General features: G+C 74.4%; 56 protein-coding genes, 2 pseudogenes and 1 riboswitch (2 of these 59 cut by a window edge). Of the genes and pseudogenes, 28 read left to right on the top strand and 30 right to left on the bottom strand.

The features are described 5' to 3' along the window. The 5 genes from RM555_RS11965 to RM555_RS11945 all read right to left on the bottom strand — a co-directional run. Positions 1 to 682, bottom strand: the 5' portion of a protein-coding gene (locus tag RM555_RS11965; RefSeq protein ID WP_132230765.1) for an alanyl-tRNA editing protein. The gene continues 56 nt to the left of window position 1, outside the view; 682 of the gene's 738 nt are visible here — the first part of the coding sequence; it begins with the start codon at positions 680 to 682; its stop codon lies off the left edge, out of view. An 11-nt stretch (positions 683 to 693) separates the two neighbouring features. Then, complete coding sequence (locus RM555_RS11960; protein ID WP_311411793.1) at positions 694 to 1,581, bottom strand: alpha/beta fold hydrolase; 888 nt, start codon at positions 1,579 to 1,581, stop codon at positions 694 to 696. Beyond that, positions 1,578 to 1,892 (bottom strand): DUF2516 family protein, encoded by a 315-nt coding sequence (locus tag RM555_RS11955; protein ID WP_151452982.1) that lies wholly within the window; start codon positions 1,890 to 1,892, stop codon positions 1,578 to 1,580. Before RM555_RS11955 ends, RM555_RS11960 begins: the two co-directional genes overlap by 4 nt. A 70-nt stretch (positions 1,893 to 1,962) precedes the next feature. Beyond that, entirely contained in the window at positions 1,963 to 2,721 is a 759-nt protein-coding gene (locus tag RM555_RS11950; RefSeq protein WP_311411792.1) for a hypothetical protein, read from the bottom strand. Next, positions 2,718 to 3,335, bottom strand: coding sequence for a helix-turn-helix domain-containing protein (locus tag RM555_RS11945; RefSeq protein WP_396888739.1), 618 nt, complete (start codon positions 3,333 to 3,335; stop codon positions 2,718 to 2,720). The genes RM555_RS11950 and RM555_RS11945 overlap by 4 nt, the downstream gene beginning before the upstream one ends. Positions 3,336 to 3,500: 165 nt before the next feature. Between RM555_RS11945 and RM555_RS11940 the strand changes: the two genes are divergently transcribed. The 3 genes from RM555_RS11940 (at position 3,501) to RM555_RS11930 (ending at position 6,188) form a co-directional block, all read left to right on the top strand. Then, positions 3,501 to 4,142 carry a GNAT family N-acetyltransferase gene (locus tag RM555_RS11940; protein WP_311411791.1) on the top strand — a complete coding sequence of 214 codons (642 nt, stop codon included), beginning with the start codon at positions 3,501 to 3,503 and terminating at the stop codon, positions 4,140 to 4,142. A gap of 106 nt (positions 4,143 to 4,248) precedes the next feature. After that, positions 4,249 to 5,046, top strand: a complete 798-nt coding sequence (locus tag RM555_RS11935) for an alpha/beta fold hydrolase (protein ID WP_132230759.1) — start codon at positions 4,249 to 4,251, stop codon at positions 5,044 to 5,046. 287 nt (positions 5,047 to 5,333) lie between these two features. Continuing rightward, positions 5,334 to 6,188 (top strand): sulfotransferase family protein, encoded by an 855-nt coding sequence (locus RM555_RS11930; RefSeq protein ID WP_311411790.1) that lies wholly within the window; start codon positions 5,334 to 5,336, stop codon positions 6,186 to 6,188. Between the two features lie 80 nt (positions 6,189 to 6,268). Here the strand turns inward: RM555_RS11930 and RM555_RS11925 are convergent, their stop codons facing one another. From RM555_RS11925 to RM555_RS11910, 4 genes are all read right to left on the bottom strand, one after another. Then, positions 6,269 to 7,228, bottom strand: coding sequence for an asparaginase (locus RM555_RS11925; protein WP_311411789.1), 960 nt, complete (start codon positions 7,226 to 7,228; stop codon positions 6,269 to 6,271). A 96-nt stretch (positions 7,229 to 7,324) separates the two neighbouring features. Further along, positions 7,325 to 8,167: a BKACE family enzyme gene (locus RM555_RS11920; RefSeq protein WP_311411788.1), complete on the bottom strand. Its 843-nt coding sequence runs from the start codon at positions 8,165 to 8,167 to the stop codon at positions 7,325 to 7,327. A 101-nt stretch (positions 8,168 to 8,268) separates the two neighbouring features. After that, positions 8,269 to 9,381, bottom strand: coding sequence for a CAF17-like 4Fe-4S cluster assembly/insertion protein YgfZ (gene ygfZ, locus RM555_RS11915; RefSeq protein ID WP_311411787.1), 1,113 nt, complete (start codon positions 9,379 to 9,381; stop codon positions 8,269 to 8,271). After that, positions 9,378 to 9,806 carry a Fur family transcriptional regulator gene (locus RM555_RS11910; RefSeq protein ID WP_132230754.1) on the bottom strand — a complete coding sequence of 143 codons (429 nt, stop codon included), beginning with the start codon at positions 9,804 to 9,806 and terminating at the stop codon, positions 9,378 to 9,380. The genes ygfZ and RM555_RS11910 overlap by 4 nt, the downstream gene beginning before the upstream one ends. A gap of 70 nt (positions 9,807 to 9,876) precedes the next feature. On the opposite strand from RM555_RS11910, the gene RM555_RS11905 reads away from it, so the two are divergent. Further along, positions 9,877 to 10,725, top strand: a complete 849-nt coding sequence (locus RM555_RS11905) for an aminotransferase class IV (protein WP_311411786.1) — start codon at positions 9,877 to 9,879, stop codon at positions 10,723 to 10,725. Between the two features lie 15 nt (positions 10,726 to 10,740). Here RM555_RS11905 and RM555_RS11900 read toward each other — a convergent pair whose 3' ends face one another. Both RM555_RS11900 and mtfM read right to left on the bottom strand, forming a co-directional pair. Further along, a complete protein-coding gene (locus tag RM555_RS11900; RefSeq protein WP_311411785.1) occupies positions 10,741 to 11,334 on the bottom strand; it encodes an FABP family protein in 594 nt (197 codons plus the stop codon). After that, positions 11,331 to 11,435: a small membrane protein MtfM gene (gene mtfM / locus RM555_RS11895; RefSeq protein ID WP_030327764.1), complete on the bottom strand. Its 105-nt coding sequence runs from the start codon at positions 11,433 to 11,435 to the stop codon at positions 11,331 to 11,333. The genes RM555_RS11900 and mtfM overlap by 4 nt, the downstream gene beginning before the upstream one ends. 12 nt (positions 11,436 to 11,447) lie before the next feature. Here mtfM and RM555_RS11890 point away from each other — a divergent pair, with 12 nt between their 5' ends. From RM555_RS11890 to RM555_RS11880, 3 genes are read left to right on the top strand one after another with little or no spacing between them, the layout of a single operon-like run. Beyond that, on the top strand, positions 11,448 to 11,822 hold the full coding sequence (locus RM555_RS11890; protein ID WP_121400033.1) for a DsrE family protein: 375 nt from the start codon (positions 11,448 to 11,450) through the stop codon (positions 11,820 to 11,822). 55 nt (positions 11,823 to 11,877) lie between these two features. Further along, a complete protein-coding gene (locus RM555_RS11885; protein WP_132230750.1) occupies positions 11,878 to 12,258 on the top strand; it encodes an SCP2 sterol-binding domain-containing protein in 381 nt (126 codons plus the stop codon). Further along, positions 12,255 to 14,312: an amylo-alpha-1,6-glucosidase gene (locus RM555_RS11880; protein ID WP_311411784.1), complete on the top strand. Its 2,058-nt coding sequence runs from the start codon at positions 12,255 to 12,257 to the stop codon at positions 14,310 to 14,312. Before RM555_RS11885 ends, RM555_RS11880 begins: the two co-directional genes overlap by 4 nt. Before the next feature lie 37 nt (positions 14,313 to 14,349). Here the strand turns inward: RM555_RS11880 and RM555_RS11875 are convergent, their stop codons facing one another. The 6 genes from RM555_RS11875 to RM555_RS11850 form a co-directional block, all read right to left on the bottom strand. Beyond that, positions 14,350 to 15,204, bottom strand: a complete 855-nt coding sequence (locus tag RM555_RS11875; protein ID WP_311411783.1) for a hypothetical protein — start codon at positions 15,202 to 15,204, stop codon at positions 14,350 to 14,352. 99 nt (positions 15,205 to 15,303) lie between these two features. Next, positions 15,304 to 15,627 carry a DUF1416 domain-containing protein gene (locus RM555_RS11870; RefSeq protein ID WP_311411782.1) on the bottom strand — a complete coding sequence of 108 codons (324 nt, stop codon included), beginning with the start codon at positions 15,625 to 15,627 and terminating at the stop codon, positions 15,304 to 15,306. A 3-nt stretch (positions 15,628 to 15,630) separates the two neighbouring features. Continuing rightward, positions 15,631 to 16,479 carry a sulfurtransferase gene (locus RM555_RS11865; RefSeq protein WP_311411781.1) on the bottom strand — a complete coding sequence of 283 codons (849 nt, stop codon included), beginning with the start codon at positions 16,477 to 16,479 and terminating at the stop codon, positions 15,631 to 15,633. Between the two features lie 204 nt (positions 16,480 to 16,683). Beyond that, positions 16,684 to 16,761 (bottom strand): Ms5788A family Cys-rich leader peptide, encoded by a 78-nt coding sequence (locus RM555_RS11860; RefSeq protein ID WP_311202345.1) that lies wholly within the window; start codon positions 16,759 to 16,761, stop codon positions 16,684 to 16,686. A 245-nt stretch (positions 16,762 to 17,006) separates the two neighbouring features. Then, positions 17,007 to 17,795 (bottom strand): LmeA family phospholipid-binding protein, encoded by a 789-nt coding sequence (locus RM555_RS11855; RefSeq protein WP_311411780.1) that lies wholly within the window; start codon positions 17,793 to 17,795, stop codon positions 17,007 to 17,009. An 82-nt stretch (positions 17,796 to 17,877) separates the two neighbouring features. Then, the gene (locus RM555_RS11850) at positions 17,878 to 18,939 is read right to left on the bottom strand and encodes a hypothetical protein (protein ID WP_311411779.1); all 1,062 of its coding nucleotides are present in this window, start codon (positions 18,937 to 18,939) and stop codon (positions 17,878 to 17,880) included. A gap of 246 nt (positions 18,940 to 19,185) precedes the next feature. Between RM555_RS11850 and RM555_RS11845 the strand changes: the two genes are divergently transcribed. From RM555_RS11845 to RM555_RS11810, 8 genes are all read left to right on the top strand, one after another. Beyond that, a complete protein-coding gene (locus RM555_RS11845) occupies positions 19,186 to 19,905 on the top strand; it encodes a winged helix-turn-helix transcriptional regulator (RefSeq protein ID WP_197697787.1) in 720 nt (239 codons plus the stop codon). 108 nt (positions 19,906 to 20,013) lie between these two features. After that, the gene (locus RM555_RS11840; protein WP_396888741.1) at positions 20,014 to 20,943 is read left to right on the top strand and encodes a polysaccharide deacetylase family protein; all 930 of its coding nucleotides are present in this window, start codon (positions 20,014 to 20,016) and stop codon (positions 20,941 to 20,943) included. 102 nt (positions 20,944 to 21,045) lie between these two features. Then, positions 21,046 to 21,972 carry a mycothiol synthase gene (gene mshD / locus RM555_RS11835; RefSeq protein WP_311411778.1) on the top strand — a complete coding sequence of 309 codons (927 nt, stop codon included), beginning with the start codon at positions 21,046 to 21,048 and terminating at the stop codon, positions 21,970 to 21,972. A 279-nt stretch (positions 21,973 to 22,251) separates the two neighbouring features. Continuing rightward, positions 22,252 to 23,355: a phosphate ABC transporter substrate-binding protein PstS gene (gene pstS, locus RM555_RS11830; RefSeq protein WP_311411777.1), complete on the top strand. Its 1,104-nt coding sequence runs from the start codon at positions 22,252 to 22,254 to the stop codon at positions 23,353 to 23,355. 52 nt (positions 23,356 to 23,407) lie between these two features. After that, positions 23,408 to 24,499 (top strand): phosphate ABC transporter permease subunit PstC, encoded by a 1,092-nt coding sequence (gene pstC / locus RM555_RS11825; RefSeq protein WP_151452961.1) that lies wholly within the window; start codon positions 23,408 to 23,410, stop codon positions 24,497 to 24,499. Next, a complete protein-coding gene (gene pstA, locus RM555_RS11820) occupies positions 24,496 to 25,584 on the top strand; it encodes a phosphate ABC transporter permease PstA (protein ID WP_311411776.1) in 1,089 nt (362 codons plus the stop codon). Before pstC ends, pstA begins: the two co-directional genes overlap by 4 nt. Positions 25,585 to 25,604: 20 nt before the next feature. Further along, positions 25,605 to 26,381, top strand: a complete 777-nt coding sequence (gene pstB, locus RM555_RS11815; protein WP_132230738.1) for a phosphate ABC transporter ATP-binding protein PstB — start codon at positions 25,605 to 25,607, stop codon at positions 26,379 to 26,381. 175 nt (positions 26,382 to 26,556) lie between these two features. Then, on the top strand, positions 26,557 to 26,970 hold the full coding sequence (locus RM555_RS11810; RefSeq protein ID WP_311411775.1) for a VOC family protein: 414 nt from the start codon (positions 26,557 to 26,559) through the stop codon (positions 26,968 to 26,970). A 92-nt stretch (positions 26,971 to 27,062) separates the two neighbouring features. Here the strand turns inward: RM555_RS11810 and RM555_RS11805 are convergent, their stop codons facing one another. Beyond that, a complete protein-coding gene (locus tag RM555_RS11805) occupies positions 27,063 to 27,896 on the bottom strand; it encodes an NUDIX hydrolase (RefSeq protein ID WP_311411774.1) in 834 nt (277 codons plus the stop codon). 70 nt (positions 27,897 to 27,966) lie between these two features. Between RM555_RS11805 and RM555_RS11800 the strand changes: the two genes are divergently transcribed. After that, on the top strand, positions 27,967 to 28,935 hold the full coding sequence (locus RM555_RS11800) for a Gfo/Idh/MocA family protein (protein WP_311411773.1): 969 nt from the start codon (positions 27,967 to 27,969) through the stop codon (positions 28,933 to 28,935). Positions 28,936 to 29,010: 75 nt separating this feature from the next. Here RM555_RS11800 and RM555_RS11795 read toward each other — a convergent pair whose 3' ends face one another. From RM555_RS11795 to RM555_RS11785, 3 genes are all read right to left on the bottom strand, one after another. Next, on the bottom strand, positions 29,011 to 30,015 hold the full coding sequence (locus RM555_RS11795) for an inorganic phosphate transporter (protein ID WP_311411772.1): 1,005 nt from the start codon (positions 30,013 to 30,015) through the stop codon (positions 29,011 to 29,013). Between the two features lie 4 nt (positions 30,016 to 30,019). Beyond that, complete coding sequence (locus RM555_RS11790) at positions 30,020 to 30,646, bottom strand: DUF47 domain-containing protein (RefSeq protein ID WP_132239991.1); 627 nt, start codon at positions 30,644 to 30,646, stop codon at positions 30,020 to 30,022. A 143-nt stretch (positions 30,647 to 30,789) separates the two neighbouring features. Then, positions 30,790 to 31,722 carry a PPK2 family polyphosphate kinase gene (locus RM555_RS11785; protein WP_311411771.1) on the bottom strand — a complete coding sequence of 311 codons (933 nt, stop codon included), beginning with the start codon at positions 31,720 to 31,722 and terminating at the stop codon, positions 30,790 to 30,792. Between the two features lie 317 nt (positions 31,723 to 32,039). Between RM555_RS11785 and sigJ the strand changes: the two genes are divergently transcribed. Further along, positions 32,040 to 32,996, top strand: a complete 957-nt coding sequence (sigJ, locus tag RM555_RS11780) for an RNA polymerase sigma factor SigJ (protein ID WP_311411770.1) — start codon at positions 32,040 to 32,042, stop codon at positions 32,994 to 32,996. Positions 32,997 to 33,021: 25 nt separating this feature from the next. On the opposite strand, the gene RM555_RS11775 is transcribed toward sigJ, so the two are convergent. Further along, positions 33,022 to 33,528 (bottom strand): DUF402 domain-containing protein, encoded by a 507-nt coding sequence (locus RM555_RS11775; RefSeq protein WP_311411769.1) that lies wholly within the window; start codon positions 33,526 to 33,528, stop codon positions 33,022 to 33,024. Between the two features lie 69 nt (positions 33,529 to 33,597). On the opposite strand from RM555_RS11775, the pseudogene RM555_RS31005 reads away from it, so the two are divergent. Together RM555_RS31005 and RM555_RS31000 are read left to right on the top strand one after the other, a co-directional pair. After that, positions 33,598 to 35,018 (top strand): annotated as a pseudogene (locus RM555_RS31005) (ATP-dependent DNA helicase); the annotation flags it as partial. A gap of 153 nt (positions 35,019 to 35,171) precedes the next feature. Further along, positions 35,172 to 35,867: pseudogene (locus tag RM555_RS31000) on the top strand (ATP-dependent DNA helicase); the annotation flags it as partial. Positions 35,868 to 35,871: 4 nt separating this feature from the next. On the opposite strand, the gene RM555_RS11765 reads toward RM555_RS31000, so the two are convergent. After that, complete coding sequence (locus RM555_RS11765) at positions 35,872 to 37,239, bottom strand: AI-2E family transporter (protein ID WP_396888737.1); 1,368 nt, start codon at positions 37,237 to 37,239, stop codon at positions 35,872 to 35,874. 88 nt (positions 37,240 to 37,327) lie between these two features. On the opposite strand from RM555_RS11765, the gene RM555_RS11760 reads away from it, so the two are divergent. Next, on the top strand, positions 37,328 to 37,666 hold the full coding sequence (locus RM555_RS11760) for a GroES family chaperonin (protein ID WP_121400053.1): 339 nt from the start codon (positions 37,328 to 37,330) through the stop codon (positions 37,664 to 37,666). Between the two features lie 100 nt (positions 37,667 to 37,766). Continuing rightward, positions 37,767 to 37,934, top strand: coding sequence for a hypothetical protein (locus tag RM555_RS11755; protein ID WP_165947924.1), 168 nt, complete (start codon positions 37,767 to 37,769; stop codon positions 37,932 to 37,934). Positions 37,935 to 37,943: 9 nt separating this feature from the next. Here the strand turns inward: RM555_RS11755 and RM555_RS11750 are convergent, their stop codons facing one another. Beyond that, a complete protein-coding gene (locus RM555_RS11750) occupies positions 37,944 to 39,431 on the bottom strand; it encodes a PrsW family intramembrane metalloprotease (protein ID WP_311411768.1) in 1,488 nt (495 codons plus the stop codon). Between the two features lie 22 nt (positions 39,432 to 39,453). Further along, positions 39,454 to 39,573, top strand: a riboswitch (SAM riboswitch). A 46-nt stretch (positions 39,574 to 39,619) separates the two neighbouring features. Between RM555_RS11750 and RM555_RS11745 the strand changes: the two genes are divergently transcribed. Beyond that, positions 39,620 to 40,900, top strand: coding sequence for an aminotransferase class V-fold PLP-dependent enzyme (locus RM555_RS11745; protein WP_311411767.1), 1,281 nt, complete (start codon positions 39,620 to 39,622; stop codon positions 40,898 to 40,900). An 88-nt stretch (positions 40,901 to 40,988) separates the two neighbouring features. Here RM555_RS11745 and RM555_RS11740 read toward each other — a convergent pair whose 3' ends face one another. After that, the gene (locus RM555_RS11740; protein ID WP_311411766.1) at positions 40,989 to 41,927 is read right to left on the bottom strand and encodes a DMT family transporter; all 939 of its coding nucleotides are present in this window, start codon (positions 41,925 to 41,927) and stop codon (positions 40,989 to 40,991) included. On the opposite strand from RM555_RS11740, the gene RM555_RS11735 reads away from it, so the two are divergent. Continuing rightward, on the top strand, positions 41,926 to 43,317 hold the full coding sequence (locus RM555_RS11735) for an aminotransferase-like domain-containing protein (protein WP_311411765.1): 1,392 nt from the start codon (positions 41,926 to 41,928) through the stop codon (positions 43,315 to 43,317). The genes RM555_RS11740 and RM555_RS11735 overlap by 2 nt on opposite strands. Before the next feature lie 21 nt (positions 43,318 to 43,338). Here the strand turns inward: RM555_RS11735 and RM555_RS11730 are convergent, their stop codons facing one another. Then, positions 43,339 to 44,595, bottom strand: coding sequence for an FUSC family protein (locus tag RM555_RS11730; RefSeq protein ID WP_311411818.1), 1,257 nt, complete (start codon positions 44,593 to 44,595; stop codon positions 43,339 to 43,341). A gap of 74 nt (positions 44,596 to 44,669) precedes the next feature. Here RM555_RS11730 and RM555_RS11725 point away from each other — a divergent pair, with 74 nt between their 5' ends. Next, positions 44,670 to 45,305 carry an HD domain-containing protein gene (locus RM555_RS11725; RefSeq protein WP_311411764.1) on the top strand — a complete coding sequence of 212 codons (636 nt, stop codon included), beginning with the start codon at positions 44,670 to 44,672 and terminating at the stop codon, positions 45,303 to 45,305. Here RM555_RS11725 and RM555_RS11720 read toward each other — a convergent pair. After that, positions 45,302 to 45,595, bottom strand: a complete 294-nt coding sequence (locus RM555_RS11720) for a DUF4031 domain-containing protein (RefSeq protein WP_311411763.1) — start codon at positions 45,593 to 45,595, stop codon at positions 45,302 to 45,304. The two genes, RM555_RS11725 and RM555_RS11720, sit on opposite strands and share 4 nt — an antisense overlap. A gap of 68 nt (positions 45,596 to 45,663) precedes the next feature. Here RM555_RS11720 and RM555_RS11715 point away from each other — a divergent pair, with 68 nt between their 5' ends. Beyond that, positions 45,664 to 47,064, top strand: coding sequence for an FAD-binding oxidoreductase (locus RM555_RS11715; protein WP_311411762.1), 1,401 nt, complete (start codon positions 45,664 to 45,666; stop codon positions 47,062 to 47,064). 87 nt (positions 47,065 to 47,151) lie between these two features. Here RM555_RS11715 and RM555_RS11710 read toward each other — a convergent pair whose 3' ends face one another. Together RM555_RS11710 and RM555_RS11705 are read right to left on the bottom strand one after the other, a co-directional pair. Next, positions 47,152 to 47,682 (bottom strand): hypothetical protein, encoded by a 531-nt coding sequence (locus tag RM555_RS11710; protein WP_311411761.1) that lies wholly within the window; start codon positions 47,680 to 47,682, stop codon positions 47,152 to 47,154. An 88-nt stretch (positions 47,683 to 47,770) separates the two neighbouring features. Then, entirely contained in the window at positions 47,771 to 49,588 is a 1,818-nt protein-coding gene (locus RM555_RS11705; RefSeq protein ID WP_311411817.1) for a glycerol-3-phosphate dehydrogenase/oxidase, read from the bottom strand. A 78-nt stretch (positions 49,589 to 49,666) separates the two neighbouring features. On the opposite strand from RM555_RS11705, the gene RM555_RS11700 reads away from it, so the two are divergent. Further along, a complete protein-coding gene (locus RM555_RS11700; RefSeq protein WP_311411760.1) occupies positions 49,667 to 52,189 on the top strand; it encodes a S8 family serine peptidase in 2,523 nt (840 codons plus the stop codon). Between the two features lie 16 nt (positions 52,190 to 52,205). Here the strand turns inward: RM555_RS11700 and RM555_RS11695 are convergent, their stop codons facing one another. Further along, a complete protein-coding gene (locus RM555_RS11695; protein ID WP_311411759.1) occupies positions 52,206 to 52,796 on the bottom strand; it encodes a dienelactone hydrolase family protein in 591 nt (196 codons plus the stop codon). A gap of 63 nt (positions 52,797 to 52,859) precedes the next feature. Between RM555_RS11695 and RM555_RS11690 the strand changes: the two genes are divergently transcribed. Both RM555_RS11690 and RM555_RS11685 read left to right on the top strand, forming a co-directional pair. Next, entirely contained in the window at positions 52,860 to 53,453 is a 594-nt protein-coding gene (locus RM555_RS11690; RefSeq protein WP_311411758.1) for a helix-turn-helix domain-containing protein, read from the top strand. A gap of 33 nt (positions 53,454 to 53,486) precedes the next feature. Beyond that, positions 53,487 to 54,361: the 5' portion of a GNAT family N-acetyltransferase gene (locus RM555_RS11685; RefSeq protein ID WP_311411757.1), read on the top strand. The gene runs 55 nt beyond the window's last position; the window shows 875 of its 930 coding nt (coding positions 1-875); it begins with the start codon at positions 53,487 to 53,489; the stop codon falls past the right edge of the window.

The following is a 54,361-nucleotide window of genomic DNA, read 5'->3' as shown; positions in this document are numbered from 1 at the left end:
TGACCACCTGCACCTTGCCGATCTGCGCGGTGGAGGCGACGTGCGTGCCGCCGTCGGCCTGGACGTCCAGCCCGACGATGTCGACGATCCGCACCTCCTGCTCCTCCGGCGGGATCAGGTTCGACTGGGTACGGATGATGTCGGGCAGGGCGAGCGCCTCGTCGCGGGGCAGCACCCGCACGGCCACCGCCCGGTCGGCGGCGACCTCGGCGTTGACCAGCTCCTCGATGCGGCTCTTGAAGTCGGAGGGCACCTCGGGCAGGTTGAAGTCCATCCTGGCCTCGCCCGGCTCCATGTTGCCGCCCGTGACGAGCGCGCCGAAGTCGCGGAAGACCACCCCGCAGAGCACGTGCAGCCCGGAGTGGGTCCGCATCAGCCGGGTGCGCCGGTCGTCCTCGACCGCACCGGTGACCGCCGTGCCGGCCGGCGGCAACGGGTCGCCCTCGACCGGGATCAGCCAGAGGTCGTCGCCCTTACGGGTGCCGGCGATCCGGGTCTGCACCCCCTGCCAGAGCAGTACGCCGTGATCCGGCGGCTGCCCGCCACCGCCCGGATAGAACGCCGACCGGTCCAGCACGATGCCCTGCTCGGGATCGGCGTGCAGCACCGTGCACTCCCACTCCCGCAGTGTCGGATCGGCGAGGTCCAGCCGGTGCGTACGACCGTGGTGTGTGACGCCCATGTCAGGGCACGTTACTCGTTCAGGAAGGCGGATATCCGGCTTCGCAGGTCGGCGCGTTCCGTCCAGAGGACGCCGGGCCGGTCGTACACGTGCAGGGTGGCCCGGGGCAGCGCGGCGGCGAGCTGCTCGGCGACCTCGACCGGGTGCAGGTCGTCGCCGGCACAGCCGATCACCAGGGCCGGCGCGGTGACGGCGGCCAGCGAACCGGCGTCGCGCAGGGGTGCCTGCTCGGGCAGGCTCGCCAGCCCCGGGGCGAGCCCGTCGCGCAGGAGCTGGTCGAGGCGCTGGCGCAGGTAGGCCCAGCCGGCCGGGGTGTTGCGTACGGCGGGCGGCAGCTCGGCCTGGACCACGTCGGCCACGGCGGCGGCGTCGCCGCTCTCCACGGCCTCGAACAGGGCGGTCAGCCGGGCCCGGGCGACCTCGCCGCGCGGCCGGTCGAGCGCCGCGGGCAGGAAGACGACGAGTCGCTCGAAGCGCTCGGGGCTCTCGGCGAGCAGCCGGCAGAGCGCGCCCGCGCCGAGGCTGGCGCCGAAGGCCCGGGTGGCGCCGCCGAGGTCGGCGACCGCGCGCAGGTCGCGGGCGAGGTCCAGGTAGCTCCACGGGCCGGGCGGCGCGTCGGAGCGGCCGTGCCCGCGGAACTGGAAGAACAGCTTGCGGCCCGTCACCCCGCTGCCGAACGGCCGGGTGGTGGCGATGCCGTTGCCCAGCCCGTGGGCGAACACCGTGACCGGGTCACCCGCGCCGGTGACGAGCTGCTCCAGATGTACGCCGTGCGGCGTGGCGACCAGCTCGGTGTCCGGCTCCGGCAGGGCCGGCCGGCCGGTACGCGGGGCGCCCGGGCCCGGCCCCCAGGTGCGGGGCCCGCCGTCCGGCGGGGGCGGCCAGCGGAAACCCCTCACCAGAAGCCTTTGCCGTCGCTCAGGTCGCGCAGCCCCACCCGGACGTCGAGCAGGTAGATCAGGCCGGCGGCGATGCCGACGAGCCCGAAGAGACTGATCGGGCCGAAGCCGAGCAGGGTCAGCACCAGGCAGACGGCGAGGATCGCGATCCAGCCGCCCTTGGGCAGGGTGCCGATGGCGGAGAAGGCGTCGGAACGCTGGGTGATGGCGTGCACCAGGGCGATGCCCTGCACGACCAACGCGAAGACGAGCAGGATCAGCTCGATCACGTAGCGAACATCGAAGGCGAAGAGCGGCGCGGCGTAGGCCATGTCGGCAAGCTTATGCCGGTGACCCCGGATACGGCCGACAGGACGCATCCGGGGTCACCGGCGGAACGAACTACTCGGCGGCCGGGCGGGTCCGCTTGGTGGCCCGGGGCAGCTTCGCCGACGGGGTGGCGGTCGGCTCGGCGGCGGCCTTGGCGGCCTTGGTGGCCCGGGTCGTCGCCTTCTTCGCGGCGGCCGGCTTGGCCTCCAGCACCTCGGCCACGTCGGCCGGGGTCGGCACCTCGTCGGTCACCGCCGGGGTCGGCACGTCGGTGGTCACGGCCGGGGTCGGCACGTCGGCGGTGACGGACCGCACGGCGGCCGGCTTCGCGACGGCCCCGGCCCCGGTCGCCTCGATGTCGGCGTTCACGGTCTCGGCGGCCTCCAGCACGCCGGCCCCGACGACCCGCTCACCCCGGGCGACCAGCGCGACGTACGCGGCCTGCGCCCGCTCCTGCGCGGCCTGGGCGCCGGCGACCACCACGGCGGCGTTGCGGGTGGCCAGCGCACGGAGCCGGTCGAGGTCGGCGACCTCGCGCAGCCGCTCCAGGTCGGCGGCCTCGCGCAGGCGCTTCAGGTCCAGCTCGGCCGGGACGGCCTTCTCGCGGAGGCCCTCGGCGGTCAGGTTCGCCGTACGCAGCGTGTCGTTGGCCTTCTGGCGCAGCTCGACGCCGGTGACGACGGCCTTGCCACCCAGGTCGGCGACGACCTTGGTGCCGAGGTCGGTCACCACGGCGGGGAGCTTGCGCAGCTGCTGGAGGGCGAGCTCGCCCGCGCCCGCGGCGGCGTAGATCGGGGCCGGGATGCGGCTGGTCTTCGGCTGGGTCATCACTTCTCCTCTTCGGCCGCGTCGGCGGCCTTCCGGGCCGCGTCGCGGGCGGCCTTCTTCTCGGGGGTGTCGATCGGTGCGGGGGCGGGGCCGGCCTCGGTGACGGCGACCGACTCCAGCACGGCCTCGGTCGGGGTGCCCTCCGGTGTGGTGGGGCCCGTGGCGGCGAGGTTGGCCAGGTCGGGCGCGGCCTCGACGGGATCCGGCGTGCCCGCGCCGGCGGCGGTGCCGGCGGTGGGCGTCGCGCCGGTGGCCGCCGCGGTCGCCTCGGCGAGCCGCGCGTTCTCCCGGCGGAACGTCTCGTAGATCTGGGTGAGCGACTGCTTCTGCGCCATGGTCAGGTCGGGGTCGACGGAGATGGCCGCGAGCACGCCCTGGCCCTCCTTGTCGTCGAGCAGCCCCGCCCGCAGGTACATCGCGGGGGTGGAGACGCGCAGCGCGCTGGCGAGCTGCTGGAGCACCTCCGCGCTCGGCTTGCGCAGACCGCGCTCGATCTGACTGAGGTACGGGTTGCTGACCCCCGCCTGCTCGGCGAGCTGCCGCAGCGAGATCTTCGCGTTGCGGCGCAGGTCGCGAATGAACCCGCCGACGTCGGGAAGGTCCTTACCAGTGGCCATGGCCCGACGCTAACGCGCCCTGCTAGCTCCTGCAAGCAGAATGCTAACCAGAGTTAGCGACGTCTCATCCCGCCGACCCGGCCACGCCCGCGCCGGGTGCGGCGGGCCGGTCGCCGTCGGTAAACCGGTGGCGTCACGGCGGTCCCGATCGTCACGATCGAGCCCGTGCTCGCCGACCTGTGGCCCCTGTACGGCCTCACCATCTCCACCCCACGACTTGAACTTCGCCTGCCCCGCGAGGAGGAACTGGCGGAACTCGCGCATCTCGCGGGCCGGGGCGTGCACCGCCCGGACGAACGCCCGTTCCTGACGCCGTGGACCGACGGCGGCCCGGAGGATCGGGCGCGCGCCGTGTTGCAGGGGCACTGGGGCCGGCTGGGAGACTGGAGTGACTCGGCGTGGCGGCTCGGGCTCGGCGTCTTCCGGCTCGGGCATCCGCTCGGCGTGGTCACGCTCGGCGCACGCGACTTCCGGGTCGTCCGGCAGGTCACGACGTCGTCGTGGCTCGGGATCGAACACCAGGGCAGGGGCTACGGCACCGAGGCCCGCGCCGGCCTGCTCACGCTGGCCTTCGACCACCTCGGCGCCGAGGCCGCGCTCACCGAGGTCTTCCAGGACAACCACTCGTCCCAGGGGGTCTCCCGCAAGCTCGGCTACGAGCACGACGGCATCTCCGTCGACGCCCGCGGTGACGAGGCCCTCGTGTCCGATCGCCTACGGCTCACCCGCGCGAAGTGGCGCCGGCAGGAGCGGCCGGCGGCGACGGTCCACGGCGTGGCGGCCTGCCTGCCGATGTTCGGCCGCTGACCAGGATTCCCGCACCACCCGGCGGTCGCGCCTGGGACCGCTCGCCCGACGCCCGCGCCGGCGCAAGGCGGTTGCGCCCCGGTCTCCCGGTGCGTACCTTGCCGCAGTGACCAAGATCGAGGTGAACGGCGCCCTGCTCGCGTACGACGACACCGGCAGCGGCACGCCCGTCGTCCTGCTGCACGCCGGCATCGCGGACCGGCGGATGTGGCGGGAGCAGGTCGGCCCGCTGGCCGCGCGGCACCGGGTGATCGCCCTCGACCTGCGCGGCTACGGGGACTCCGAGCTGCCGCCGACCCCGTTCGCCCACCACGACGACGTGGCCGGACTGCTCGACGCGCTCGACCTCCCCCGGGCCGCCCTGGTCGGCTGCTCGTTCGGCGGCGCCGTCGCCATCGACACCGCGCTGGCCCACCCGGAGCGGGTGAGCGCGCTCGCCCTCCTCGGCACCGCCGCCTCGGGCCACGAATGGTCGGACGAGGCGAACGACCTCTGGGAGAGCCTGGTGGGCGAGGTCGACCCGGAGGACTTCGCCGCCAGCGCCGCCGGCGAGGTGCGCTTCTGGGTGGTGGGCCCGGGCCGCGAGCCCGCCGACGTCGACCCGGAGCTGCTCGCCTTCGCCCGCGAGATGGACCAGCGGGCGCTCGCCGCCGAGTTGGCGCTCAGCGCGGTCGACGTCGCCGAACTCGACCCGCCCGCGATCGGCCGCCTCCACGAGCTGCGGATGCCCGTCCTCGTCGGCGCCGGCGCGGCCGACGTGCCCGACATCAGCCGCCTCGCCGACCGGATCGCCGCCGAGGCGCCCGACGCTGTCCGCCTGCCCGACGTGCCCGACGCCGGCCACCTGCTGCCGCTGGAGCGACCCGCCCCGGTCAACGCCGCCCTGCTCGACTTCCTGCCCTGACACCCGTCCCGTCGTCCGCCTCTGCGAGGTTCGAGGTGGGCGGCGCGCCGGCCGAACGCCCGCAAGGCTCGGAGCGGAGGCGGTCCTTGCCGATCAGCCGGCCAGCCTCCCGGCCCGTACCCAACGGGTGAAGGGGATAAATGGATTGCACGGGCGCCGGGCTGGGAGTTTGACTGCTCGCCATGTCTCCTTCCCCCTCACCCGTCTTCGTTGCGGGGACGGGTCGTTCGGGAACGTCACGGCTCGCCGACATCATCGGCGAACATCCGCTGATCCACCGGATTCCCATGGAGACCAGGTTCCTCGTCGACCCGGGTGGCCTGCGGGACCTGGCCGACGCGCTCACCGGTCGATACGACCCCACCGTCGGTGAGGACGCCCTGCACCGGCTGAGCGACTTCCTCACCGTACGGGTGCCCGGCCGGCGCGACGATCGCGGCAAGACCGTTCCCGAGCTGGTCGGCGAGCGGCGCTACCGGGACGCGGTGGAACAGCTCTGGCCGCAGTTGATCGCGTACACCTTCGACGAACCTGCGCCCGCCGAAGGCTTCGGCAACGCCGACCGTCCTGCCGGACCGTTCGCGCCGCTGAGCCGCCGGCGGGTGGTTCCCAGGTACTTCAGCGACCGGGGCGAACTGCTCGGAATCCTGCGTAGCCTGGTCGACACCATCTTCGGCGGAGCAGCCGCCGACGCGGGCAAGCCGACCTGGTGCGAGAAGACGCCGTTCAACCTGCTGTGCATGGAGTTCCTCTGGGAACTGGTCCCCGAGGCGACCATCGTGCACATCAAGCGTCACCCGGTGTCGGTGCTCGCATCCCACCTGGCCCAGCCATGGGCGCCGGCCACGGTCGACGGCGCGCTCGCCTACCTCAAGCCGATCTACGATCGGTGGCTCACCTGGAAGGACAGAGTCGACCTGACGGGCAGGCGATACGTCGAGGTGAAGGCGGAGGATCTCGCAGCCGACTGGCCCGGGCAGCGCCGCGCCCTGTTCGAGCGGCTCGGCGTCGACGACTTCGACACCCGTTCGACGTTCCAGGCGCACAAGCTGGCGCAGCGCGACGACCAGTTCGACGACGAAACCCGCGAGTTCATCGAAGGAGCACTCGGCAAGGTCGTCCCGGCCATGGGATACGAGTGACGACCCTGGCCCCCCACCCTGACGACGCCGCGGCGCGCCCCTCGACCGCCCGGTGAACGCCGCGACGACGGGCGAAACGGCTACCAGAGGGGCCGGACAGCGCCGACCGGCAGGCCGCCGCCGAAGAGCGGCAGTTCGGCGTACTCGGTCAGCACCGGCGCGTCCAGCCCGAGGCGGCGCAGGGCGGAGACCAGCACCGGCATCCGGGCGCGGCCCGCGCCGTCGTCGATCTTGATGGCGACCGCGCCGACCCCGGGCACCGCCGCCGCGACGACCCCCTCGGCGCCGATCTTGGCGAGCAGCCCGGGCACACCCCGCATCAGCCGGCTGTCCTCGGCCCTGGTGCCGCCGACCAGGTCCGGGTGGGCGCGCATCGCGTCGGCCACCGTCCGCGCCACGGTGCCGGGCTCCGCCGAGACGAGCCGGAGGTACGCCCCGGCCAGGCCGATCAGCGAGACGGCGAGCACCGGGGCGCCGCAGCCGTCCACCCCGACCGCCGCAGCCGGCTCGCCCGTGAACTCCTCCACCGCGTCCCGCAGCCGCTGCTGCAACGGGTGCTCCGGACGCCAGTACCCGTCGAGCGGCCAGCCGGCGGCCAGGCAGGTGAGCAGCATCCCGCTGTGCTTGCCGGAGCAGTTCATCTGCGTACGGGTGGGGCCGCCGCCGGCCCGCAGCACGGCCGTCCGCGCCTCGTCGCCCACGGGCAGGTCCGGCGGGCAGTGCAGGGCCGATTCGTCCAGCCCGGCGCGGGCGAGCAGCGCCCCGACCCGGGCCAGGTGGAACTCCTCCCCGGCGTGGCTGGCCGAGACCAGCGCCACGTCGGCGGGGTCGGCCAGCGTCAGCCCGGCGCGGAGCATCCCGACCGTCTGCATCGGCTTGTTGGACGAGCGCGGGAAGACCGGCGAGGTCACGTCCCCGGCGCCGGCCACCGTCTGCCCCGAGGCGTCGAGCACCACCACCGAGCCCCGGTGCACGCCCTCGACGAACCCCGACCGGACCACCTCGGCGAGCGGCGCGCCGCCCTCGTACGTCTTTCCCACAGGGTGGACGGTACCGGCACCGCCGGCAGCGGTCGGCGGGCGGGTGAGCAGGTCGTCGACGACCCGGTGTACAGCAGTGCCGGCCCGGGTCGCCGCTTACCGCCCGGCGGCCGGCACGCCGAGCAGCCCGCGCGCCTCGGCGGTGGTCAGCGGCGGCCGCTGGGCGAGCTGGGCGAAGCCGACCGCCCGGGCGACGAGCTGCATGTTGGACTCGACCGGGCGGCCCTTGGCGTAGGTCACCGTGTCCTCCATGCCGACCCGCAGGTGCCCGCCGGCCGAGAGCGAGGCCAGCATGACCGGGATGGTGCTGCGGCCGATGCCGGTGGCGGAGAAGGTGGTGCCCTCGGGCAGGTCGCGCAGTGCCTGGTGGGCGGCGACCAGCGCCGGGGTGGTGCCCGGCATGCCGCCCGGTACGCCCATCACGAAGTCGACGTGCACGTGCCCGCCGGCCGGCAGGCCGTACTTGCCGAGCAGCCGTTGCAGGGCCGTCAGGTGGCCGAGGTCGAAGATCTCGTACTCGGGCACGATGCCGCGCTCCTGCATGCGGGTGTGCAGGTCGACGATGAACTCCCACCGGTTGAGGAAGACGTCGTCACCGAAGTTGAGCGTGCCCATCGTGCAGGAGGCCATGTCCGGCCCGGCGTCGAGCACGGCGAGCCGGTCGGCCTCCGGGTCGGTCACCGCGCCGCCCGAGGAGAGCTGCACGACGAGGTCGGTGCTCTCCCGCAGCGCCGTCACGGTCTCCCGCAGCCGCCCCTGGTCCAGGGTGGGCCTGGCCTCGTCGTCGCGGATGTGGACGTGGATCACGGCGGCGCCGAGCGCCTCGCACTCCTTGGCGGTCAGTAGCAGCTCGTCGAGCGTCACCGGCAGCGCCGGCACCTCGGCCTTGGCCGACTCCGCGCCGGTGGGGGCAACCGTGATCAACGTCCCTGTCGTCATGCCGGCGATCCTAGACGCCCCGCTCAGACCGGTCGACGCCCCTGATCAGACGTTAGGAAGGGCACCTTCCTCTACCGCAGGCGTTAAGAAGGTGCCCTTCCTTACATCGGGTCGATCGCGGCGGCGGTCTCGCCGATCAGGAGGCGGGCGTCGTCGGCGACGTTGCGCTTGACCACGGCCAGGGCGACCTGCCCCAGCTCGTGGTGGTGCACGGCCGTGCCGACGAAGCCGACCGCCCGGCCGTCGAGGGTCACCGGCGTGCCGGCGACCGGCGGCTGGTCGGTGGTCACCCCGTCCAGGTGCAGGAGTACGAGCCGACGCGGCGGCCGGCCCATGTTGTGCACCCGGGCCACGGTCTCCTGGCCCCGGTAGCAGCCCTTGTCGAGGTGCACGGCCGGGGCGACCAGGTCCACCTCGGCCGGGATGGTCCGGTGGTCGGTGTCCACCCCGACCCGGGCCCGTCGGGCGGCCACCCGCACCGCCTCGTACGCCCACAGCCCGGCGACCGGCACCCCGTTGCCCCGCAGCTGGGTGACCACCTGCTCCATCGCGGCCCGGGGCACCAGCAGGTCCACGCCGAGCGGGCCCCGGCGGGCCCAGCCGCCCACGGGCAGCGGACGCACGTCGTACAGCGCGGTCGGCCGGGGCGGCAGCTCGCCGGAGCGGAACTTCGGGCCCGGCACCGCGACCACGTCGGGCGCGGCCAGCCCGGTCGCGCCGAGCGTCTCGACCGCGGCGGGCGCCTCCGGCCCGACCAGGGAGAGCAGCGCGTGCTCGGGCGTCACGTCGCGCGGCTCGACCTTGCTGAAGAACCGCATCCGCTCCAGGTACGACAGCAGGCCGGCGGTGGCGCCCGGCTCGGTGTCGAGCCAGGTGGTGATGCCGTCCTCGGCGACCATGGCGTGCTGCTCGACGTGCCCGTGCGGGGAGAGCACCAGCAGCTCGGTGCCCTGGCCGGCGGTGAGCTGTGCCAGGTGCTGGCTGGTGAGGGTGTGCAGCCAGCCGATCCGCTCCTCGCCCGGCACCGCGACGACGCCCCGGTGCGACCGGTCGACCAGGCCGACCGCCGTGTCGAGGGTGCGCTGCTCGCGCATCGGGTCGCCGTAGTGCGCCGCCACGCCCCGCACGCCGGCCGCCGCGTGCGCCGGCTCGGGCTGGTCGCGGCTGGCCTCGTCGATGCTCTCGACGCTCACCGCGCCCGCTATGTCGATCATTTCCGGTCCCCGTTCTCACAGCGGACGCAGAGGCCGAAGAACGAGACGTGGCCGATGTCCACCCGGAACCCGCGCTGGCTCGCCAACTGGTCGGCCAGCGGGCGCAGCAGCTCCGGATCGATCTCGTCGATCGCGCCACAGCCCCGGCAGACGAGGTGGACGTGCTGGTCCTCGCCGGCCGCGTGATAGGTCGGCGAGCCGTGCGAGAGGTGGGTGTGGGTGACCAGGCCGAGCCGTTCCAGCAGCTCCAGCGTGCGGTAGATGGTGGTGATGTTGACCCCTGCGGCCACCTCCCGGACGGCGGTGTGCACCTGCTCCGGAGTGGCGTGCCCCAGGTCCAGCACGGCCTGGAGGATCAACTGCCGTTGCGCCGTCAGCCGTAGCCCACGGGCGCGGAGCATTTCCGCGAGGGAGGATTCGGACACCGTCCGATCATAGTTCGCCCCGCCACGCGCGCCGCCGGTGTCGTCCGGCCCGCCGCTAGGCTCGGCGGTCATGGTGGCGTCGAGGATCGCCGTGCCGGGCCGCGGGCTGGTACCGCCCGGCGAGCCGGTGCTGCGCGGCGACGACCGGGGCGTGCTGCACGGCGACGGGCTCTTCGAGACGATGCACCTGCGGGACGGGCGGCCGTGGCTGCGCGACGCGCACCTGGCCCGGCTCGCCCGGGCGGCGGCGGCCATCGACCTGACGCTGCCCGCCGCCGAGGTGCTGGTCGAACTGCTGGACGCCGTCCGCGCCGGCTGGCCCGTCGAGGTGGAGGGGGCGCTGCGCCTGGTCTGCACCCGGGGCCCGGAGGACGGCACCTCGCCCACCGGCTACGCCACGCTGGGCGAGGTACCGGCGGCGACCCGGGCGGCACGCCGGCACGGGATCACCGTGGCGACCCTGCCGCTCGGCGTCGCGGCGCGCGCCCGCGCCGAACTCGACTGGCTGCCGGCCGGGGTCAAGTCCATCTCGTACGCGGTGAGCACCGCCGCCCGCCGGTGGACCGCCCGCGCCGGCGTGGACGACGCGCTCTGGGTCTCCTCCGACGGGTACGCGCTGGAGGGGCCCACGGCCAACCTGGTCTGGCTGGCCGGTGACACCCTCTGCACGGTGCCCGCCGCCGAGACCGGCATCCTGCCGGGCGTGACCGCCGCCTGGCTCCTCGCGCACGCCCACGCGCTCGGTCTGCGCGCCGAGGAGCGCCTGGTCACCCCGGCCGAGCTGCGTACCGCCGACGGCGTCTGGCTCAGCTCGTCCGTCCGTGGCCTCGCGGAGATCCGCACCCTGGACGCCGTCCCGCTGCGCCGCTGCGCGCACACCCCCGCCCTCCAGGCGCTCCTGGGCTTTCCCCGCCCGTGACCCCCGGAAGGAGGGTCAGCCGGCCACCCGGGTGAGGCGGGCGGAGAGGTGGGGGGAGAGGGAGTGGCCCACGGCCGCCATCTCCTGGGCGTAGAGCAGCGCGCCCTCGACGATGCCGAAGAGGCGGTGACCGGCGGTGACCTCCTTGGCGGTCGCCGTGCGGACCACCGCGTCGGTGACGAACTCGATCTGGGTGCCCTTGCGCTTGCCGATGTGCAGCTCCATCACGCCGGTGGGGACGCTCATCAGCGCCTCCAGCTCGTCGGTGGCCCGGTCGCCGTCCATCACCGGTCGCCACCAGCCGACCTCGCGGCCCGCCGGGCGGACCGGGCGGCTCTGCTCGTCGAGCAGCCAGGCGCGCGACTCGTAGAACAGGAACGGCCGGCCGTCGTGGCTGATCCGGATCTCCTGCGCGAAGTCGAAGTCCTCGATGGTGGGGAAGCCACCCCGCCCCCGGCCGCGCCACACCCCGACGTACGGCAGCAGGCCGTCCAGCGTGGGATGCAGCTTCGGGCCGACGCGCAGGTCGTGGCTCTCCTCGTAGGGATACGAATCGACCGGCGGCGCGTTCAGCCACGGCGGTGGCTGCAGGGGGTTCTCGTCGCTCACCAGCGTCCTCTCGATATGCGTACGGCCAGGTAGACCAGGCCACCGGCGAGCCCGCCCAGGCCGGCGACCAGCAGGCTGACGAACCCGATCTCGGTAACCATCGTGACCATCCTATGCTGGGCCCCATGGCCCGCACTCTCGTCGTCAAGGCCACCGCCGGCGCGGACGCCCCGGAGCGGTGTGCCCAGGCCTTCACCGTCGCCGCCACCGCAGCCGCCGCCGGGCTGCACGTGTCGCTCTGGCTGACCGGGGAGTCGACCTGGTTCGCGCTGCCCGGCCGCGCGCAGGAGTTCGAGCTGCCGCACTCGGCCCCACTCGCCGAGCTGCTGCACGTGATCCTGACCACCGGCACGGTGACCGCCTGCACGCAGTGCGCCGCCCGGCGGGACATCGGGCCGGACGACGTGCTGCCGGGCGTCCGCATCGCCGGCGCCGCGGTCTTCGTCGAGGAGGCGACGGCCGAAGGGGCCCAGGCCCTGGTCTACTGACCGCCGCCGGGCCGATACCGGCCCGGCAGGTCGGACAGATGCCTACGATTCGAGTGTGACCGAGGCGACGGAGCGATTCTTCGAATCACTGCCGGCGCGCGCCCCCGAGGTGCTGGTCAGCCCGGTCAGCGGGACGATGCAGATCGATCTCGCGCAGGGCGGCCAGACGGTGCACTGGCTGGTCCGCCTTCGTCCGGGCGAGATCGAGGTGAGCCGCGACCGGGGGCCCGCCGACGCGATCTGGTACACCAGCGCGGACCTGTTCGACCGGCTCGTCACCGGCCGGGCCCAGGCGATCTCGTCGGTGCTGCGCAACGAGAGCAGCTTCAGCGGCGACGTCGTGCTCTTCCTGCTGTTCCACCGGTTCTTCCCCGACCCGCCCGGCACCCGGGATCCCCGCACGGTCGCCCGCAGACAGGCCGGGCGGCTGCCGTGAAGGAACTGGTCAGCATCCTGGACGGCAACACCTTCCTGGTCAGCGACAGCCGCGGCGACATCGAGCCGTCCCTCGACTTCCCGACCGGGCTCTTCTCGTTCGACACCCGGCACCTCTCCACCTGGTTGCTGACCCTCGACGGCGAACGGCTGCACGCCCTCTCCGTCGACACCGCGGAGTCCTTCCGCACCCGCTTCTTCCTCGTGCCCGGCGAACCGACGCACTACCTGGACGCGAAGGTCTCGATGATCCGGAGCCGGGCCATCGGCGGCAGCTTCGAGGAGGAGCTGACGCTGCTCAACCACTCCGGCGAGGAGATGGAGTTCGTCGTCCACCTCGACATGGGCTCCGACTTCGCGGACCTGTTCGAGATCAAGCACGTCCGGCGCAAGGAGGGCCACTCCACCGCCACCGTCGGCGAGAACGAGCTGCGCCTGACCTACCGCCGGGACAGGTTCCACCGCGAGACGGTCATCCACACCAGCGTGCCCGCGCACATCGAGGTCTCCGGCATGACCTACCGGGTCCGGGTCGGCCCGCGCGGCGAGTGGACGACGCGGCTGCACGTGTCGACCGTCGTCTACGGCGCGCGCGGCGAGGACATCCGGGCCAACCTCCCGCAGTACGGGGGCAGTCGCGGCCCGGACGCGATCCGGGCCGAGCAGGACGAACTCGTCGCCCGGGCGCCGAAGCTCGGCTGCGACTGCCAGCCGCTGGCCGGGGCGTACCGGCAGAGCCTGAACGACCTGGCGGCGCTGCGCTACGAGTCGATCACCCTCGGCGTACGCCTGGTGGCCGCCGGCCTGCCGTGGTTCATGACGCTGTTCGGCCGGGACAGCATCATCACCTCGCTCCAGGTGGTGCCGTTCCTGCCGGAGCTGATCCCGCCGACCCTCATGATGCTGGCCGGCCTCCAGGGGCACCGGATCGACGACTTCCGGGACGAGGAGCCGGGCAAGATCCTGCACGAGCTGCGCTACGGCGAGACGGCGGGCTTCGAGGAACAGCCCCACTCGCCGTACTACGGCTCGGCGGACTCGACGCCGCTGTTCGTCATCCTGCTCGACGAGTACGAGCGGTGGACCGGCGACGACAGGCTGGTACGGGGACTGGAGGCCCAGACCCGGGCCGCCCTCGCCTGGATCGACACGTACGGGGACCTGCTCGGCACCGGCTACCTCTGGTACCAGACCCGCAACCCGGACACCGGGTTGGCGAACCAGTGCTGGAAGGACTCCTGGGACGCGATCTCGTACCGCGACGGCCGGTTCCCCGGCTTCCCCCGCGCCACCTGCGAACTCCAGGGCTACGCGTACGACGCGAAGATCCGCGGCGCCCGACTGGCCCGGAAGTTCTGGGGCGACCCCGCGTATGCCGACCGGCTGGAGCGGGAGGCGGCCGAGCTGAAGCTCCGGTTCAACCGGGACTTCTGGATCCCGGAACGGGGGTACTACGCGCTCGCCCTGGACGCCGACGGCCGGCAGGTGGACGCCCTCACCTCCAACATCGGGCACCTGCTGTGGAGCGGCATCGTCGACGAGTCGCGGGCCGGTCGGATCGCCGAACACCTGATGGGGCCGCGGCTCTACTCCGGCTGGGGCGTCCGGACCCTCGCCGACGACCAGGGGCGCTACAACCCCGTCGGCTACCACGTCGGGACGGTGTGGCCGTTCGACAACTCGATCATCGCCTGGGGGCTGTGGCGGTACGGCTTCCGCCGGGAGGCCGGGCAGATCTGCAAGGCGATGCTGGCCGCGTCCCCGTTCTTCGGCGGGCGGCTGCCGGAGGCCTTCGCCGGCTACGAGCGGGACCTCACCGACTACCCGGTGGAGTACCCCACCGCGTGCAGCCCGCAGGCCTGGTCGGCGGGCACGCCGCTGCTGCTGCTCCGGGTGATGTTGGGCCTGGAGCCGCAGGGCGACCACCTGATCATCGACCCCGCCGTGCCCGAGGGCATAGGGCGGATCGAGCTGCTCGACATCCCCGGCCGCTGGGGCCACGTCGACGCCCTGGGCCGCAGCCGCGCCCCGCACGACCACCCTGGCGGCCGCTGACCCAAGGGGTCAGGCAGGGCGGCCACTGACCCAAGGGTCAGGCAGGGCAGCCGGTGCTGGCCGAGACGACGACCCGGTCGCCCGAGAGGTCGGCGACGACGGTCACCGGGCCACGACGGTAGGCGTACGCCTGCGGGTCGTCCAGCACCGGACGGCGGGTGACGGGGGCCAGGGCGGCGGCCGGGGACGCGGGGGCCGTGACACCGGCGGAGCGCGCGGAGCGGGCGGTGCCGCCGCCGGGGCAGGGCGCGGTGACCACCGGGAGGGCCGGACCGGCCGGAGCCCCGAGGGCCCGCAGGGCCTCCTCCAGGGCGTCCGCCTCCGCGCCGGCGGCACCGGTCGCGGGTACGTCGTAGCCGTCGCCCACCGGCCGACAGCCGGTGTCGACGGTCAGCCGGACCCGGCCGTCCCCCGCGACCCCGCCCGAGACGGTGACGAACTCGCCCGCGTCGCCGCGCAACCGGGGACCGTCCGAGGTGACCCGGACCCCGGCCCGCCAGTCTGCCGGCAGCCGGCCGGCGACCTGCTCCAACAGCGTCGCCTCCCCGCCCGCCGCGACGAAGACGTCCACCCCGCGCGACAGGTCGGCGCCGGCGGCGAACGGGGTGACCCGGCAGCCCCGATCGACCACCGGTGGGGTCAGCACGGCGGTGTCGCCGGCCGCCGCGACAAGTGCGCCGACCGCGCGGTCGACGACGCCACCGGCCTCGGTCAGGGTGCGCTGCTCCCGGACGGTCGGCGGATCGTTGCGCACCGAGAGCCAGGTCAGCGCCGCCAGCAGCACCGCCCACGCCACCGTGCCGGCGACCAGCCAGGGCAGCCACCGTCGGGGGGCCGCCGGCCGACCGGGACCGGTAGGCGGGGCCTGCCCCGCCGCTTCCACGCCGTTCACGGGGGCAATCGTGTCACGCCGGTCGACCGTGCCCGGAGACGGTCGCGGCCCGCCACCTGGGAAGGCGACGGGCCACGGGCCGATCAGAGCGTGGAAAGGTCAGGAGGCGACCGTGACGGCGACCTCGTTGATGCCCCGGGCGGCGGTCACGGCGGTGTCGCCGTTGCCGTGCCGCGAGAGCGCCCGCAGGGTCCAGGAGCCCGGCGCGGCGAAGAACCGGAACTGGCCGGCCGGCGAGGTCACCACCTCGGCGGTGAACTCACCGGTCGAGTCGAGCAGCCGGACGTACGCGCCCGGAACGGCCTCGCCCGCGTCGGAGCGGACGACGCCGGTGATCACGGTTTCCTTCTCCAGGTCCAGACTCGCGGGCAGCGGGGCGGACTGGTCGGGCGCGGCGCAGCCGGCAGCGGTGGGTGCGGTCATGACTCAGGCCTCCCCGGGCTCGTCGCCGAGCGCGACCGGCACGCCGACCAGCGAGCCGTACTCGGTCCAGGATCCGTCGTAGTTCTTCACGTTGCGGTGGCCGAGCAGCTCCTGGAGCACGAACCAGGAGTGCGAGGAACGCTCGCCGATCCGGCAGTACGCGATGGTCTCGCGGCTGTCGTCCAGCCCGGCGTCGGCGTAGATCCTGCGCAGCTCGTCGTCGGACTTGAAGGTGCCGTCCTCGTTGGCCGCCTTGGACCACGGCACGCTGATCGCCGTGGGGATGTGCCCGGCCCGCTGCGCCTGCTCCTGCGGCAGGTGGGCGGGGGCGAGCAGCCGGCCGGCGAACTCGTCGGGGCTGCGCACGTCGACCAGGTTCTTGGTGCCGATGGCGGCCACGACCTCGTCCCGGAAGGCCCGGATCGAGGTGTCCGGCTCCTGCGCCACGTACTGCGTCGCCGGGCGGGTCACCGCGTCCCGGACCAGCGGGCGGGCGTCCAGCTCCCACTTCTTGCGACCGCCGTCGAGCAGCTTCACGTCGCGGTGGCCGTAGAGCTTGAAGTACCAGTACGCGTACGCGGCGAACCAGTTGTTGTTGCCGCCGTAGAGGATGACGGTGTCGTCGTTGCTGATGCCCCGCTCGGAGAGCAGCGCCTCGAACTGGCTCTTGTTGACGAAGTCCCGGCGCACCTGGTCCTGGAGGTCGGTCTTCCAGTCCAGCTTGATCGCGCCGGCGATGTGGCCGGTGTCGTAGGCCGAGGTGTCCTCGTCGACCTCGACGAAGACGACGCCCGGGGCGTCGAGGTTCTTCTCGGCCCATTCGGCCGAGACGAGTGCGGTGTCGCGACTCATCAGATCACTCCCTGGTGAGGATGGATGGTGAACCAGCACGAGGGCATCGAAAGTCGTGACGATCGCACCACGCGCGGATCCACCGTATGGACGGATCACGGGTTCGTGCGACGGCGCCGCTGCCGGGCGTTGAAAGAGAGCACGGGAGAAGAAAAAAATCCCTGCCTGCCGGTGGCCGCTAGGCGGCCGAGGACAGCCCCGCCGTCAGATGACGGGGCGACACAGGCAGGTGGCCACGCGGCACAGGTCGACCGCGCGCCGTTTGGTGAGGAGCGTCCCCATGAGCAGGGAGCCTACCAGCCGAGCACGGGCACACCACCTGGCCGACCAGCATCCGGGACGCCCGTACTGGTAGCCCGGGGTGCAAGGAAGGGCACCTTCCTATCGCGATCGGTAGAGGAAGGGGCCCTTCCTAACCGGCAGGCGCGGGCAGACGCGGACGCAGGCGCGGGCGGGCGCGGACGCAAGCGCGGGCAGCGCGGGGCGGGGCGGGGCGAGGGCCGGAGGCGGTGGGTCGGCCGGGTCGGTCAGCCGGCGGCGGAGTTGATCGGTACGTTCCTGGCGTCCGCGGTGACGGCCAGCCCCTCGGGCAGCGGCCGGACCTCCCGTACGGCGAGCTGGAACGGCAGCTCGGGCAGGGGCACGTCGATGGAGATGCTGCGGGCGTAGTTGCTGAGCAGCGTCCGGGCCAGCGGCAGGTTCGGCAGGCCGTCGGCGTTCAGGTCGTTGAACTTCAGCGCCACCTGCCCCTCCTTGCCGACCGTGATGTCGGCGGTGCCGGTCACGGTGAGGCGCTGGCCGAGGATGTCGACCGGGGCGGTGACGGCCAGCCGGCCGTTCTGCTCGCCGAGGGTCAGCCCCGGCCGGTCGAGCAGCTTGGCGAGGCTGTCGTAGCTGATGGTGCCCGTCCCGTCGACCGTCTCGGCGACCACGTCGCCCTGCCCCGAACGGATGGTGTCGAGCGAGGCGCGCACGTTGCGGGCGTCCACGTCGAGCTTCGGCAGCGCGACCGCGTCGCCGCGCACCGAGCCCTGCACGTCGCGCAACGCGATGGAGATGCGCTCGTACCGGCCGTCGAGCACCTGGGTGAGGAACGGGACCCCGCCGACCTCCACCTTCGGCGGCGAGGACTGCGCCCCCTGCTTGGCGATCTCCTGCCGGACCTGGTCGGCGATGGCGCGCTCGGCCACCCCCACGGCGACCCGGTCGGCCACCACGATCAGTCCGCCCAGGACCAGCAGCAGCACGACGAGGGTGATGAGCACCTTGCGCCCGCGTCGCCGGGGCCGCTCCTCGTACGTGTCGTCGTGCGCCACGCCGCCTCCTGTCGTCAGTGCCGAGGGTGCCGCGGAGCGGCCCACCGGTGGTACCCGATCGGGGAAAAGCTCAACCGCCGCGTCAGAGAACGAGCTTGCACATGGCGTACGCGGCCGGCGCGGCCAGGGCGAAGCCACCGAGGGGCCCCTGCATGTGCCGGGCCACCCACATGGTCGGCGGCTCCCCCGCCATCAGCCGGCCCGCCTCGGCGTAGCCCACGGCAAGGTCGGCCAGCACGGCGGTGACCGCCGCGACCAGCCCGATGATCGCGGCCCGGGTGGGGGTGAAGGGCGTCACCAGGTAGCTGCCGAGGACGGCGCTGACCAGCGTGCCGACCATCGCGCCGGCGACCACGCCGGCCGCGCCCCGGGGCACCTGGGGGGCCAGCCGCGGCCATGGCGCGACCGCGTCGGTCAGCCGGGCGACGGTGAGCGCGACCGCGCTGGCGGTGAGGCACACCGTGATGGCCTGGGTGCCCGCCGGGATCCGGCTGAGCACGATCAGGGTGGCGAAGGCGACGACGCCGACCACGATCAGCAGGGTGCTGCCGAGCGAGTCGGTCACCCGCACCCGGTCGACCCGCCGGACGAGCTGGCCGAGCACCCCGAGGGCGAAGCCGCCCGCCGCGACGTAGCCCAGTGGTGCCAGGCCGGCGACGTCCGTCTGCACGGCCGCGGTGTCGGCCGCCACCGCGGCGCCGGCGCTGACGGCGGCCACCAGCAGCAGCGCGGGCGGTCGCATGGCCATCGTCCAGGCCAGCACGAAGAGCAACTGCACACCGAAGACGACGAACGCGAAGGGCAGGCGGTGCCCCGGGCCCGCGGTCTGCGCCCCGAGCACCAGACCCACCCCGAGCAGCGCGGCGAACCCGGCGACGGTCAGCGCGAGCGGGCGGCGCACCTCGACCGGCTCCACCGGCTCCTCGTCCGGCTCGTCGTCCGGCTCGTCGTCGGGTCGCCGGGCCGGCTCACCGGCCCGCCGGGCGCGGCGCGGGCCGCTGCGCTCCCGGCGCTCGCCGTCGTCGTCGGGGGCCGGCCCGGTGCGCGGCGCCGGCGGCTGGCCACGGGACGGGCCGGACGGCTCGGGGCGGGGCCCGTCGGGCCACTGGTCGCGGCCGGCCTCGGGCGAGCTGGAGGGAAACACGCCCCGATCGTGCCAGACCCGCCGGCCGACGCGGGGGCCACGGTTTCGGCAACGTTAAAACCTGGGGTCACGATCAGGGGCAAGCCGGGCAAATGGGAAGGGACGCGGAGGCGCGACCGGGGCCTTCGGTTACGCTCAAGCCGTTACCCGCCCGTCAGCGACGCCGGGACCCACGCAAGTTCATCAGCGTCACGCCCCGCCACGGAGTGCGCTGGTCGCGCGCGGCCGACGGCCGCCGGGACGGAGGTGATCGTGGAGATCCTGCTGCTGGTGACCGCGCGCGCAGGCGAACCATCCGCAGTGCTGCCGGCGCTCGACCTGCTGCCGCACTCGGTCCGCACCGCGCCACGCGACGTCCGCACCCTGGTCGCCGGCCCCAGTCCGGACGCGGTGCTGGTCGACGCCCGCTCCGAACTGAGCGAGGCGCGGGCGACCTGCCGGATGCTGCACGCCACCGGGCTCGGGGTGCCCCTGGTCGCGGTGGTCACCGAGGCCGGCCTGATCGCGCTCAACGCCGACTGGGGCGTCGACGACGTCATCCTCGCCGCCGCCGGGCCGGCCGAGGTGGAGGCCCGGCTGCGGCTCGCCGTCGGGCGGCTGAGCAACGCCACCTCCGGGGCCGGCGGCTCGATCCGCGCCGGCGAGCTGACGATCGACCCGGACACCTACGCCGCGAAGCTCAAGGGTCGGCCGCTCGACCTCACCTACAAGGAGTTCGAGCTGCTGAAGTTCCTGGCCCAGCACCCGGGCCGGGTGTTCACCCGGGACCAGCTCCTGCGCGAGGTGTGGGGCTACGACTACTTCGGCGGCACGCGCACCGTCGACGTGCACGTCCGGCGGCTGCGCGCCAAGCTCGGCTCCGAGTACGAGTCGATGATCGGCACGGTGCGGCAGGTGGGTTACAAGTTCGTCGTACCGCCCTCGCGGTCCCTGCCGGAGAGCGAGCACGCGCCCCTGCCGGTCTGAACCTCCCCGCCCCCTTCGGGGACGGTTTCGCATATGCCCTTTTTGCGCAGCTCGCCGGTTCTATTCTGACTGCCGGGTTTGCGACAAAAAGGGGGCGGCGGAGTGCGCATCGACCACGGGGGCGGCGGCGGATCGACACGGTGGGGCCCGCTGATCCGGGATCCCTCGGCCGCGCGCACCATCGGGCTCGTCACGCTGGTGGTCGCCGCGCTGCTCGGTTCCGCGTACGCCCTCGGGCGCAGCCTGGTCCCCGACCCGCCGACGTCCCGGTCCAGCGTGACCACCAGCGCCACCGGCCCGGACTACGCCGACCAGCCGCCGACGAAGGACACTCCGCGCCGCACCCCGGAGGGCGAGCCGAGCACCAGCCCGGCGGAGGCCGGGCAGGACGGCGGCGCCAGCCCCGACGGCACGCCGTCGCCGGGACCGGCCGACGGGCCGTTCGGCACGCAGACCACGAGCGGCACCTCGCTGGTCGCGCTGACCTTCGACGACGGGCCGGACCCGCAGTACACGCCGCAGGTGCTCGCCCTGCTCCGCGAGCACCAGGTGCGGGCCACCTTCTGCGTGGTCGGCGAGAACGCGCAGCGCCACCCGGACCTCATCCGGGCCATCGCCGCCGACGGGCACACCCTGTGCAACCACAGCTGGAACCACGACGTCGACCTCGGCCGCCGGTCGCCCGCCGCCATCCGGGCGGACCTGCTGCGCACCAGCGAGGCGATCCGGGCGGCGGTGCCCGACGCGCCGATCGCGTACTACCGGCAGCCCGGCGGCGCCTGGACGGGCCCGGTGGTGTCGGTGTCCCACGAACTCGGCATGACGCCGCTGCACTGGACCGTGGACCCGGCGGACTGGGAGCTGCCGGGAGCCGGCCGGATCGCGGCGACGGTCGTGGCGGGCGTCGTGCCCGGCTCGGTCGTGCTGTTGCACGACGCCGGCGGCGACCGGCAGGGCACGGTGGACGCGCTGCACCGCATCCTGCCCGACCTGACCAGCCGGTTCCAGGTGGAGGCGCTGCCCGACGGGGGGACGTGAGCCGACCCGACCACGGGTGGTCCGGCCGGGCGACCGCCGCACCGCCTGCGGTGGCCCGCCGAGCGCGGCGGCGCCGGGGATCGACCGGACTACGGTGACGTCATGAGCAACCCCGAAGCGAGCAGCGGCCGGGTGACCCGGGCCGACCGCCTCAGCCCCACGGAGATCGCCGACGTGACGACCCTCGCCCGGGTCGCCGGCGACGCGGACGGGGCGGACCCGTTCGACGAGCACGTCCTGCTCCGGCTGCGCGACCCGGACGCGCCCGCCGTGCACCTGACCACCCGGGCGGACGACGGCACACTGACCGGGTACGCGCACCTGGACACCACCGACCCGGGCGCGGGGATCGGGGTGGAACTGGTGGTGCACCCGGCGTACCGGCGGCGCGGGACGGGCCGCGCGCTGGCCCGGGGCGTCCTCGCGGCGGCCGACGGCCCGCTGCGGGTCTGGGCGCACGGCGACCACCCCTCCGCCGCCGCGCTCGGCGTCGACCTGGGCCTGCGCCGGGCCCGGGTGCTCTGGCAACTGCGCCGGCCGCTGACCGCCCCGATCCCCGACCACCCGCTGCCGGACGGGGTGACGCTACGCGCGTTCCGGCCCGGCGCCGACGACGAGGAGTGGCTGGCGCTCAACGCGCGGGCCTTCGCCGAGCACCCGGAACAGGGCCGCTGGTCCCCCGCCGACCTGCGGGTACGCCTCGACGAGCCGTGGTTCGACCCGGAGGGCTTCCTGCTCGCCGTCGACGGGTCCACCGGCCGGCTGCTCGGCTTCCACTGGACGAAGGTCCACGAACGACCCGGCTCGGCCCGGATCGGCGAGGTCTACGTCCTCGGCGTGGACCCGTCGGCCCACCGCGGCGGGCTCGGCCGGGCGCTGACCGCGGCCGGCCTGGCGTACCTGCGGGACCGGCGGGACCTGGACCGGGTCATGCTCTACGTCGACGAGTCGAACGCCGCCGCCGTCGCGCTCTACGAGCGGCTCGGCTTCGCCCGCTGGTCGGCGCACGTCAACTACCAGTCGGCCTGACGCCGAAACGGGCCCGGGTCGCGACGGCCCGGGCCCGTGCCGCGCGCGCCGCCGCCCCCGAAGATCCCCCATACTTCCGACAGCGGCAGCCGAGTTCACACAACGGACAACCCGCCCTCAGCGAGCGGTCATCTGCCCTGTCGCACCTGTTCACTCCCCGTTCACTTCCGACCGGCGAACCGGCTACCTGGCGCTCCTAACTTTGGATCAGCCGGTGAGCGCCGGTACCCCGGGCCCCAAATCCGGGGGCGAAGTCAGACGTGAAGGGAAACCCCTCAGGTGAAGCTCCAGCGGCACGGCACCCTCGCCTGCCTCGCTCTTACCGCGACGCTCGCTCTCAGCGCATGCGGCTCGGACAACAACGAGCCCGCGAGCAGCGCCTCCGCCTCCGGGTCGGCCGCCGCCGACTGCGCCACCGGCACGCTGAACGCCCAGGGCTCGTCGGCGCAGAAGAACGCGATGGACGAGTGGATCAAGGCGTACCAGCAGAAGTGCTCCGGAGCCAAGATCAACTATGAGCCCTCCGGCTCGGGCGCCGGCATCCAGGCCTTCATCGCCGGCACCGCCGACTTCGCCGGCTCGGACTCCGCCCTCAAGGAGGAGGAGCAGCCGCAGGCCGACGCCAAGTGCGTCGGCGGCGCCGCGATCAACCTGCCGATGGTCATCGGCCCGGTCGCCATCGCCTACAACGTCAGCGGCGTGGACAACCTCCAGCTCAAGCCGGCCACCCTGGCGAAGATCTTCGCCGGCAAGGTGACCAAGTGGGACGACCCGGCGATTAAGGCCGACAACCCGGACGCCAAGCTGCCGTCGACCACCATCAACGCGGTGCACCGCTCGGACTCCTCCGGCACCACCGACAACTTCACGGACTTCCTCACCAAGACCGCCGCGGCCGACTGGACCTTCGGCAAGGCCAAGGAGTGGAAGGCCCCGGGCGGCACCGGCGCGGCGAAGTCCGACGGCGTGGCCAGCGCCATCAAGGGCCAGGACGGCACCATCGGCTACGTCGAGTGGTCGTACGCCGAGAACGGCGGCCTGAAGACCGCGAAGGTCGGCAACGGCGCGGGCGAGTTCGCCGAGCTGACCGCCGAGTCGGCCGGCAAGACCATCGCCGGCGCCGAGGTGGTCGGTCAGGGCGACGACCTCAAGATGAAGATCGACTACAACACCAAGGAGGCCGGGGCCTACCCGATCGTCCTGGTGACCTACGAGATCGTCTGCTCCAAGGGCCTCGCCGCCGACAAGCTCCCGCTGGTCAAGGGCTTCCTCGGCCACGCCGCGAGCACCGCTGGCCAGGCCGACCTGACCGAGCTGGGCTACGCCCCGCTGCCCGAGACGGTCCGCGCCAAGGTCGAGGCCGCGGTCAAGAACCTCGCCTGAGCCGCCCGCACCGACACCGTCACCACCACCTCAACCCGAAGCGAGCGAGCAGATGGGTGAAACCCCCCACCGCTCGGCCCACGCCGGCACCGGCGGGACGCGCGTGACCGAAGGTCACGACCGGCCCGCCGGTGCCTCGGCGCGTCCGGCCGAGGCACCAGTCAGCACCCGTACCCCGGGCGGAGCCGGGTTGGGCGGCGGCGGCGCGCTGCCCCGGGCCCGGGCGTTCGGCGCCGAACGGGCGTTCCGCGCCCTCACCCTGGGCGCCGGCGCCACCGTCCTGGTCGTCATCGCCGCGATCGCGGTCTTCCTCGTCGCCAAGGCGGTACCCGCGCTGGGAGCCAACACCGAGAGCTTCTGGACCTTCGAGGGCTGGTTCCCGAACGACGCGGAGCCCAAGTTCGGCATCGGGGCGCTCGCCTTCGGCACCGTGTTCAGCTCCGCGCTGGCGCTGCTGATCGCGGTGCCGGTGGCCCTGGGCATCGCGCTCTACCTGTCCCACTACGCGCCGCGCCGGCTCGGCACCACGCTGGGCTTCCTGATCGACCTGCTGGCCGCGGTGCCGAGCGTGGTCTTCGGCCTCTGGGGCCGCGACGTCTTCATCAATCCGGTACGCGACTTCTCCGCCTGGCTGAACACGTACTTCGGCTGGATCCCGATCTTCGGCGGCGACGGCCCGTTCGGGAAGTCCATCATGCTGGGCGCGCTGGTCCTGGCGATCATGGTGCTGCCGATCATCACCTCGCTCTCCCGCGAGGTGTTCCTGCAGACCCCGACCGCCAACGAGGAGGCGGCCCTCGCCCTCGGCGCCACCCGCTGGGAGATGATCCGCACCGCCGTGCTGCCGTACGGCCGCCCCGGCATCGTCGCCGCGGTGATGCTCGGCCTGGGCCGGGCGCTCGGCGAGACCATCGCCCTGGCGATGACCCTCGGCATCACCTTCGGCATCTCGTTCAACCTGATCGAGAGCGGCGGCAACACCATCGCCGCCAACATCGCCAACACGTTCGGCGAGGCGAACGACACGGGGCGGGGCGCGCTGATCGCGTCGGGCCTGGTGCTCTTCGCCATCACGCTGATCGTCAACATCACGGCGCGGGCGATCATCCACCGCCGCCGGGAGTTCACGGAGTCGGCCGCATGACCACCACTGTCGCACCGCACCGGACCCGCCCGCCCGCGCAGCCGCCCACCCTGAAGGCCCGGCGCCTGCCCAGGTACGCCGCGCCGGCCATCGCCGCGGCCGCCCTGCTGGTCGCCGCCGCCTTCGTGTACGGCACCGGCACCGGCGGCCCGGTGCTGGTCGTGGTGGTCGCCGCGCTGCTCTACCTGGCCGGCCTGTTCGCCGCCGCGAACCGGGTCGAGGGGCGGCGGTCGGCCCGCAACCGCACCTGGAGCGCGCTGATCCACTCCGCGTTCGTGCTGGCCGTCCTGCCGCTGGCCTCGGTGGTCTGGACGCTGGTCAGCAAGGGCGCCGAGCGCCTGGACGGCGACTTCTTCCTCACCTCGATGAACAACATCGGCGCGCGGGACCCGAACGGCGGCGCCTACCACGCGATCGTCGGCACCCTCCAGCAGGTCGGCATCGCCGCCCTGATCACCGTCCCGCTCGGCATCCTCTGCGCGATCTACATCGTCGAGTACGGCCGGGGCCGGTTCGCCGCCGCGATCCGGTTCTTCGTGGACGTGATGACGGGCATCCCGTCGATCGTCGCCGGCCTGTTCGTGCTGGCGTTCTGGGTGCTGATCGTCTCGCCGTGGTTCAACGACGGGCGGCCCAGCTTCTCCGGCTTCGCCGCCGCGCTCGCGCTGAGCGTGCTGATGCTGCCCACCGTGGTCCGCTCCACCGAGGAGATGCTGCGTCTCGTCCCGGCGCCGCTGCGCGAGGGGGCGTACGCCCTCGGCGTGCCGAAGTGGAAGACCATCCTGCGGGTCGTACTGCCGACCGCCCTGCCGGGCATCGTCACCGGCGTCATGCTCGCCATCGCGCGCGCGGCCGGCGAGACCGCCCCGGTGCTGCTCGTCGCCGGCGGCGGCGCGGCGATCAACTTCAACCCGTTCGAGAACAACCAGTCGTCGCTGGCCCTCTTCGTCTACCAGCAGGCCGGTGACGCATCCCGGTACGCGCCGGCACGGGCGTGGACCGCGGCACTCACCCTGGTCGCCCTCGTGCTGATCCTGACCGTCGCGGCGAAGCTGCTGGCCCGTCGCAACCGGCTCGGCCGATGAACCCCGGAGGTACCACCACCATGGCCAAGCGCATCGAAGCCTCGGGCGTCACCGCCTACTACGGCGCCTTCAAGGCGATCGAGAACATCAACCTGACGGTCGAGCCGAAGACGGTGACCGCCCTGATCGGCCCGTCCGGCTGCGGCAAGTCCACCTTCCTGCGGTCGATCAACCGGATGCACGAGGTGTTGCCCGGCGCCCGGGTCGAGGGCAGCCTCACGATCGACGACCAGGACATCTACGACCGGGACGTGGACGTCACCGCCGTCCGGCGCATGATCGGCATGGTCTTCCAGCGGCCGAACCCGTTCCCCACCATGAGCATCTTCGAGAACGTGGTGGCCGGGCTGCGGCTCAACGGGGTCCGCAGGAAGTCGATCCTGGAGGAGGCGGCGGAGAAGGCGCTGCGCTCGGCCAACCTCTGGGACGAGGTCAAGGACCGGCTCGGCAAGCCCGGCGCCGGCCTCTCCGGCGGTCAGCAGCAGCGGCTCTGCATCGCCCGGACCATCGCCGTCGAGCCGCAGGTGGTGCTGATGGACGAGCCCTGCTCGGCGCTCGACCCGATCTCCACGCTGGCCATCGAGGACCTGATGTTCCAGCTCAAGGACAAGTTCACCATCATCATCGTCACGCACAACATGCAGCAGGCCGCCCGCGTCTCGGACCGGACCGCATTCTTCTCGATCGAGAAGACCGGCGACCCGGGCCGCCTCATCGAGTACGACAACACGCAGAAGATCTTCAGCAACCCCGGTGTGAAGAAGACCGAGGACTACATCACCGGCCGCTTCGGCTGATCCGTGAGGCGGGGACCCTCTCCTGGTAGGAAGGGGCCCTTCCTATCGCTTTTTCGATAGGAAGGGCCCCTTCCTTTCCGCCCTTTCCGCGCCCACGCTGGCGGACCCGGCAGCACCGGAGGATCTGTTCTAGGGTCGGGTCGGAATCGCCCACCGGTCGCTGCGGAGGACGGGCATGTCTGGATATCCCCGGTTGCTGCACACCGTGCTCGACACCACGGACGCACGTGAGCTCGCCGAGTTCTACCGGCAACTGCTCGGGCTGCGGTACCGGCCCGGTGACGAACCGCCGACGGACGGGACGGCCGACGACCGGGACTGGCTCGTGCTCAGAGACTCCGACGGGGCGGCCCAGCTCGCCTTCCAACTCGTCGACCACCTGCCTCGGACCACCTGGCCCCGGCACGACGTGCCGATGCAGTTGCACCTCGACTTCACGGTGCCGGACGCGTCCGAGCTGGAGAGGCAGCGTGAGCGGGCGGAGGCCCTGGGCGCGAAACTCCTGCTCGACCGGGCCGACGACCCCGACGAGCCGCTGTACGTCTTCGCGGATCCGTCCGGTCACCCGTTCTGCATCTTCGTGGCCTAGCGCCGCCGCCCTCCGCGCACCGGGTTCCGCTGAGAGATCCTGGCAGGAACCGGTCCTTCCCCGGGCGGCTTCCTGCCAGAATCCGTAACGGGTCAGGCCAGCACGAAGCGGGGCTCGCCGTCGTCGGGCACGTCGAGGCGCGGGGTGACCGGGGTCGACGCGTCCCGGGTCGCCGCCGCGCGGGCGACGCCCGCCAGGTCACGGCCGGCAGCCACCTGGGCCAGGTTCACCAGGGTGGGCGGGAGCATGGTCAGCTCACCGGCCTCCGCCCGGGCCAGGGCGTCCGCCGGGCGGACCCACAGGGTGTGGTCGGCCTCGCCGGAGACGTCCCGGGTCCGCTGCCCCTCGGGCAGGAGGGCCACGAAGAAGTACGTGTCGAAGCGGCGCGGCTCGAACTCCGGCGTGATCCACCGGCTCCACGGCAGCAGCAGGTCCGACCGGAGGGTGAGCCCGCGCCGGGCGAGCAGGTCCGCGAAGCCGCCCCGGCGCTGCTCCAGCGCCACCCGGTCGGCCTCCCAGTCGTCGCCACTCACGTCGCCCACCACGGTCTGTGTGTCGGGGCCCGCGAGCAGGACCCCGGCCTCCTCGAAGACCTCGCGGGCGGCGGCGCAGACGACCGCCTGGGCGGCCTCCGGGGCCAGCCCCAGCCGCTCACCCCACCCGGCCGGCGTCGGGCCGGCCCAGTCCAGGTGCGCCTGCGAGTCCGAGGGGTCGACCCCACCGCCGGGGAAGGCGTACATGCCGCCGAAGGCCATCGCGGCGACCCGTCGGATCAGGTAGACCTCGAAGTCGTCGCCGGCGGGCCGGAGCAGCAGGACGGTCGCCGCGACCCGGGGCGGGGCCGGGGTGCCGCCCTCGGCGTGGAACCGGCGGGCGTGCGCCACGAGCGCCGGGGGTGCGGGGAAGCCGTCGGCGTCGATCGTCATGCGCCGAGCCTAGTTCCCGACGGGTGGATGACCACGCCGACGTCCGGTGATCTTCGCTAGCGTGGCCGCCATGACTCGTTGGGGCATCCTGTCCACCGGCCAGATCGCCGCCCGCTTCGCCGAGGACCTCCGGCTGGTGCCGGGCGCCGAACTGGTGGCGGTCGGCTCACGTACCGCCGAGAGCGCGCAACGGTTCGCGGCCCGGCACGGTGTGCCGCGCGCGTACGCCTCCTGGGCGGAACTCGCCGCGGACGACGAACTGGACGTCGTCTACGTCGCCACCCCGCACGCCGCGCACCACCAGGCGGCCTCGACCTGCCTCGCGGCCGGCCGCGCGGTGCTGCTGGAGAAGCCGTTCACCCTCGACCTGGCGACCAGCGTCGAGCTGGTCGACACCGCCCGCGCAGCCGGGGTCTTCCTCATGGAGGCCATGTGGATGCGGACGAATCCGCTGATCCGCCGGGTCTGCGAGTTGGTCGCGGACGGGGCGATCGGCACGGTGACGAACGTGCGGGCCGACTTCGGGTTGGCGGGGCCGTTCCCGCCGGAGCACCGGCTGCGGGCCCGTACGCTCGGCGGCGGCGCTCTGCTCGACCTCGGCGTCTATCCGGTCAGCCTGGCCCACCTGCTGCTCGGCGTGCCCGACCACGTCCGGTCCTGGGCGAAGCTCAGCCCCGAGCGGGTCGACGAGAACACCGGGATCGTCCTCGGCTACGACTCGGGGGCGGTGGCCACGCTGACCTGCGGCCTGGTCGGGGCGACCCCGGTGACCGCCGCCGTCACCGGCACCGCCGGACGGATCGACCTGCCCGAGTTGTTCTTCCGCCCCGGTTCGGTGACCCTGCACCGGGCCGGCGCCGAGCCGGAGACGATCACCGGTGAGCTGGTCGGCGGCGGCTACCAGTACGAGGCCGCCGAGGTCCAGCGCTGCCTCGCCGAGGGCCTACTGGAGAGCCCGCTGGTGCCCCACGCCGCAACGCTGGAGGTGATGGCGCTCCTCGACGGGATCCGCGCCCAGATCGGCGTCTCGTACGCCTGAGGTGTAAGGAAGGGCCCCTTGCTAACGCTATGCGTTAGCAAGGGGCCCTTCCTTACACCTGTCGTCCGCGCAGCCTCAGCTGAAGAGCGGGCGGACCAGGAAGTACATCAGGGCGCCGATCGAGCCGGCGGCCGGGAAGGTGAGGATCCACGCCCCGACGATGTTGCCGGCCACGCCCCACCGGACGGCGGAGAGCCGCTTGGTGGCGCCGACGCCCATGATCGCCGAGGTGATCGTGTGGGTCGTCGAGATCGGCGCGCCGAGGACCAGCGCGTTGAAGTAGAGCACCCCGCTGGCGACGGTCTCGGCGGCGAAGCCCTCCGGCGGCCGGAGGTCGATGATCTTCCGGCCCAGGGTCCGGATGATCCGCCAGCCACCGGCGTACGTGCCGGCGGCCAGCACGGCGGCCGACGTCCAGAACGCCCACTCCGGGATGAAGCTGGGGTCGTCCTGGTAGCCGCCGACGTAGAGGGCGAGCACCACGATGCCGATGGTCTTGGCGGCGTCCTGCATGCCGTGACCGACCGACATGGCGGCGGCGGACGCGGTCTGCGCCCAGCGGAAGCCACGGTTGAGCCGGCCCGGGTGCCCCTTCCGGAAGATCCACTGCACGGCGATCATGACGACGTAACCGAGCACGAAGCCGACCATCGGCGAGAGGACCATCGGGATGATCACGCTCTCCCCGATGCCGGTCCAGAGCACCGTGCCGGACGCGGCGACGGTCGAGCCGACCAGGCCACCGATCAGCGCGTGCGACGAGGACGACGGCAGGCCGAAGTACCAGGTGACGAGGTTCCACACGATCGCGCCGATCACGCCGGCGAAGACGATGCCGAGGCTCGCCGTGCCGGTGGGTAGTTTCACCAGGCCGCTGCCGACGGTCTTGGCCACCTCGGCGCCGAAGTGGGCGCCGATGAAGTTGCCGACCGCCGCCATGGCCAGGGCCACCCGGGGTGTGAGCGCCCGGGTGGAGATGCTGGTCGCGATCGCGTTGGCGGCGTCGTGGAAGCCGTTGGTGTAGTCGAACGCCAACGCCACCGCGATCACCGCCAGCACGGCGATGAGTTCGGGACTCACAGGATCAGGACTCCTTGACCGCGATGGTCTCGACGGTGTTGGCCACGTGCTCGAAGGCGTCGCAGGCGGCCTCCAGCTCGTCGGCGACCTCCTTCATCTTCAGCACGGTCAGCGCGTCGTACTCGCCGGAGAAGAGGCGGACCAGCAGCATCCGGTACACCTGGTCGCCGTCGTTCTCCAGCCGGTTGCACTCGATCCAGTAGTCCTCGAGATCCTTCATCGACCTCAGGCGCGGCATCGCGTCGGCGGTCAGCTTCGCCTGCGCGTCCAGGACGTTGACCATCTCGTGCATCTCGCGGGGCAGCGAGGGGAGCTTGGTCAGGCCGTAGAGGTAGAGCAGGTTGCCGACCGCTTCGAGGTGGTCCATCACGTCGTCGAGCAGCGACCCGAGCCGGTAGATGTCCTCCCGGTCGAACGGCGTGATGAAGGTTGAGTTGATCTTCTTGTACAGCTCGTGGGTGATCTGGTCGCTGTCGTGCTCCACCTCGGTGAGCCGCTCGCTGACCGACTGCACCTCCACCCCGGGCAGGGCCAGCTCGTTGAGCAGCTCGGTGCCCTTCACCAGGTTCTGTGCGGCCCTGGTGAAGAGCTCGTAGAAGGCGCCCTCGTTCGGGCGGAAGGAAAACTTCACAGCACGGACCTCGTCGTGTCGGTGGAAGGGTGGCGGTCGCCCGGAGGGTGCCCGCCTGGGAATGCTAGAAAACGACGGAACCGGGGATCGCGCGGCCTCCCCCAGGTCAGGCCACATTCACCGGTCGTTCACCTGCTGTTCACCTACGCCGTTCTCTCCGATCCCAGCAGCCGCTCCCGTTCGCGCCGGACGTCGAAACCGGCAGGCGGATACCCTAGATCGAGCGTGTCGAACGTCTCGCGGAGCAGGTGCGCGACGGCCCAGTCGCGGTACCACTTGCGGTCCGCCGGCACCACGTACCAGGGCGCGGCGTCCGTGCCGCACCGGCCCAGGGCTTCGGCGTACGCGGCCTGATAGTCGTCCCAGCGGGCGCGGGCGTCGACGTCCGAGGGGTCGTACTTCCAGTGCTTGCGCGGCTCGTCCAGCCGCTCCAGCAGCCGCCGGCCCTGCTCGGCGTACGAGATGTGCAGGAACACCTTCACCAGGGCCACCCCGGCGTCGGCCTGCTCCCGCTCGAAGGCGTTGATCTCGTCGTACCGGGCCTGCCAGATCGACTCGGGCACCAGCGACTCGACGCGCGCCACGAGCACGTCCTCGTAGTGCGAGCGGTTGAAGACACCGACGTACCCGGGCGGCGGCAGCGCCCGCCGGATCCGCCACAGGAAGTCGTGCCGCAGCTCCTCGGGAGTGGGCGGGCCGAACGAGCGGACGTGCAGGCCCAGCGGGTTCATCGCGCCGGCCACGCGCTTGACGGTGCCGTCCTTGCCCCCGCTGTCCATCGCCTGGAGCACCAGCAGCACCCGGCGCCCGCCCGCCCCACCGGCAGCCGCGTCGGACCCGCCCCCACCGGCAGCCGCACCGACGGGTCGAGCCGCCGACTGCCGGGCCTTGGCCTCGGCGAAGAGCATCTCCTGCTGCCTGCCCAGTTCCGCGCCGATCAGCGTGAGCTGGCCACGGGCCCACTCCTTGCGCTGCGGGCCGGTCACCTCCCGCCCCGGCAGCCCGGGCGTCGACCGGGGATCGACCGCCCCGAGATCGACCGCCCCGCCGGGCGCCACCCGGAGCAGCTCCCGCATCGTCCCTCCGACCGGCCCCACGACGACGTCGGCCCGATCCACGGCATCGCGGCCCACGCCGCTCCCCTCGACCCCTCGCATCACCGGATCATCACCCACATCCGCCCCACCCGCCCGCCAACCCCGACCCCGGCCCGCGCCATGAGCCGCCGATCATGCACTTGTGGTGGGCGGAATCGTCTAACTTGGTCCGTTTCGCGGGGCGCCACGACTGCATGATCGACGGCGGTCTTGGGGTGTGGAGGTCGGGGCGGAAGAATCGCGGGCGGGCGGGGCGGTACGCGCCCCGGCAGTGGAGCGGGGGCAGCGTGCGGGAGATGGTGGCGGAGTTCGAGGCCGAGCGGGGGCGGCTGCTGGGGGTGGCGCACCGGATGCTGGGCAGCCGCAGCGAGGCCGAGGACGCCGTGCAGGAGACCTGGCTGCGGTACGCCGCCGCACTCGCCGACCCGGCGGCCCGCGCCGAGATCCGGCACCTCGGCGCGTGGCTGACCACCACCTGCGCCCGGATCTGCCTCGACGTGCTCCGCTCGGCGCGGGTACGACGGGAGGCGTACCCCGGCCAGTGGCTGCCGGAACCGGTGGTGACGCCGCTCGACCAGGGCCCGCGCCCCGACGGCTTCGCGCCCGACCCCGCGGAGCGGGCGGTCCGCGCCGATCAGGTCGGCACCGCCCTGCTGGTGGTGCTGGAACGCCTCGCGCCGGAGCAGCGGGTGGCCTTCGTGCTGCACGACGTCTTCGCCGTGCCGTTCGCCCAGATCGCCGAGGTGCTCGGTACGACCGACGCCGCCGCCCGCCAGCTCGCCTCCCGGGCCCGCCGGGCGGTGCACGCGCCCGACGCGCCCCGGCACACCGCCGACGCGGTCGAGCAGCGTCACGTGCTCGCCGCCTTCGTGACCGCCGTCGAGTCGGGCGACCTGGCCGCGCTGGTACGGGTGCTCGCCCCGGACGTGGTCGCCATCGGCGACAGCGGCGGCCACTTCCCGGCGGCCCGGCGGCCGGTGCTCGGGGCCGACGCGGTGGCCCGCTTCCTCCTGGGCCTGTTCGGGCGTGCCGGGCGCTACGGCGGGACGCTACGCGCCCGTCGGGTGCTCGTCGACGGCGTCGAGGGCCTGCACCTGGAGACCCGGCACTCGGATGGGCGGCCGCTGCGGGTGGTGGCCGCCCTCGCGGTGGACGGGGGCCGGGTGACCGGGGTCTTCCACCAGCTGAATCCGGAGAAGCTGGGCGACCTGCCGCCGCTGGCGGAGGAGGACGGCTGGCCGCCGCGCTGGTGACGGCCCGGGGGCCGGCGCCGGCGGGTCAGACCACCAGGGCCAGCCACTTCCGGTACGACGTGGCGAACGGCTCGGTGCCGTCACCCAGTGCGTCGAGGAGCCACCGGGCCGCCGCCTCGGCCTGCGCCACGACGTCGTCCGGGTAGCCGAAGCGGGCCCGGTGCTCGGCGAACTCGTCCTCGTCGCGCAGCTCCACCAGGCCGGTGCTCCGGCGACGCACCACGTCGAGGTCGAGGTCGATGAGGTGGACGGTGTCGTCGTTCTCCCAGCGGGCCGGGCTGGCGATGTCGCAGTAGACCTCGCTGGTCCGTGGCGGCGGGTTGAACATGCCGGTCCACCAGGCGTGGTGCGGCACCAGGAGGACGAACGGGATCTGCTCCACCGACGGCCGGCCGTGGTAGACGGACTTCGTGCCCTCGGTCACGCCGAGCCAGACGCCGAGCTCGTCCTCGGCCAGCCGGCGGGCCGGGTAGTCGCGGTGGGCGCTGCCGTCGTACTTGCGGTAGATCACGCGGACCACGTCGCTCGGCATGAATCGCACCCTAACCGATACCGCCCATCCGTCGCCGCACGGAAGTAACCGGACGCGGTCGGTGGGAGACCGTACCGTGACGACGCCACGCCCGGATCGGCGCGGCCGGTGTCGGGGACGGCGGGTACCGTCGCACGGTGACTCCGCGCCTCGCCACCGGTTCCGCCGCCCCCTCGCCCCGCACCGGAGGCCGGCGGCGGGGCGCCCGGCCGAGCGGGGTGGAGCTGCTCGCCGCCGCGGTCGGCGCGGTGCCGGGCGGGGCGGCGCGTCCCGGTCAGCAGCAGATGGCGACCGCCATCGAGGAGTGCGTGCAGGCGCGGGAGCACCTGCTGGTGCAGGCCGGCACGGGCACCGGCAAGTCGCTGGCCTACCTGACGCCCGCGCTGACCGTGGACGGCCCGGTGGTGGTCTCCACGGCCACCCTGGCGTTGCAGTCCCAGCTGGTCGACCACGACCTGCCCCGGCTCGCCGACGCCGTGGAGCCGGTGCTCGGCCGGCGGCCCACCTTCGCGGTGCTGAAGGGACGGCACCACTACCTCTGCCTGGCCCGGCTGGACAACTCCACCGAGGACGAGCCGGAGGACACCCTCTTCGACGCCCCGGCGGCGCGCCCCGGCGGCGGCACGAAGTGGCTCGGCGAGGCGGGGCGACTCGGGAAGCAGGTGCAGCGGCTGCGCGACTGGGCGGAGAAGACCGACACCGGCGACCGCGACGAGCTGGACCCGGGCGTCGACGACCAGGCCTGGCGGCTGGTCTCCATGCCGGCCCGGGAGTGCGTCGGCGCGTCCCGCTGCCCGTTCGGCGCGGAGTGCTTCGCCGAGGCGTCCCGGGCCCGCGCCCGGGAGGCCGACATCGTGGTCACCAACCACAGCCTGCTCGCGGTGGACATGCTCGCCGGCCGGCACATCGTGCCGCCGCACAAGCTGCTCATCGTCGACGAGGCGCACGAGCTGGCCGACCGGGTCTCCTCCGCCGCGCAGGCCGAGCTGGTGCCGGAGCTGATCGACCGCTCCGCGAAGCGGGCCCGCCCGCTGCTGCGGCCGGACACCGCCGAGTCGCTGACCGCGGCCGGCGACGCCCTGGCCGTCGGGCTGGCCGAGGCGCCGGCCGGGCGGATCACCTCGGGGCTGCCGTCCCCGCTGCGCGAGGCGTGCACCCTGCTCGACGCGGCCACCCGGGCGGCGCTCGACGCGATCGGCGACGTCAAGGCCGACGACCCGGACCCGGTGCGCAAGCAGCAGGCCAAGGCGGTGCTCGACGAGCTCTCCGCCACCGCGCAGCGGCTGCTGGAGGAGGCCGACCACGACGTGGCCTGGGTGGAGAAGAACGACAACACCGGCCGCCGGGCGCTGGTGGTCGCGCCGCTCTCGGTCGCCGGCACGCTCGCCACCCACCTTTACGAGGAGCGCACGGTCGTCGCCACCTCGGCGACGCTGACGCTGGGCGGCCGGTTCGACACGGTGGCCCGGGCGCTGGGCCTGGAGGCGCCCCCGGCCGACCCGCCGTCACCGGCCGCCGCCGCGCTGGCCGCCCGGTCCGCCGGGCGCCCCGGCGCCGCCGCACCGGCACGAGGCACCGGACCGTCCGACGGCGGCGCGGCCCAGGGCGGCCGGACGCAGGATGGCGCCGCACAGGGTGGCGCAGCCGGGGCACCGGCCACCTCGGGGCCGGGCTGGCGCTCCCTCGACGTCGGCTCGCCGTTCGACTACCCCCGGCAGGGCATCCTGTACGTCGCCGCGCACCTGCCCCGGCCCAGCGTCTCCGGGCTGCCCGACGCGGCCGGCGAGGAGCTGCTCGAGCTGGTCACCGCGCTCGGCGGGCGTACCCTCGGCCTCTTCTCCTCCCGGCGGGCCGCGCAGCAGGCGGCGGAGCTGCTGCGCGCGCGGACCGACCTGCCGGTCCTGCTCCAGGGCGAGGAGGCGCTGCCGCTGCTGGTACGCCGGTTCCGGGAGGAGAAGTCCAGCTGCCTGTTCGGGGTGATGTCGCTCTGGCAGGGGGTCGACGTGCCGGGCGACTCCTGCCAGCTGGTGGTCATCGACCGGCTGCCCTTCCCCCGGCCGGACGAGCCGCTGGCGGCGGCGCGGGCCGCGGCGGTGGACGCCGGCGGGGGGTCGGGTTTCGCGGCGGTCAGCGTGCCGATCGCCGCGATCCGGCTGGCCCAGGGCGTGGGTCGGTTGATCCGGTCGACGGGCGACAAGGGCGTGGTGGCGGTGCTCGACTCGCGCCTGGAGACGGCCCGGGGCTACGGGCCGTTCCTGCGCCGGTCGCTGCCGCCGTTCTGGTACACCACCCGGCCGGAGGTCGCCCGGGGCGCCCTCGACCGCCTCGCCAAGGTCTGACCCGTCAGGGCGCCTGGGAGGCGACGACGACGGCGTCGGGCGGGGTGTCCGGAACGGTGCGGGCGGCGAGCCGGCGGACGGCCGTGTTGAGCACGGCGATCAGCGGCACCGAGACCAGCGCGCCGGTGATCCCGGCGAGGACCACGCCGGCCGCGATGCCGATGATGACCGCGAGCGGGTGGATGGCCACCGCCCGGCCCATGATCAGCGGCTGGAGGAGGTGCCCCTCCACCTGCTGCACCCCGATCACCGCGCCGAGGATGATCAGCGCGGTCACCGGGCCGCTGTCGACCAGCGCGACCAGGACCGCGACGACGCCCGACAGGGTCGCACCGACGATCGGGATGAACGCGCCGAGGAAGACGAGCGCGGCGAGCGGGAAGGCGAACGGGATGTCGAAGATGACCAGGAAGACGCCGATGCCGACCGCGTCGATGAAGGCGACCAGCACGGTCGCCCGGACGTAGGCGACCAGCGTCGCCCAGGACGCCCGCCCGGCGTCGTCGACCTTCCAGCGGGCGGCCACCGGCAGCAGCCGGACCAGGAAGCGCCAGATCTTGTTGCCGTCGCGCAGGAAGAAGAACGTGGCGAAGAGCACCAGCAGCGTGCCGGTCAGGACCTCAGCCAGCGTGGCGGCCGTGGAGAGGGCGCCGCTGGTGAACCTCTCGGTGTTGTTGTTGATCCACTTCTGGCCCTCCTCGATGTAGTTGTCGAGCTGGCCGTCGGAGAGGTGCAGCGGGCCGGTCTTGAGCCAGTCCTGGATCTGCCGGACGCCCTCGGAGGACTTCTTGCTCAGCTCCGGCACGCCCTGGATGAACTCGTTCACCACCAGGGTCAGCGTGCCGATCACCCCGGCCAGGCCGCCCACCAGCACCACCGCCGTCGCCATGGACCGCGGGAAGCGGGCCCGCAGCAGCCAGCCGACCGCCGGCGCGAGCAGCGCCGAGAGCAGCAGCGCGACGGCCAGCGGGATGACCACGATCCGGACGGTGCCGACGATCTTCAGCAGCGCCCAGGCCACCACGCCGATCACGATCAGCCGCCAGGACCACGCGGCGGCGATCCGCAACGCGTGCGGCACGTCCGCGTCGTCCCGGCTGGAGGTGGAGTTGTGCATGGCACCGGGCGGCGGGGCGCCGACCACGGTCGCGGACGGCGCCGCCACCGGTCCGGGGGACGTCGGCGAGGCCACGCCGGCCGACTCGGGGCCGTCGGCCGACTCCGTACGGCGTGCCCGCGCCGCCTCCCGGCCCGACTCGTACGCGCGACGGAGCCGTCCGCGGATCTGCTCGAAGCGGCTCAAGCGCACCTCCTGGCAAGAGACCGGCCCGCCCACGCCGGTGGGCGGACAGGATACGTCCGACGACGCCACCGTAGGGCAGGTCCGCCACACATTGCCCCCGGCCCCCGGCGCGTAACCGCCCACGGCCCGCCGACCGGGACACGGTAGCGTCTGCGGCGTGACCGCCGACCAGAATCTCGACTCCAAGCTGCCGATCCGCCTGCTGCACGACCGTGTGCTGGTGCGGATGGAGGGGAGCGAGGGTGAGCGACGCTCGACCGCCGGCATCGTGATTCCGGCGACCGCCGCCGTGGGCAAGCGTCTGGCCTGGGCCACCGCCGTGGGCGTGGGGCCGAACGTGCGCGCCATCGTCTCGGGCGACCGGGTGCTCTTCGACCCCGACGACCGCTCCGAGGTCGAACTGCACGGCCGCGGGTACGTGCTGCTGCGCGAACGCGACGTGCACGCCGTGGCCGCCGAGCGGGTCGAGAACGACTCCACCGGCCTCTACCTCTGAGCCCACCCCCGGCCCGCCCGCCCGGATGAGGGCGCCGGTGCCGTTTGCGTCGCCCCCCGCCGGGAAGCCAGCCGCATCACCGGCCCTGGGGAGGGACGCGATGCCGGTACTCGTGAAGAAGATACTGCTCTGGGGGAGCGTCGCGTTCCTGATCTACTTCATGGCCTTCCGGCCGGAGGGCGCGGCGGAGATGTTCAAGGCCATCGGGGCGGGACTGATGGCGATGGCGCAGGGCCTCGGTGACTTCCTCACCAGCCTGATGACCTGACGACCGGGCTCAGGGGCGGCCGGGGTGCCACGGCGCCGGCGGCTGCTGGCCGTACCAGCCGGGCGGGCCGAAGCCGGCCGGCGGCGGGGGCGGCGGGACGAGCACCACCGGGATCGGCACGACGGGATCGTCCGGCGCCTCGACCGACCGCTGCGTGCCGTCCGGGAACCGCAGGTGGTAGCGGTGCCCGTCCCAGATTCCCGCCGGCACCTGCGGGTCCCGGCCCACGAAGAACGACCGGTACGCGCCGATCGCCTCCAGCAGCTCCCGTTCCTCCCGCGCGGTCCGCTCCCGGTCCGCCGGACGCCGGTCCAGGCCGCGCAGTGCGCCGTCGCGCAGCAGCGCCAGCCGGGTCGCCGCGAACTGGTAGCCGCGCATCGCCCTCAGCCCGCCGTCGCCGGCCACCCGCTTGGCCCACACCCGGGCCGCGTGCCGCCGCCCCAGGCTGCTCAGCGCCGCCACCTCCGGCGGGGTCAGCCAGCCCGCCCGCACGTAGTCCGGCAGCGTCCGCTCGGTGAGCCGCCCCTCCCAGGCCCGTAGCCACAGGGCGAGCCCGACCATGGCGAAGAAGACCGGCACCATCACGCCGATGAAGCCGTACAGCATGAACAACGTCTGGCCGGTGGCCTGGGTGAGCGTCGGCAGCAGGTTCCACAGCCCGTGCAGCATCATCGCCAGCAGCAGGCCGGCGAGCGGGGCGAGCACCCGGACCCACCGGCTGGCGGTGCGCGCGGCGATGCCCAGCCCCACCCCCGTCATGGAGGTGAAGAGCGGGTGGGCGAAGCCGAAGAGCAGGATCCGGACGATGAAGATGGCGATCACCTGCTGGGTGCCGGTCGCCGGCCCGTACCGCTCGGCGCCGCTGGCGTAGCCGTGGCCGCCCAGGTAGAGGATGTTCTCCACCATGGCGAACCCGACGGCGGAGAGCCCGCAGTAGACCAGGGCGTCGGTGATGCCCGAGATCTCCCGCCGGCGGAAGATCAGCAGCAGGATCGGCCCGAGCGCCTTGGTCAACTCCTCGATGAACGGCGCGACCAGCACCGCGGTCAGCGCGGTCGGCAGCCCCCAGTCCTCGAAGAGCCCGGCAGAGAAGTTGTTGACCTTGTATGAGGCGGCGGTGGAGACGAACGCGCCCCAGGCGAAGCAGAAGATCAGGTACTTCAGGGGCTCCGGTTCGTAGCGGTCCAGCCAGAGGAAACAGGCCACCAGGACCGGAACCGGGAGGAGCGCGGCGACCAGCCCGATCAGCAGCGCCTCGACGCCGAGATTGAAACCGAGTTCGAAGACCATGTACACCGCGCAGGCCGCGATGAACAGGACGGCCCCGACCAGCACCAGGATCCGACGCCAGTCGAGCCCGCGTAACGGCATCCGGGGCCCGGCCCCGCCCGGCGGCGGGACGGCGGGCGCGGTCGGCGACGGCGGCAGGGGTGCGCCGGGCGGGGTGTCGGCCATGCGGTCAGCGTAGCCATCCCCGGCCGCCTGGTCCGGCCGCATTCACCCGGCTATGCTGCGGGCAGGTCACGAGTGCCAGCGTCAAGCCCCGGCTTGCTGGCCGGCAACCCTCGTCGAGTTCGCGGTGGGGTGCCCCGGGTGATGACCGGGCCCGGCCCGATCGCGTGCCGGGCAAGCGCGGACCCCGCCCGTGTGCGCCCACCCGGGGTCCCTGGACCCGGAGGTCGGCCATGACCGTCACCCTCGTACCCCCGCCCGCGCCGCGACCGCCCGCCGTCGCCGACCCGCTCGACGTGCTCGGCGTACCCGGCCAGGTGAACCTCGACTACGCGGCCACCGCGCCCTGCGCGCGGGCCGCGGCCGACGCGGTGGCCGAGCTGCTGCCCTGGTACGCCAGCGTGCATCGCGGCGCCGGGGCGCTGTCGCGGCGCTGCACCCTCGCCTACGAGCGCGCCCGGCAGACGGTCGGCGACTTCCTCGGCGCCCGCGCCGACGACCACGTGGTCTTCACCCGCAACACCACCGACGCGCTGAACCTGCTGGCCCGGGCGCTGCCCGCCGGCACGACGGTGGTCACCTTCGGCGGGGAGCACCACGCCAACCTGCTGCCCTGGCCGCGTGGCTCGGTGCGGCTGCCGGTGCCCCCGGATCCCGCCGGGGCGGTCCGCGCGCTGGACGCGGCGCTCGGCGAGCTGCGCAGGCCGGCCCCGTCGGGTCCCCGCAGCGCGCAGCAGGGCCCGCCCGTGCTGGTGGCGGTGACCGCCGCGAGCAATGTGACCGGTGAGCGCTGGCCGGTGGCCGAGCTGGCCCGGGTCGCCCGGCGGCACGGCGCCCGGATCGCGGTGGACGCCGCGCAGCTCGCCCCGCACGCGCCGGTGGACGTCGCCGCCCTCGACGTCGACTACCTCGCGCTCTCCGGCCACAAGCTGTACGCCCCGTTCGGCGCGGGGGTGCTCGTCGGGCGCGCGGACTGGCTGGACGCCGCACCGCCGTACCTGGCCGGCGGGGGCGCCACCAGCCACGTCGGGGCGGCCACCCACGACGTACGGTGGGCGACCGGCCCGGCCCGGCACGAGGCGGGCACCCCGAACCTGCTCGGCGCGGTCGCCCTGGCGGCGGTCTGCGCCGCGCTGGCCGACGCGGACCGGGTCGCCCTGCACGACGCCGAGCAGGCTCTGCTGACCCGGCTGCGCGAGGGCTTCGCGGCCCTGCCGCACGTGCTGGAGCTGCGCATGTTCGGGCCGGCGGCGCCCCGGGTGGGGATCGTGTCGTTCGTGGTGGCCGGCCGGGACTCGGCGGAGGTGGCGGCGGCACTCGCGGCGACGTACGACATCGGGGTGCGCGACGGCCTGTTCTGCGCCCACCCGCTGGCCCGGCGGCTGCTCGACGAGGCGGCCGCCCGCGCCGGCCGGCGGGACCTGCCGCCGACCGCCCTGCGCGCCAGCATCGGCCTGGGCAGCACGACCGGGCACGTGGACCGGCTGCTCGCCGCCCTCGCCGCGCTCGCCTGACCGGCCCGGGAGCACCCGCCGGCCCGCTCCCCGGGGCCGGCGGGACGGCACGAGCCCCGCACGGCCCCGGGACTGGGCGCGTCCCCCGTCAGGCCTTCCCCACCGCGGGTGCCGGCGCGCGGTCGCGGGTGCGCTGGATCAGCACCACACACGCCAGCACGGCCACCGCCGCCGCGATCGAGGCAGGGGTGACGGCCTCGCCGAGCAGCAGCGCCGACCAGGCCAGGGTGAGCACCGGCTGGGCGAGCTGGATCTGCCCGACCTGCGCGATGCCGCCCCGGGCCAGGCCCGCGTACCAGGCGAAGAAGCCCAGGAACATCGAGACCACGGTGAGGTAGCCGAACGCCGACCAGGCGACGGGGTCGGCGCGCGGCGGGGCGGCCACGGCGGCGACGACCATGACAGGCACGGTGACGGGCAGCGAGAGCAGCAACGCCCAGCAGATCGTCCGGGCGCCACCCAGCTCGCGGGCGAGCGCGCCGCCCTCGGCGTACCCCAGGCCGCAGAGCACGACCGCCGCGAGCAGGAACAGGTCGGGCGGGGCGAGGGCCCCGCGTACCGCGCCGCTGGCGCCGAGGAAGATGAGCACCGCCAGCAGCCCGCCGGCGCTGGCGGCCCAGAACAGCGGCGGCGGTCGCTCGCCGGCCCGCAGCACCGCGAACACGGCGGTCATGGCGGGCAGCGCGGTGATGACGACCGCGCCGTGCGCGGAGGTCTGGGTGCTGAGCGCCAGCGAGGTGAACAGCGGAAAACCGACGACGACACCGAGGGCGACGACCGTCAGCCGCCGCCACTGACCAGGCGTGGGCCGCGGGGCGCCGGTGGATCGCAGGTACGCCCAGGCCAGCAGCGCCGCGCCGACGGCCCGGCCGAAGGCGACGAACCACGGGTCGAGCTGTTGCACGGCGACGCGGGTCGCGGGCAGCGACATGCTGAAGGCGAGCACGCCCAGCGCGCCGAGAGCGAGACCGACCGTCCGGTCCGCCGTTACCGTGGTCCTGACAGTAGCGCTACTGTTCCCGTTCATGAATGACGGTAACGCAGCCGACCGCGTCGTCCAAGACCTGCGCGCGCTCGCGGCTGCCGCGGATCCCGGCACGCGGCTGCCCTCGGTGCGCGAGCTGACCGCCCGGCACCAGGCCTCCCCGGTCACCGTCGCCGAGGCCATCCGGCAGCTCGTGGCCCAGGGAGTGGTCGAGACGCGAGCCGGCAGGGGCACCTTCGTGGCCGCCCCGCCACCCGAGTGGCGCGCCCCCGACCTGTCGTGGCAGACCGTGGCGCTCGGCCCCCGCCGGCCGGGCGAGGACGAGATGCAGGCGCTACTGGCGTTACCGCCCGCCGGAGCGATCCCGCTGTCCGGGGGCTACCTGGACGGGGAGCTGCAACCCGCCGCCGCGCTCGGGGCCGCGCTCACCCGCGCCGCCCGGCAGCCCGCGTCCTGGCAGCGCGGGCCGGCCGAGGGGCGCGAAGACCTGCGCGCCTGGTTCGCCCGCGAGGCCGGGGCCGGGCTGCGCGCCGGGGACATGGTGGTCTGCCCGGGCGGACAGGCCGCCCTGTCGTCCGCGCTGCGGGCGCTCGCCGCGCCCGGCGACACCCTGCTCGTCGAGTCGCCGACCTACCTGGGCGCGCTGGCCGCTGCCCGGGCGGCCGGCCTCCGGGTGGTGCCCGTGCCCGCCGACGCCGACGGGGTACGCCCCGACCAGCTCGCCGCCGCGTTCGCCCGCACCGGCGCCCGGCTGTTCTACTGCCAGCCGCTGTACGCCAACCCGCACGGCGCGACGCTCGCAGAGGACCGCCGGGCCCGGGTCGCCGAGGCCGTACGCGACGCCGGGGCGTTCCTGATCGAGGACGACTACGCCCGCGACCTCACCATCGACGGCCAGGCCCCGCCACCGCTGGCCGCCGACGACCCCGACGGGCACGTCGTCTACCTGCGTTCGCTGACCAAGTCGACCGCCCCCGGGTTGCGCGTCGCCGCGATCGGCGCCCGCGGCCCGGCCGGTGCCCGGCTGCGGGCGGCCCGGCTGCTCGACGACTTCTTCGTCGCCGGGCCGCTGCAACAGGCCACGATCGAGTTCGTCACCACCCCGGCCTGGGCGCGTCACCGCCGCGCCCTGCGCACCGCGCTGCGGACCCGCCGCGAGGCGCTGCTGACCGCGCTCCGCCGGCACCTGCCGGAACTGGCCCGGCAGCCGGTCCCGCGCGGCGGCATGCACCTCTGGGTACGCCTGCCGGAGGGCACCGACGACGTGGCGCTGGCCGCCGCCGCGGCCGCCGAGGGCGTCGTCGTCCTCCCCGGCCGCCCCTGGTACGCCGCCGAACCCCCGGCCCCCCACCTCCGCCTCACCTACACCGCCGCCCCACCCGACCTCATGGACGAGGCCGTCCGTCGCCTGGCCCGCGCCCTGCGGGCCTGACCGGGTCGACGGGGGTGCGGGTCAGCCGAGCGGCGGGGCGGCGGGCGGCTTCGGGGCTTCGTCCCGCTCCCCCTCGCCGCCCGGCCGGTCCTGGTCGCCGAAGGACTGCCGGACCCCGCGGTTCGCCTCCTCCTGGCTGATGCCGGAGGCCACCATCAGGTCGCTGGCGGTGGTCCGCACCTGCGCGATCACCACGCTGCCGGAGAAGCCGACCCCGTCGGCGTACGCCCGGCCGGCCTCGCTGACCGCGCGCAGCGCCCGCTCCCGTGCCTGCTCGGGCTCCTCGCCGACGGCGAACTCGTGCTTGAGCAGGCGTACCGACTCGGCGAGATGGGCCACCGCGTCCGGCATCGTCTCCGGGATGGGCTCCTCGTCCTCGATCAGGGTCACCGCGCGCCGGGTCAGCGTGCCGGCGTTGCGCATCGCCCGGTCGATCGGGTCGGCGGCCTCGGCGTAGTGGGTGAGCTCGTCCCGCCGGTGCCACCGGGCCGGGGAGAGCATGGCGGTCTCCTTAGCCCCCTCGATGGCCTCGGTGAAGGCGCTCAGCTCTTCCTGGTTGTTGCGGAGCCGGTCCAGGGCCCGCTGGGCCTTGTCCCGGTCCCGTTCCCGCAGGGCGTCCGCGGCCATGTCGAGCTGAGCGGCGAGCAGGTCCAGGGCGGGCCGGGCGGCCCGGTTGATGACCCGCAGCGGATTGAGCGGCAGCAGGACGGCGGTGACCAGCAGCGCGATGCCGCCGCCGACGAACGCGTCGATGAACCGGGGGATCTCCAGGTTCTCGGTCGACGGGCTGAGCGTGACGATCAGCACCGCCGTGGCCGCCGCCTGGATGACGATGGCCACGCTGGCGCCCGCGAAGATGGTCAGCACGATGGCCAGGGTGACCACCAGGCCGAGCTGCCACGGGCCGGTGCCGAGCAGGTAGATGAGGAAGTCACCGACGGCCACCCCGATCGCCACCCCGACGATCAACTCCACCGTACGGCGGAACCGCTGGCCGACCGAGGCGGCGAGGGTGCCGACCGCGGAGATCGGCGCGAAGACCGGCTGCGGGTTGCCGAGCAGCTCGTGCGCCGCCAGCCAGGACAGTCCGGCGGCGAGGCCGGCCTGCACGGCGAGACCCATCGCCATCCGCAACCGGTGCAGGCGGTCGTGCAGGGTGGTCTTGCTGCGGTGCCGCAGGGTCTCCAAGGCCTGGGCGACCCGGGCCGTGTCGAGCTCCTTGCCCCGGTCGCGCAGTATGGCGCGTCGCACCAGTGAGGGTCGACGGTCCCGGGCCACGGCCATGGCGGGGACTACCCGTGCCACGCCGGGTGAATCCTCGGCGAGGACGGCGGTAGGGCAGACTCGGCCGGATGGTCGACCTTCCCGACCGGTGGCGGGCCGCGGCCCGGTGCGCCGGAATGACCGACGCGGCGGAGCTGACCCGGGTCGGCGAGGACCTGCTGGCCCGCTGGCGGGAGCCGCACCGGCACTACCACGATGCCGACCACCTGACCGCCGTCCTCGACGTGGTCGACGCCCACGCGCCGGCCGCCGGGCGGCCGGACCTGGTGCGCCTCGCGGCCTGGTGCCACGACGCCGTCTACGACCCGCGCGCCGGGGGCGACGCCAACGAGCGCGACAGCGCGGCGCTCGCCGGGACGCTGCTCACCCGGGCGGGCCTGCCGGCCGACGCCGTGGCCGAGGTGCGCCGGCTGGTGCTGCTCACCGCCGGGCACGCCGTGGAGCCGGGCGACGCCGACGGTGCGCTGCTCTGCGACGCCGACCTCGCCGTCCTGGCGGCGCCGCCCGAGGCGTACGACCGCTACGCCGCGGCGATCCGCCGGGAGTACGCGCACGTGCCCGAGCCCGACTTCCGGGCCGGCCGCGCCCGGGTGCTCGCCGGACTGCTCGCCCTGCCGGCGCTGTTCCGGCTGCCGCCGCTGGCACGGCGCTGGGAGCCCCGGGCCCGCGCCAACCTGACCCGCGAACTGTCCACCCTCCGCTAGCCCTCCGCTGCCACCCCCACCCCACGCGGGCGGGCCAGGTGCTTGGGGCGGCGCAGGCCGGCCTCGCGGAGCAGGCGTACCAGCTCCCGGCTCGGCACCACCCGGGCGCCCAGCCAGACCGCCATCGCGAACCGGTCGGCCGGGATGTCGTAGTGGTCCCGGTCGAACCCCCGGCGGGGCGCGCCCAGCATCTCGGCGAAGGCGTGCAGCTCGGCGGGGGAGACGTCGCTGATCAGGTGGGACCAGAGCCGTCCCCGCCACGGCCAGGCGGGCCGGTCCAGGTAGAGCATGTCGGCCAAGGTACCCCGCACCGGGGACCGGTTGGTGATCGCGCGGGACCGACCGTAGCCTCGGCGACATGGCCGGATCCTCCCTCCTCGACGATCTGCGGGCGGCGCTCGGCGACGACGCCGTCCTGACCGACCCGGACCTGCTGCGGATGCACGAGCGGGACGAGGCCGACCTCTGCGCCGCCGGCACGCCCCTGGTCGTCGTCCGTCCCCGCACCACCGCACAGGTGGCCGCCGCGCTGCGGGCGGCCGCGCGGCACGGCGTACCGGTGGTGCCGCAGGGGGCGCGCACGGGGCTGGCCGGCGCGGCCAACGCCGTCGACGGCGCGATGGTGCTGAGCACCGTCGCGATGGACGCCGTGCTGGAGATCGACCCGGTGAGCCGGATCGCCGTGGTGCAGCCCGGCGTGGTCAACGCGACGCTCGCCGCCGCCGTGGCGAAGCAGGGGCTGTGGTACCCGCCCGACCCGGGCTCGTGGGAGTCGTCCACGATCGGCGGGAACGTCGCCACCAACGCCGGCGGCATGTGCTGCGTCAAGTACGGCGTCACCACCGAGTACGTGCTGGGCCTGGAGGTGGTGCTCGCCTCCGGGGAGGTGCTGCGCACCGGCCGGCGTACCGCCAAGGGGGTGGCCGGGTACGACCTCACCCGGCTCTTCGTCGGCTCCGAGGGCACCCTCGGCGTGATCACGGAGGTGACGGTGGCGCTGCGGCCCGCCCCGGCGGAGTCGCTGACCATGGTGGCGGTCTTCCCGTCCACCGCCGCCGCCGGCGCGGCCGTGGCCGGGATCGCCGCCCGGGGGCTCTCCCCCAGCCTGCTGGAGCTGCTCGACCGGACGCACCTGCGGGCGATCGAGGCGTACCGTCCGATGGGGCTGCGGACGGACGCCCAGGCGCTGCTGCTGGCCGCCACCGACACCGGCTCCCGCGCGGCCGACGATCTGGCCGGCCTGGCCGCGGTCTGCGAGGCGGCCGGCGCCGACGAGGTCTACGCGGCCACCGACGCCGTGGAGGCGGCAGCCCTGTTGCAGGCGCGCCGGCTCGCCCATCCGGCGATGGAGAAGTTCGCGGCGGAGACCTACCCGGGCGGCAACGGCGGTCTGGTCATCGACGACGTGGCGGTCCCCCGGGGCGCGCTGGCGGCGCTGCTCGACGGGGTGGCCCGGATCGCGGCCGAGTGCGACGTGACCATCGGCGTGGTCGGTCACGCCGGCGACGGCAACATGCACCCGAACATCGTGGTGGACCGGGCCGACCCGGCGAGCCTCGAACGCGGCCGGCGCGCGTTCGACGAGATCATGCGCCTCGGCCTCGAACTGGGCGGCACCTGCACCGGCGAGCACGGCGTGGGCCTGCTCAAGCGCGACTGGCTGGCCCGCGAGATCGGCCCGGTGAGCCTGCGGGTGCACCAGGCGATCAAGGCCGCCCTGGACCCGGCCGGCCTGCTCAACCCCGGCAAGGTCCTCTGACGGGCCCGGCGCGACGGCCTTCCGCCGGCCGCGCTCCGGACGCCGGTGGCGCCGGTCCCGGGCGGGCCTCCGCCGGGGGCCCGGCCGTCAGGCGGTCATCTCGGCCGGGGTGGCCTGGGTGAGCAGCAGCAGGATCTCGTTGGCGATGGGCGGGTGCTCCTCGCCCGGGCAGTCCTGCGACGTGACCAGGCCGGTCGAGGTGAGCAGGCTGGAGGTCAGCGCGTCGATGCAGGTGACCTGGTAGCGCCGGACCTGGTCGGTCTCCTTCGCCAGCCCCGGGTCGGCGAGCAGCTTCTGGAGCCGGGCGACGTGTTCCGGGCCGAGCACGCCCGTCGACGTCACGCCGTCGCCGGCGCAGTCGACACACTCCCACCTGCCGTCCGGTTCCACGTTGAGCGTGCGCAGCGGCCCGTCCGTGCCGACCCGCTGAAGGAGGCTGACCTCGCCCCTTCCGGCGGTCGCCGCCCCGCCGGGCCCCGGCTGCGACGGCCCGGTGCCGGCCGGACCCGGCGCGGGGCCGTCGTCGGCGCTTCCGGGCAGCGCGCAGCCGGCGAGGGCGGCGGCCAGCAGGGCGGCGACGGACACGCGGACCGGACGCGGCCAGGAAGCGGAGGGCACGGGCCGGAACCTATCCCACGGTGGGTGAGGGCCGTAACCGCTCTCCGGGGTGGGGCGGGCGAATGTAGGGGTGACCGGGGCCGGGCCGTCAGCGGGACGAGGACGGCAGTTCGGCCTGGTCGTCGTCCACGCCGCGGTCCGCCGCGAAGCCCCGGACGTCGGGCGCGCCGAGCCGGGCGGCGTCGGCGGTGGCGTCGTCGGGCATCAGCTGGGACTCGCGTTCCGCCTCCACCCGGGCACGGTAGTGCTCCACCTCGCGGGCCCGGGTGGCCTCGTCCCAGCCGAGCACCGCGCCCATCAGCTCGGCCGCGTGGCCCGCCGACTCCAGGCCCCGGTGCGCCGTCTCGAAGGAGATCCGGGTCCGCCGGGTGAGCACGTCCTCCAGGTGCAGCGCCCCCTCGGCCCGGGCCGCGTACGTCACCTCGGCGGCCAGGTACTCCGGTGCGCCGGCCAGCGGGGACGCCAGCAGCGGGTCCGCGTCGATCAGCGCGAGCAGGTCGCGGGTGAGGGTGCCGTAGCGCTCCAGCAGGTGCTCGACCACCCCGACCGGCATCCCGTGCCGGCGGGCGAGGTCCGCCCGGTCCCGCCACGTCGCCGGGTAGCCGTCGGCGCCGAGCAGCGGCAGGTCGGCGGTGCGGGAGGGGCGTACGGCGCCGAGCCGGTGGGCGGCCCGGTCGACCACGTCGGAGGCCATCACCCGGTACGTCGTGTACTTGCCGCCGGCGACCAGCAGCAGACCGAGCATCGGCTCGAAGACGGCGTGCTCGCGGGACAGCTTGGAGGTGGAGTCGGCCTCGCCGGCCAGCAGCGGCCGCAGCCCGGCGTAGACGCCCTCGATGTCGGCCGTCGTCAGCGGCCGGTCGAGCACCGTGTTGACCTGCTCCAGCAGGTATGCGATGTCCCGGGCGGAGGCCGCCGGGTGGGAGCGGTCCAGCCGCCAGTCGGTGTCGGTGGTGCCGATGATCCAGTGCCCGCCCCACGGTATGACGAAGAGCACGCTGGTGGCCGTACGCAGGATCAGCCCGGCCTCGCCGGTGATCGCCGAGCGGGGCACCACCAGGTGCACGCCCTTGGAGGCCCGGACGCGGATGCCGGGGCGCAGCCCGACGTCGTTCAGCATCCGCGACATGTCGTCGCTCCACACGCCGGTGGCGGCGATGACGGTGCGGGCGCGTACCTCGAACTCGGCGTCGGGGGAGCCGGGCGGTGCCTCCAGGTCGCGGACCCGGACGCCGGTGACCTCGCGGGCCTGCCGGATGAGCCCGACCGCCCGGGTGCTGTTCACCACGGTCGCGCCGAGGCTGGCCGCCGTGCGGGCCAGGGTCACCACCAGCCGCGCGTCGTCGACCTGCCCGTCGTAGTAGCGGATCGCGCCGGCCACCGCGTCCGCACGCAGGCTCGGGAAGACGCGGCGGGCGCCCTCGCGGGTCAGGTGCCGGTGCAGCGGCATGCCGCGCCCGCCGCCGAAGACCCCGGCGAAGGCGTCGTACGCCGCGACGCCGGCGCCGTAGTAGGAGCGGCGCAACACCCGGGCCGGCAGGCCGCGTACGCCCCGCCCGTCGGGCAGCGGGACCAGGATGGGCACCGGCCGGACCAGGTGCGGGGCCAGCCGGGTGGCGAGCAGCCCGCGCTCGGTGAGCGCCTCGTGCACCAGGTGGAACTCCAACTGCTCCAGGTAGCGCAGGCCCCCGTGGATGAGCTTGCTGGAGCGGCTGGAGGTGCCGGCGGCGTAGTCGCGCGCCTCCACCAGGGCCACCTTCAGCCCCCGCGAGGCGGCGTCCAGGGCGGCACCCGCCCCGGTCGCGCCACCGCCGATGACCAGCACGTCGAAGCGTTCGGCGCGCAGGCGGCGCAGGTCGGCGGCCCGGCGCTCGGGGGAGAGCTGGCCGGCCGTCGTTCGGGACACGTTGGGGTCACGCACCCGTCCACGGTAACCGCCGCCGCCACCCGGCGGGACAGCCCGTCCGCGCCGTACTGTCGCAGGATGGAGGTCGGCCCCCCGTTCCCCGCTGGTCAACCCGTTCCGAGGCCCTTGGCCACGCCGGGCCCGCCGAGCCCCTGGGCGGTGGTGGCGGCGGCGGTGACCGGCTGCTGGACGGTCGGGCTCGTCGTCGTCGGCCAGCTCGGCGGCTGGCTGGCCGACCAGGTCCTGCTGGCCTCCGGGCTGGACCGCGTGGTCTGGCTCTGGCCGGCGACGGTGCTGTTCACCGTGCTGCTGGTCGGGGCGCCCGCGCTGACGCTGGCCCTGCTGCCCCGCTCGGCGGCGGTCCGCACCACCGGCCGGACCTGGTTGGCGACGGCGCTCGCGCTCGGCGCGCTGGGGCTGCTCCGGGCGATGCCGCCGGTGCACCACGAGGCGTATCTCGCCGCGCTGGCCGCCACGGCCGCCCTGGCCGCCCTCGTCCTGCGGGCGCTGGCCCGCCGCGCGGCGGGCGCGACCCCCCGGGTGCCCGCGTCGGCCGCCCCGCGCCGGGCGCCCGCGTCGGGCGTCACGCTGCTCGGGGTGGCCGGCGGGCTGGCGCTGCTGCTGCCCTGGGTCTGGCTGGGCGCCCTCGGTGGGCTGCTGGAGACGGTGCTCGCCGGGGTCGCCGCCGCCGCGCTGGGCGTGCTGGCCGGGGCGCTGCTGGACGACGCCTTCTGGTCCCGCTTCACCGTCGGTGAACCGCCCCGGCCGGCCCGGTTGGTGCTGGTCGGCGGCCTGGTCGCCGGGGTCACGCTGCTGCTGCTCGCCGCCGGGGTCGGCCAGTCCGGAGCCCAGCTTCCCCTGTTGCTGACCCTGCCGCCGGCCGGCTTCGCGCTGGCGGCCCTGCACGCGGCGGCCCGCCGCCCGGCCCCGGCCGGCCCGCCGGGCGCCGCCTCCGTCGGCTCCCCGGGTGCCGCTCCGGCCGGCCCCTCCGGACCGCTCCCGGCCGGGCGACCGGGGACGGGCGCTCTGCGGCCCGCGACCCGTTGGCTGGTGGGGCTCGGCGTGCTCGGCCCGCTGGCCTTCACCGACCCCGAGGAGATCACCCTCCTCCTGGCCAGCACCCGCGACGTGCCGTTCTGGGTGGCCGCCGCCGCCGGCGCCGGGCTCGCCGTCGCGGCCGTCCTCGCCGTGACGTACGGGGTGCTGCTGGGCTGGGGCCGGCGGCCGAGCCGGCGGGTCGCCGGGGTGACCGTCGGCGTCCTGCTGGTCGCGGTCGGCGGGGTGGCCGTCGGCGTGGGCCAGCCCGGCCTGCACGGCGAGCGGCTGTTCGTGGTGCTCCGCGAGCAGGCCGACCTCGCCGGCGTCCCGGCGACGACCGGTCGGGCCGGCCGGGACGCCCGGGTCGCCGAGGTCCACCGGCGGCTGGTCACGACCGCCGAGCGGACCCAGGCCGACCTGCGCCGGGACCTGCGCCGGCTGCGGCTCGACCACACCCCCTACTACCTCGTCAACGCCGTCGAGGTCGACGGCGGGCCGGCGGTGCGGGCCTGGCTGTCGCGCCGTCCGGAGGTCGCCCGGGTGCTGGTCAGCCAGCGGGTGCGACCGCTGCCCGCGCCGGCCGGCCGCAGTCGCGGCACCGCGCCCGCGCCCACCGGCCCCGAGTGGAACGTCCGGATGCTCGGTGCGGACCGGGTCTGGTCCCAGCTCGGGGTGGACGGCTCCGGGATCGTGGTCGGCAGCTCGGACTCGGGCGTGGACGGCGGGCACCCCGCGCTGGCGGGCGGCTTCCGGGGCGGCGACGACTCCTGGCACGACCCGTGGAACGGCACCCGGGCGCCGACCGACCAGGGCGGGCACGGCACCCACACGGCGGGCAGCGCGGTGGGCCGGGGCGGCATCGGGGTCGCCCCGGGCGCCCGGTGGGCCGGCTGCGTCAACCTGGACCGCAACCTCGGCAACCCCGCGTACTACCTGGACTGCCTCCAGTTCATGCTGGCGCCCTTCCCGGCGGGCGGGGACCCGTTCACCGACGGGCGCCCGGCACGCGCGCCGGACATCCTCACCAACTCGTGGGGCTGCCCGGCGCTCGAGGGCTGCGACCCGGGCGTGCTCGGGCCGGCCACCGCCGCCCTGGACGCCGCCGGCGTCATGGTGGTGGCAGCGGCCGGCAACACCGGGCCGTACTGCCGCTCGATCGACGACCCGCCCGCCCCGTACGCGGACGTGCTGACCGTCGGCGCGGTGGACCGGCAGCGCAAGGTCACCCTGTTCTCGTCGCGGGGACCGGTGCCGGGGGCGGCCAAGCCGGACGTGGTCGCGCCGGGCGACGAGGTGCTGTCGGCGATGCCGGGCGGCGGGTACGCCGTCCTGAGCGGCACCTCGATGGCGACGCCGCAGGTGGCCGGCGTGGTGGCGCTGATGTGGTCGGCCAACCCGGCGCTGGTCGGCGACCTGCCCCGCACCCGGCAGATCCTCCGGGACACCGCGACCCCGGCCGTGGCCACGTACGCCGCCCGGACGCAGACCTGCGGGGGCGACCGGAACATCACCGGCGCCGGCCTGGTCGACGCGTACGCGGCGGTGCGGGCGGCACGGGGCTGAGGGGCGGAGCGCCGGTTCACCCCAGCCGGTCGAGGAACTCCCGCGAGCGCCGCAGCACCAGTGTCGTGGCCTCCGCGTCGTACGACGGCAGCGTGCTGTCGGTGAACAGGTGCTGGTCGCCCGGGTAGACGAACAGCTCGCCGAGGTCGGGGCCGACGATGCCGACCAGCTCGCGGGCGGCTTCGATGTCGCCCTCCAGGGCGAAGAACGGGTCGGCGTCCATGCCGTGGATCTGCACCGGGACCCCGGCGGGCCAGGGGCCGACGGCCCATTCGCCGGTGACGGGCAGGCAGGATTCGTAGAGCAGCGCGCCACGCGCGCCGGGCCGGGTCTGGGCGAGCCGTTGGGCGGTGGCGGCGCCCCAGGAGAAGCCCGCGTGGACCAGCCCGTCGGGCAGCTCGGCCACGGCCCGGTCGGCGCGCTCGCGCAGCACCTCGCGCCCGATGCTCTTCGTGAGCGCGAAGCCCTCGTCGAGGGTCGCCGGGCGTTCACCGTCGAACAGGTCGGGGGTGTGCACGGTGTGCCCGCCCGCCCGCAACTGTTCGGCGAACTCGCGCAGCCCGTCGGTGAGCCCGCGCAGATGGTGGAACAGGACCACGTCGGCCATCTCTACACTCCTGTCAACAGACGACAACGATCGAATGATCCATGATTCTAGAACGGTCGAGAAATGTCGAGCAATGAGCGGATCCCGGACTACGACCTCGACGAGCTGCTCGTGGTCACCGCGCCCGCGCAGCTTCGCGCGCTGGCCGATCCCCTGCGCGCCACCCTCCTGGAGCTGCTCCTGGAGCGGGCCGCCACGGTGACCGAGCTGGCCCGGGCGGTCGACCGGCCGAAGAGCAGCGTCGCCTACCACGTGACCGCGCTCGTCGACGCCGGCCTGCTCAGGGTGGTACGGACCCGGCGGGTGCGGGCGATCGACGAGCGGTACTACGGGCGGGTCGCCCGCACGCTCTACATCGGCGCGCTCACCCGGCCCGAGGACAGACAGGTCGCGACCGCCGTCAACGGGCTCGCGGAGGCCGTCGCCGAATCGGCCGCCGCCCACGCCGCCGACGACCTGCGCTGCACCCTCGTGCACGCCCGCATCCCGATCGAGGAGGTACGCGCGTTCTGGGCCGAGGTGCAGGCGCTGGCCCGCCGCTTCGCCCAGATCCCCCGATCCGGCGACCAGGTGTACGGGTTCGTCGCCGGCCTCTATCCCACCGACGCGCCGACCCTCCCCGACCCCGACCCAGGCGCCGACAGGGGCTCTTCTTAACAGAAGCGCTCCGGTGACCTAGGGTCGGCGTCCATGGACCTGAAGATCGTCGAGCTGGGGCCCGACCGGCGGCCCGCCGTGGTGGAGCTCTGCGGGCGGGCACTGGACCTGCCGGAGGACGCAGCCGAGGCGCCGGCCGTCGTGGACACCCTCTGGGCGCGGGCCGCCGCCCACCGCCCGGTGTTCGTGTGGGGCGCGCACCGGCAGGGGCGCCTCGTCGGTGTGCTCATCGGCTCCCTCGCCGCCGGCGACGGCGACGCCCGTGGTCACGTCGACCTGGTCGCGGTGGCACCGGAGGAGCGGCGGCGCGGTGTCGGGAGGGCCCTGCTGGCGACCGCCGAGGCGCGACTCGCCGAGCTCGGCGCGGTAGAGGTGCTGCTCGCCGGGAATCCGCCGCACTACGCCTGGCCCGGCATCGACGTGCGCTACACCCCGGCGGTCTGCGCCGCGCTGGCGCTCGGCTACTGGCAGGACCGGACGGCGTGGAACATGACCGCCGACCTGTCGTACGACGGCTCGCCCGCGCTGCGCCCGACGGAGCCGGCGGAGGCGCGGCTGGCCGGGCAGGGCGTCACGGTCCGGCGCGCCGAGGCGGGTGACCTGCCGGCGCTGGCGGAGTTCGCCCGCGCCACCTTCGGCGGGGCCTGGGACGCCGAACTGGCCGGCTCGGTGGGCCGGGAGGGGGCGGGCTGCCACCTGGCCGAGCGCGACGGCGAGGTGCTCGGCTTCGCCGCGTACGGGTCGTCGCGGCCGAGCTGGTTCGGCCCGATGGGCACCGCCCCGGCGGCCGAGGGTTCGGGGATCGGCGGGGTGCTGCTGCGCCGCTGCCTGCGCGAGCAGCGGGCGGCGGGCGTGACGGCGGCGCAGATCGGCTGGGTCGGGCCGGTCCCGTTCTACTCGGGCAGCGC

The sequence above is a fragment of the Micromonospora reichwaldensis genome (assembly GCF_031845925.1).
GTDB lineage: Bacteria > Actinomycetota > Actinomycetes > Mycobacteriales > Micromonosporaceae > Micromonospora > Micromonospora reichwaldensis.
This window is presented reverse-complemented; position numbering and strand designations above follow the sequence as displayed.

Excerpts from the sequence above, each read along its gene's own strand:
- RM555_RS11785 (WP_311411771.1), bottom strand. The coding sequence starts at position 31,722 with ATGCGGGAGCTGCTCCGGGTGGCGCCCGGCGGGGCGGTCGATCTCGGG.
- RM555_RS11905 (WP_311411786.1), top strand. The coding sequence starts at position 9,877 with ATGGTGGCGTCGAGGATCGCCGTGCCGGGCCGCGGGCTGGTACCGCCC.
- RM555_RS11690 (WP_311411758.1), top strand. The coding sequence starts at position 52,860 with ATGTCGAGCAATGAGCGGATCCCGGACTACGACCTCGACGAGCTGCTC.
- pstB (WP_132230738.1), top strand. The coding sequence starts at position 25,605 with ATGGCCAAGCGCATCGAAGCCTCGGGCGTCACCGCCTACTACGGCGCC.
- RM555_RS11805 (WP_311411774.1), bottom strand. The coding sequence starts at position 27,896 with ATGACGATCGACGCCGACGGCTTCCCCGCACCCCCGGCGCTCGTGGCG.
- RM555_RS11800 (WP_311411773.1), top strand. The coding sequence starts at position 27,967 with ATGACTCGTTGGGGCATCCTGTCCACCGGCCAGATCGCCGCCCGCTTC.
- RM555_RS11695 (WP_311411759.1), bottom strand. The coding sequence starts at position 52,796 with ATGGCCGACGTGGTCCTGTTCCACCATCTGCGCGGGCTCACCGACGGG.
- mtfM (WP_030327764.1), bottom strand. The coding sequence starts at position 11,435 with ATGGTTACCGAGATCGGGTTCGTCAGCCTGCTGGTCGCCGGCCTGGGC.
- RM555_RS11890 (WP_121400033.1), top strand. The coding sequence starts at position 11,448 with ATGCTGGGCCCCATGGCCCGCACTCTCGTCGTCAAGGCCACCGCCGGC.
- pstC (WP_151452961.1), top strand. The coding sequence starts at position 23,408 with ATGGGTGAAACCCCCCACCGCTCGGCCCACGCCGGCACCGGCGGGACG.
- RM555_RS11755 (WP_165947924.1), top strand. The coding sequence starts at position 37,767 with ATGCCGGTACTCGTGAAGAAGATACTGCTCTGGGGGAGCGTCGCGTTC.
- sigJ (WP_311411770.1), top strand. The coding sequence starts at position 32,040 with ATGGTGGCGGAGTTCGAGGCCGAGCGGGGGCGGCTGCTGGGGGTGGCG.
- RM555_RS11865 (WP_311411781.1), bottom strand. The coding sequence starts at position 16,479 with ATGAGTCGCGACACCGCACTCGTCTCGGCCGAATGGGCCGAGAAGAAC.
- RM555_RS11735 (WP_311411765.1), top strand. The coding sequence starts at position 41,926 with ATGAATGACGGTAACGCAGCCGACCGCGTCGTCCAAGACCTGCGCGCG.
- mshD (WP_311411778.1), top strand. The coding sequence starts at position 21,046 with ATGAGCAACCCCGAAGCGAGCAGCGGCCGGGTGACCCGGGCCGACCGC.
- RM555_RS11725 (WP_311411764.1), top strand. The coding sequence starts at position 44,670 with ATGGTCGACCTTCCCGACCGGTGGCGGGCCGCGGCCCGGTGCGCCGGA.
- RM555_RS11930 (WP_311411790.1), top strand. The coding sequence starts at position 5,334 with ATGGAGACCAGGTTCCTCGTCGACCCGGGTGGCCTGCGGGACCTGGCC.
- RM555_RS11720 (WP_311411763.1), bottom strand. The coding sequence starts at position 45,595 with ATGCTCTACCTGGACCGGCCCGCCTGGCCGTGGCGGGGACGGCTCTGG.
- RM555_RS11775 (WP_311411769.1), bottom strand. The coding sequence starts at position 33,528 with ATGCCGAGCGACGTGGTCCGCGTGATCTACCGCAAGTACGACGGCAGC.
- RM555_RS11920 (WP_311411788.1), bottom strand. The coding sequence starts at position 8,167 with ATGACGACAGGGACGTTGATCACGGTTGCCCCCACCGGCGCGGAGTCG.
- ygfZ (WP_311411787.1), bottom strand. The coding sequence starts at position 9,381 with ATGATCGACATAGCGGGCGCGGTGAGCGTCGAGAGCATCGACGAGGCC.
- pstA (WP_311411776.1), top strand. The coding sequence starts at position 24,496 with ATGACCACCACTGTCGCACCGCACCGGACCCGCCCGCCCGCGCAGCCG.
- RM555_RS11870 (WP_311411782.1), bottom strand. The coding sequence starts at position 15,627 with ATGACCGCACCCACCGCTGCCGGCTGCGCCGCGCCCGACCAGTCCGCC.
- RM555_RS11715 (WP_311411762.1), top strand. The coding sequence starts at position 45,664 with ATGGCCGGATCCTCCCTCCTCGACGATCTGCGGGCGGCGCTCGGCGAC.
- RM555_RS11860 (WP_311202345.1), bottom strand. The coding sequence starts at position 16,761 with ATGGGGACGCTCCTCACCAAACGGCGCGCGGTCGACCTGTGCCGCGTG.
- RM555_RS11810 (WP_311411775.1), top strand. The coding sequence starts at position 26,557 with ATGTCTGGATATCCCCGGTTGCTGCACACCGTGCTCGACACCACGGAC.
- RM555_RS11955 (WP_151452982.1), bottom strand. The coding sequence starts at position 1,892 with ATGGCCTACGCCGCGCCGCTCTTCGCCTTCGATGTTCGCTACGTGATC.
- RM555_RS11945 (WP_396888739.1), bottom strand. The coding sequence starts at position 3,335 with ATGGCCACTGGTAAGGACCTTCCCGACGTCGGCGGGTTCATTCGCGAC.
- RM555_RS11740 (WP_311411766.1), bottom strand. The coding sequence starts at position 41,927 with ATGAACGGGAACAGTAGCGCTACTGTCAGGACCACGGTAACGGCGGAC.
- RM555_RS11750 (WP_311411768.1), bottom strand. The coding sequence starts at position 39,431 with ATGCGGCCGGACCAGGCGGCCGGGGATGGCTACGCTGACCGCATGGCC.
- RM555_RS11745 (WP_311411767.1), top strand. The coding sequence starts at position 39,620 with ATGACCGTCACCCTCGTACCCCCGCCCGCGCCGCGACCGCCCGCCGTC.
- RM555_RS11700 (WP_311411760.1), top strand. The coding sequence starts at position 49,667 with ATGGAGGTCGGCCCCCCGTTCCCCGCTGGTCAACCCGTTCCGAGGCCC.